General features: G+C 42.5%; 36 protein-coding genes (1 of these 36 only partly in view). 30 read left to right on the top strand and 6 right to left on the bottom strand.

Features of this window, described 5'->3' with window-relative positions; translation table 11 throughout:
* The first annotated feature begins 103 nt into the window (after window positions 1–103).
* The 6 genes from FHS10_RS22495 (at window position 104) to FHS10_RS22470 (ending at window position 9,636) form a co-directional block, all read left to right on the top strand.
* Window positions 104–3,247 (top strand): SusC/RagA family TonB-linked outer membrane protein, encoded by a 3,144-nt coding sequence (locus FHS10_RS22495; protein WP_259095392.1) that lies wholly within the window; start codon window positions 104–106, stop codon window positions 3,245–3,247.
* A 21-nt stretch (window positions 3,248–3,268) separates the two neighbouring features.
* Complete coding sequence (locus tag FHS10_RS22490; protein ID WP_259095388.1) at window positions 3,269–4,936, top strand: RagB/SusD family nutrient uptake outer membrane protein; 1,668 nt, start codon at window positions 3,269–3,271, stop codon at window positions 4,934–4,936.
* Window positions 4,937–4,944: 8 nt separating this feature from the next.
* Complete coding sequence (locus tag FHS10_RS22485) at window positions 4,945–6,108, top strand: hypothetical protein (RefSeq protein WP_259095386.1); 1,164 nt, start codon at window positions 4,945–4,947, stop codon at window positions 6,106–6,108.
* A gap of 232 nt (window positions 6,109–6,340) precedes the next feature.
* Window positions 6,341–6,883 (top strand): carbohydrate binding domain-containing protein, encoded by a 543-nt coding sequence (locus FHS10_RS22480; RefSeq protein WP_259095383.1) that lies wholly within the window; start codon window positions 6,341–6,343, stop codon window positions 6,881–6,883.
* A 32-nt stretch (window positions 6,884–6,915) separates the two neighbouring features.
* Window positions 6,916–7,821 carry a helix-turn-helix domain-containing protein gene (locus FHS10_RS22475; RefSeq protein WP_259095381.1) on the top strand — a complete coding sequence of 302 codons (906 nt, stop codon included), beginning with the start codon at window positions 6,916–6,918 and terminating at the stop codon, window positions 7,819–7,821.
* A gap of 66 nt (window positions 7,822–7,887) precedes the next feature.
* Window positions 7,888–9,636, top strand: a complete 1,749-nt coding sequence (locus tag FHS10_RS22470) for an alpha-L-arabinofuranosidase (RefSeq protein ID WP_259095362.1) — start codon at window positions 7,888–7,890, stop codon at window positions 9,634–9,636.
* A 126-nt stretch (window positions 9,637–9,762) separates the two neighbouring features.
* On the opposite strand, the gene FHS10_RS22465 is transcribed toward FHS10_RS22470, so the two are convergent.
* Both FHS10_RS22465 and FHS10_RS22460 read right to left on the bottom strand, forming a co-directional pair.
* Window positions 9,763–10,491 (bottom strand): LytR/AlgR family response regulator transcription factor, encoded by a 729-nt coding sequence (locus FHS10_RS22465; protein WP_259095359.1) that lies wholly within the window; start codon window positions 10,489–10,491, stop codon window positions 9,763–9,765.
* 1 nt (window position 10,492) lies between these two features.
* On the bottom strand, window positions 10,493–11,614 hold the full coding sequence (locus FHS10_RS22460) for a sensor histidine kinase (protein WP_259095356.1): 1,122 nt from the start codon (window positions 11,612–11,614) through the stop codon (window positions 10,493–10,495).
* A 235-nt stretch (window positions 11,615–11,849) separates the two neighbouring features.
* Here FHS10_RS22460 and FHS10_RS22455 point away from each other — a divergent pair, with 235 nt between their 5' ends.
* The 9 genes from FHS10_RS22455 (at window position 11,850) to FHS10_RS22415 (ending at window position 24,716) form a co-directional block, all read left to right on the top strand.
* The gene (locus FHS10_RS22455; protein ID WP_259095347.1) at window positions 11,850–12,362 is read left to right on the top strand and encodes a carboxypeptidase-like regulatory domain-containing protein; all 513 of its coding nucleotides are present in this window, start codon (window positions 11,850–11,852) and stop codon (window positions 12,360–12,362) included.
* 46 nt (window positions 12,363–12,408) lie between these two features.
* A complete protein-coding gene (locus FHS10_RS22450; RefSeq protein ID WP_259095345.1) occupies window positions 12,409–14,289 on the top strand; it encodes an outer membrane beta-barrel family protein in 1,881 nt (626 codons plus the stop codon).
* Between the two features lie 116 nt (window positions 14,290–14,405).
* A complete protein-coding gene (locus FHS10_RS22445) occupies window positions 14,406–15,443 on the top strand; it encodes a glycoside hydrolase family 43 protein (RefSeq protein ID WP_259095334.1) in 1,038 nt (345 codons plus the stop codon).
* Window positions 15,444–15,600: 157 nt separating this feature from the next.
* Window positions 15,601–16,344 (top strand): hypothetical protein, encoded by a 744-nt coding sequence (locus FHS10_RS22440; protein WP_259095323.1) that lies wholly within the window; start codon window positions 15,601–15,603, stop codon window positions 16,342–16,344.
* 1 nt (window position 16,345) lies between these two features.
* Complete coding sequence (locus FHS10_RS22435; RefSeq protein ID WP_259095322.1) at window positions 16,346–19,114, top strand: TonB-dependent receptor; 2,769 nt, start codon at window positions 16,346–16,348, stop codon at window positions 19,112–19,114.
* Between the two features lie 44 nt (window positions 19,115–19,158).
* A complete protein-coding gene (locus FHS10_RS22430; RefSeq protein ID WP_259095319.1) occupies window positions 19,159–20,340 on the top strand; it encodes a DUF4249 domain-containing protein in 1,182 nt (393 codons plus the stop codon).
* Window positions 20,341–20,345: 5 nt separating this feature from the next.
* Window positions 20,346–21,515, top strand: coding sequence for a DUF4249 domain-containing protein (locus FHS10_RS22425; protein WP_259095317.1), 1,170 nt, complete (start codon window positions 20,346–20,348; stop codon window positions 21,513–21,515).
* 16 nt (window positions 21,516–21,531) lie between these two features.
* Entirely contained in the window at window positions 21,532–23,925 is a 2,394-nt protein-coding gene (locus FHS10_RS22420) for a hypothetical protein (RefSeq protein ID WP_259095314.1), read from the top strand.
* A gap of 23 nt (window positions 23,926–23,948) precedes the next feature.
* Window positions 23,949–24,716 carry a hypothetical protein gene (locus tag FHS10_RS22415; protein WP_259095311.1) on the top strand — a complete coding sequence of 256 codons (768 nt, stop codon included), beginning with the start codon at window positions 23,949–23,951 and terminating at the stop codon, window positions 24,714–24,716.
* 4 nt (window positions 24,717–24,720) lie between these two features.
* On the opposite strand, the gene FHS10_RS22410 is transcribed toward FHS10_RS22415, so the two are convergent.
* Complete coding sequence (locus FHS10_RS22410; protein ID WP_259095307.1) at window positions 24,721–28,275, bottom strand: VCBS repeat-containing protein; 3,555 nt, start codon at window positions 28,273–28,275, stop codon at window positions 24,721–24,723.
* 240 nt (window positions 28,276–28,515) lie between these two features.
* Here FHS10_RS22410 and FHS10_RS22405 point away from each other — a divergent pair, with 240 nt between their 5' ends.
* Complete coding sequence (locus tag FHS10_RS22405; RefSeq protein ID WP_259095305.1) at window positions 28,516–29,841, top strand: vanadium-dependent haloperoxidase; 1,326 nt, start codon at window positions 28,516–28,518, stop codon at window positions 29,839–29,841.
* A gap of 115 nt (window positions 29,842–29,956) precedes the next feature.
* On the opposite strand, the gene FHS10_RS22400 is transcribed toward FHS10_RS22405, so the two are convergent.
* A complete protein-coding gene (locus FHS10_RS22400) occupies window positions 29,957–33,949 on the bottom strand; it encodes a hybrid sensor histidine kinase/response regulator transcription factor (RefSeq protein WP_259095295.1) in 3,993 nt (1,330 codons plus the stop codon).
* A gap of 197 nt (window positions 33,950–34,146) precedes the next feature.
* Here FHS10_RS22400 and FHS10_RS22395 point away from each other — a divergent pair, with 197 nt between their 5' ends.
* The 11 genes from FHS10_RS22395 to FHS10_RS22345 all read left to right on the top strand — a co-directional run bounded on the left by FHS10_RS22395 (window position 34,147) and on the right by FHS10_RS22345 (window position 52,430).
* Window positions 34,147–37,365, top strand: a complete 3,219-nt coding sequence (locus tag FHS10_RS22395; RefSeq protein ID WP_259095285.1) for a SusC/RagA family TonB-linked outer membrane protein — start codon at window positions 34,147–34,149, stop codon at window positions 37,363–37,365.
* Between the two features lie 23 nt (window positions 37,366–37,388).
* Window positions 37,389–39,296, top strand: coding sequence for a RagB/SusD family nutrient uptake outer membrane protein (locus FHS10_RS22390; RefSeq protein ID WP_259095283.1), 1,908 nt, complete (start codon window positions 37,389–37,391; stop codon window positions 39,294–39,296).
* A 22-nt stretch (window positions 39,297–39,318) separates the two neighbouring features.
* On the top strand, window positions 39,319–40,023 hold the full coding sequence (locus FHS10_RS22385; RefSeq protein WP_259095280.1) for a DUF3823 domain-containing protein: 705 nt from the start codon (window positions 39,319–39,321) through the stop codon (window positions 40,021–40,023).
* A gap of 104 nt (window positions 40,024–40,127) precedes the next feature.
* Window positions 40,128–41,969, top strand: coding sequence for a glycoside hydrolase family 2 protein (locus FHS10_RS22380; RefSeq protein ID WP_259095277.1), 1,842 nt, complete (start codon window positions 40,128–40,130; stop codon window positions 41,967–41,969).
* Window positions 41,970–42,317: 348 nt separating this feature from the next.
* Complete coding sequence (locus tag FHS10_RS22375) at window positions 42,318–44,384, top strand: beta-L-arabinofuranosidase domain-containing protein (protein WP_259095275.1); 2,067 nt, start codon at window positions 42,318–42,320, stop codon at window positions 44,382–44,384.
* 166 nt (window positions 44,385–44,550) lie between these two features.
* Complete coding sequence (locus FHS10_RS22370; protein ID WP_259095272.1) at window positions 44,551–45,588, top strand: glycoside hydrolase family protein; 1,038 nt, start codon at window positions 44,551–44,553, stop codon at window positions 45,586–45,588.
* Window positions 45,589–45,596: 8 nt separating this feature from the next.
* Window positions 45,597–46,751, top strand: coding sequence for a sialidase family protein (locus tag FHS10_RS22365; protein WP_259095262.1), 1,155 nt, complete (start codon window positions 45,597–45,599; stop codon window positions 46,749–46,751).
* Window positions 46,752–46,774: 23 nt separating this feature from the next.
* The gene (locus tag FHS10_RS22360) at window positions 46,775–47,851 is read left to right on the top strand and encodes a cellulase family glycosylhydrolase (protein ID WP_259095260.1); all 1,077 of its coding nucleotides are present in this window, start codon (window positions 46,775–46,777) and stop codon (window positions 47,849–47,851) included.
* A 118-nt stretch (window positions 47,852–47,969) separates the two neighbouring features.
* Window positions 47,970–50,072 carry a CehA/McbA family metallohydrolase domain-containing protein gene (locus tag FHS10_RS22355; RefSeq protein ID WP_259095255.1) on the top strand — a complete coding sequence of 701 codons (2,103 nt, stop codon included), beginning with the start codon at window positions 47,970–47,972 and terminating at the stop codon, window positions 50,070–50,072.
* A 92-nt stretch (window positions 50,073–50,164) separates the two neighbouring features.
* Window positions 50,165–50,380 carry a hypothetical protein gene (locus FHS10_RS22350; RefSeq protein ID WP_259095251.1) on the top strand — a complete coding sequence of 72 codons (216 nt, stop codon included), beginning with the start codon at window positions 50,165–50,167 and terminating at the stop codon, window positions 50,378–50,380.
* A 262-nt stretch (window positions 50,381–50,642) separates the two neighbouring features.
* Complete coding sequence (locus tag FHS10_RS22345) at window positions 50,643–52,430, top strand: DUF885 domain-containing protein (RefSeq protein WP_259095249.1); 1,788 nt, start codon at window positions 50,643–50,645, stop codon at window positions 52,428–52,430.
* Here FHS10_RS22345 and FHS10_RS22340 read toward each other — a convergent pair whose 3' ends face one another.
* Window positions 52,431–53,543, bottom strand: a complete 1,113-nt coding sequence (locus FHS10_RS22340) for a phosphotransferase enzyme family protein (protein ID WP_259095247.1) — start codon at window positions 53,541–53,543, stop codon at window positions 52,431–52,433. It abuts the gene before it with no gap.
* 55 nt (window positions 53,544–53,598) lie between these two features.
* A complete protein-coding gene (locus FHS10_RS22335; RefSeq protein WP_259095243.1) occupies window positions 53,599–54,624 on the bottom strand; it encodes a LacI family DNA-binding transcriptional regulator in 1,026 nt (341 codons plus the stop codon).
* A gap of 197 nt (window positions 54,625–54,821) precedes the next feature.
* On the opposite strand from FHS10_RS22335, the gene FHS10_RS22330 reads away from it, so the two are divergent.
* The 3 genes from FHS10_RS22330 to FHS10_RS22320 form a co-directional block, all read left to right on the top strand.
* The gene (locus FHS10_RS22330; protein WP_259095241.1) at window positions 54,822–55,895 is read left to right on the top strand and encodes an aldose epimerase family protein; all 1,074 of its coding nucleotides are present in this window, start codon (window positions 54,822–54,824) and stop codon (window positions 55,893–55,895) included.
* Between the two features lie 125 nt (window positions 55,896–56,020).
* Window positions 56,021–57,304 carry a DUF3472 domain-containing protein gene (locus tag FHS10_RS22325; RefSeq protein ID WP_259095239.1) on the top strand — a complete coding sequence of 428 codons (1,284 nt, stop codon included), beginning with the start codon at window positions 56,021–56,023 and terminating at the stop codon, window positions 57,302–57,304.
* 16 nt (window positions 57,305–57,320) lie between these two features.
* Window positions 57,321–57,671, top strand: partial view of a Gfo/Idh/MocA family protein gene (locus tag FHS10_RS22320; protein WP_259095236.1) — the 5' portion only. The gene runs 1,002 nt beyond the window's last position; the window shows 351 of its 1,353 coding nt (coding positions 1–351); the start codon lies at window positions 57,321–57,323; the stop codon falls past the right edge of the window.

The following is a 57,671-nucleotide window of genomic DNA, read 5'->3' as shown; positions in this document are numbered from 1 at the left end:
GCTGTGCCCGCAAAATGCTTGTGCCAATTTTGATGTACGTGATGTTTGCCAATTTAAAAACCAAAAATCAATAATAAATCAATTATCAATTAACCCAATTATTATGCGAAAAATTCTACGAATGGCATTGCTGTTTTTGTCTCTTTTTGTAAGCTTCCGGGTGGAAGCGCAAAATCAGGCAACAGTAATCAAAGGAACAGTAACAGACGAGAAAGGGATAACCCTTCCCGGCGTATCTGTTAGAGTAAAAAACAACCAATCGGGTGTAGTTACCGATAAAGACGGCAATTACAGCATCAGCGTACCGGGCGGAGCTGCCGAACTTACTTTTTCATTCATCGGTATGAAATCCCAGGATGTTGTTATCGGCAAAAAAACTATAATTAATGTAGTGTTGGTTAATTCGTCAACAACACTGGCAGATGTGGTGGTTATCGGTTATGGTCAGCAAAAAAGGCAGGATGTAAATGGCGCCATATCATCGGTAACTGCTAAAGACATTCAGAATATCCCCCAAACAAGTGTTGATCAAATGTTGCAGGGAAAAGCAGCCGGCGTTACCGTTACCAATGGCACAGGTGCCCCTGGTAGTTCGGCCTCGGTGCACATCAGGGGTATAACATCGCTTTCGGGTTCAAATGAGCCCTTGTATGTAGTTGATGGTGTGTATATTGACGGTTCGGCCTACACCACTCAAAACCAAAATAATGGCGAAAATACAGTTAGCCCGCTAAGCTATATCAACCCAAACGATATTGAGTCGATAGATATATTGAAAGACGCGTCGGCTACAGCCATATATGGTAGCCGTGGTTCAAATGGCGTAGTTATTATTACCACCAAAAAAGGCAAAAACAGCACCGCCCATTTAAATTACGATGGTTATTACGGTGTTCAGCAGCAGGGCCGTTTTCTGAAGATGATGAACCTGCAGCAATATGCCACTATACAAAATGCCATAGCCGATATTACCGGAATAGGCCGCAGACAGGAGTTTTTAGATCCCAGCCTGCTTGGCCCTGGCACCGATTGGCAAAACGCAGTTTTTAGAAACGCGCCGATGCAAAGTCATAACCTTTCAATGAACGGCGGTAACGACAATGTGAATTATTATATATCAGGCGGTTTTCTTAAACAAAATGGAACCATTATAGGGTCGAACTTTAAGCGCTACTCTTTTCGCACCAATGTTGAGGGAAAGTTGAAAGACTGGTTTAAACTTGGCTCAAACATGACGTTGAACCGTACCGATCAAAATATGGGGGCGAGTGATAATGGCGGTATTGTTTACCAGGCATTGCTTAATGCCCCGGATCAGGCAGCCAGCAATCCCGACGGTAGCTTTACCGTTGCCCCGGCATCATACGGCAGTGGTACTTTTATCAGCCCGGTTGCATTGGCCACCTTAAATACCAACAACCTGGTGCGCAGTCAGATAAATGCAAATTTTTATGCCGATATCCGTTTCACTAAAGATTTGACTTTAAGATCGGAAATTGGCGGCTATGATAATTTTTCAAAAAGCGTATTGTTTTTTCCCTCGTACACGGTAACTTCTCCAACTAACCCTTCGCTTATATATGGTAATCCCGTAGCAAGTTTAAGTGAATATACAGATCAGGCATTAGGGTGGAACTGGAAAGAGTATCTTACCTACAATCATACGTTTGCCAAAAAACATAACATAACGGCGGCTGCAGGTTATGAATTGAATGAAGGTATGTACAATAGTATGAGTGCTGGTACTAATACATTTTTAAGTAACGATTTACCCACACTTAACCTTGGTGGTGCTAAGATACCTACCATCGGCGAAAATAAATCGTCAAATACCTTGCAGTCTTTTTACGCCCGTGCAATTTATGACTACGACAACAGGTATAGCTTAACCGCCACCATCCGGTCAGATAGGTCTTCAAATTTTGCACAAGGTCATCAAACAGGTTATTTCCCGTCGGCGGCTATTGGATGGACAGTTTCAAATGAATCATTTATGGCCGGCATTAAAAGCGTTGCTGATAATGTTAAATTCAGGATAGGTTATGGGCAGGTAGGCAACCAGAATATTCCGGGCTACCAATATGGGTCTGCACTTAACCCAACTATTACCGGTTTAGGTACGGGTTTTAACGTATCAAATTATAATAATCCTAACCTAACCTGGCAAACATCTATACAAACTGATATAGGTTTGGATTTTACTTTATTTGGCCGGATTAACGCAACTGTCGATTGGTACAAAAAAACTTCAAAGAATTTCCTTTTCCAGGCACCATTACCTGAGTTTTTAACCGGCGGTCCTAATTATCTTGGTGGTATCAGCTCGCTTTATGTAAACGGCGGCGAGGTTAGTAATAAAGGTATTGAGTTTAGCATTAATTCAAAAAACATTATTTCAAAGAATTTTAACTGGAACACTACAGTAACCTTTACCCATTATGTTAATAAAGTTATTTCTACATACAATAACAGTATCATTAATGCCAGCATCACATCCGGATTTTTACAGATCCCGGTTACGCAAACCAAAGTTGGTGGCCCTATAGGTGAGTTTTATGGATATACCGTTAAAGGAATATTTAAAACTGCCGATCAGCTGCAAAATGCACCGGTACAATTTGGTCAGCCAACGAGTACTACGCTGGGCGCCAGCGGAGCAACAACTTTAGGCGATATTCAGTATGTTGATACCAATCATGATGGTAAGATTGATGCAAGCGACATGAGCGCTATAGGCAATCCAAACCCTACCTTCACTTATGGCTTTACCAATAATTTTACCTATAAAAACTTTGATCTATCTATATTTTTATATGGTTCATATGGTGGTAAAGTGCTTAATTATTTGGATTACACCATTGAAGGCCTGAACGGTTTATATACCAATCAGCTTGCCGAAGCTGCAAACTACTGGACACCTACTAATGCAAATTCCAACATTCCGGCTCCTAAGGGTGGTGTTAACCCCAACCTTAACATGTCTACCCGGTTTTTGCAAAGCGCGTCTTTTTTAAGGTTTCAAAATGTGCGTTTAGGGTACAGCCTGCCATCGTCATGGGCTAAACATATTGCGCTTAATCGTTTAAAACTGTATTGCAGCGCGCAAAATCTGTTTGTAATAACAGGTTATAAAGGTTTAGACCCCGAAGTTGGCCAGCAAAACCAAAACGTGTTTTTAACCAATGTGGATTTGGGAAGGTATCCTTCGCCGCGAATTTTTACTTTGGGAATAAACGCAGAATTTTAATTTGACCATAAAAGATTTAAAATGAAAGCAAATATTAAATATATAATCAGCGCGACAGTTGTAGGTTTATTTACCATAACAGGCTGTAAAAAAGACTTTTTCAACAGGCCGCCCGAAAACGCGATAGCCATTGATAATTTTTATAAAACTGATGCGCAGGTATCGGCAAGCACCCTTAACCTTTATAATTCACTTTGGTTTAATTATGTGGCTAAACCAGGTTGGGCGGTATGTGAGATGACCGGCGGTAACGGCCGCAGTTACTCGTCAGATGTTACCGATTTTGGTAACCTGAATGGTGCGGTTACCAACCTTAACTCGCAAAATGATGCCGCGTGGAGTTCGTTATGGACAGTTGTGGCGCAATCCAATGCGCTGATCAACTTAATGCCCTCAAGAGCGGGCTCGGGTGTAACTCCTGCCGTTTTGAACAATGCTTTGGGTGAAGCACATTTTTTTCGCGCGATGGCTTATTTTCACATTGTGAGGTTATGGGGGGCGGTTCCTATTATTGAGAATGCCAGCAATTTTTTAACCAATTTCCAGGTAAATAGCAACAGGATAGAAGATATCTACACCTTTATGGTTAACGATATGAAATTTGCCGAGGCGAATTGTACCGCTATGATTAGAACAGGTGCTATCACACAGGGCCATGTATCCAGCGGTTCGGCTTCAGCCATGCTGGCCAAGTTGTACCTGTACATGCAGGATTATCCTAATGCGCTTAAAGAAGCACAAAAGGTGATCAATAGCGGGGAGTTTAAATTATATGGCGTAGATATAGCCGGTAAAACCTATAACGATCTGTTTAAAACGGCTAATAACAACAATGAAGAAAGCATTTGTCAATTGCAATGGGCCGGTGGTGCATCTTACGGTCACGGCAACCCTCAACAAGCCTCTTTAGCCGCAAGTGGAATCATTACAGGTACGGGTGATGGCTACAGCGTATTAGGCCCCACTATTGATTTGCAAAATTCTTACGAAGGAGGCGATTTGCGCCTGCACGCAACTATTATGCAAGCTAAAGATGTTTACCCCGAAATTGACGCGGCATCAGGAGGCTATACCGTGCCTGATAACATTAATTCACAGGGTACCGATGCTGCTATTAAAAAATATGTAGTAGGTACCCCTGCCGATAATGGAGGCATCGGTGCGGCACAATCTGCAGCAAATAACACTTATTTAATGCGTTATGCCGAAGTTTATTTAATAGCGGCAGAAGCAATTGTTGGTAAAAATACCACTTCAACAGATGCACAGGCTTTGGCTTATATCAATGCTATCAGGAAAAGGGCAAATTTAGCGGCGTTAACGGTTATAAACCGTCACCATTCGGTTCCTAACCCAAACTACGACGCTACCTATAACAATGCTGTGCCCACTACTATTATCCAGGATGATATATTAGCCGAGAGAAGGCACGAATTTGCTATCGAAAACGACTACTGGTTTGACCTTTGCCGTATAGATGGATGGAATGGTATACTAAATAACACCCACCCGCTGGCCACTCAGTTTATAAGTCAGCAGGAAAGAGGTACTTATGCCCCCGACCGCAAAACAGTTTACCATACCGCAGTTACACCAAAAAGTACCGACTTTTTATTGCCGATACCAATAAATGAAACAACAGCCGATCCTAAGTTATTAGAACCAGCGGTACCATACACATTTAAATAAATACAGCTATGAAAAATTTAAAACAGATATTTTTTTACTGCATACTTCCATTGGTGACGGTATTAACTATAAGCTCATGTAAAAAGGATAATAAAGGTAGTGGTGATGGCCCTCCAACCATATCAAGGGTACGTACTATTTCTAAAGTAGACCAAACTACACAAACTATTGCTTCTTTTGACTCAACAACAACTGATGGAAAAATTGGCACTGCATACGCTGTTTTAGGTACCAACCTTATCACAGCCAAGGCTATTTATATTAATGGTACTTCGGTATATTTCAATACAGCTTTATCATCAAATACCAGCGTGCAGTTCTCATTACCAACCACTGTACCTTACAGTAATGATAGCACCAATAATGTGCTTACTATTGTTACTGCCCACGGAAAAGTTAGTACACCTTTTGTGGTTGAGCAGCCTGTACCCGGCATAACTACAGTGAGCCAGCTTGCGGGTAATCCTGGTGATGTTATTACTATCACCGGTACCACATTCAACGGTCTTTCGGGTGTGTCATTTGGTACTATACCAGCTACGGTTCTTACTAAATCACCTACGGTAATAACAGTAAAAGTACCCTCGGGTGTAACCGCGGCCCATCTTTTGGTTACCACGACTGCAACTAAAGGCGGTGGCGTAGGTACAGGACCGGTTGTTACTTCAGGAACAAGCCTGTTATCTAACAGCGTTACTGCAATAAAGCAAACCAATTCAATATTTGGTTTTAGCACAGCAATTTATGAAGACTCATACGAAAACGGCTGGAGCGATTACGGCTGGGGCGCAGGAGCGAAAGATGATAAAACAAATATCAGGAGAGGCACTACATCCAGGACATATAGCTATACCGGTGGGTATGATGGTTATGTGATACAACCGGGCAGCGGCAACAATGTTGATGCTAACACGGCGCTTAAGTTTTCAATATTTGGCGGTAAGGGCACCACAGGTAAAAATATCCACCTGTGCCTTAACTACAACTTTAACACCTCCGTTCAGATAACACTTACCGAAGGCAAATGGACAGATTATCAAATCCCGATAGCTAACTGGGTAGATGCCGGTAACCCGCTGCCATCAAACATCAGCGCCTTGGTTTTCCAGGAATTTAGTGGCAATGCCTCTACTTTTAGTATTGATGATGTTGGCATTGTAGATATTAAATAAAGATAATATAGCCACCGTTTGTAATGGTGGCTGTACTTTTTATCAGCGGGTGGTACAGCGCCTAAAAACTTTACATCAATAGTTTTCCAGGAGTTTAGCGGTAATACCGCGCTTTGGTACCTGGATGATATAGGTATCATTTAATACCGATTGAAATTTATAGTGCCATCATCAATAACAAGCATCTGCCTTAAAGATGATGGCATTTTTAAACAAGCTAACCCTAATACTCATGATGAAATTTTTTAAATTATTATTCAGTATAATTTTTATGCTGATGGTGTTTAATGCCAACGCACAGAAAAACCTGGTTGAAAACGGTGGTTTTGAAGATAACCTCTATGGCTGGAATGATAACGGCGGAAAAATTACCCCCTGGGATTTTAAAAGCGGTAAAAACAGTTGTGCCATTATCACTACCGGTACCGATAAATGGGTTGGGATAGATCAAAGCATCCGCATCCCTAAAAAAACAGGCAGCCTGGAATTTAGCGCCTGGATAAAGGCTAACAACGTGGTAAAAGGGGAACATGACTGGGATGGGGCTATCTTTAGCATCGCCTTTTTAGATGGTAGTGATAAAGAGATAGAGGGAGGCGATAATATAGCCCACTTAACCGGCGACCAGAATTGGACCCGCTTCTCTAAAATAATTAAGGTCCCGGCCAGGGCTGTTAGTTTCAAAATTTTGTTGGCTATGGGAAACGCCTCTGGTGGAATGATTATAGACGATGTGTACGCGGCCGTAGTAAACGATCAGTTGGTGGTGAAGTAAGCTGTTTTTGAAAAATTGTTATAAAATTATTTATGATGACAAGCAATGTAATGCGCGAAATTACCCCGCTAACGGCCGGCGATTGCTTTACCGTTTTTGCGAAGGTTGATAATAAGTTTGAGTCGCCCCTGCATTATCACGACGACTATGAACTTCATTTGATCTTAAATGCCAAAGGAGCGAAGCGCGTAGTGGGTGGGCATATTGAGTTAATCAGCGATCATGAATTGGTATTGATTGGTCCCGACCTTTACCATGGCTGGTTTACCCATGAATGTGAAAGCGAAGAGATAACCGACATAGTTATCCAGTTTCATAAGGATTTGTTTGATGAAAAGTTTTTACGCCGCAACCAGCTTAGTTTTTTAAAGGGGATGCTGCAGCGCGCGCCATTGGGTATCATGTTTTCGGAGGCAACTATTTTAGCTGTAAAAGAACGTATCATGGCTTTGAACAAGCAAAGCGGGTTTACATCGGTTTTGGAACTGCTTTCTATATTGCATGAGCTGTCAACATCGACAGATATGAAAACCTTATCCGATCCGGCCTTCATCAATGAAAAATTTAATCACAATAGCCGTCGCGTTGAAAAGGTGTTTGAGCATATGAACAACAACTACCACCGCCGGGTCTCGCTTGCCGAAGTAGCCCGCGTTGTGCACATGCCCGAGGCTTCTTTCAGCAGGTTTATCAAGAAACGTACGGGCAAAACTTTTACCGATAGTTTAAACGAGATAAGATTGGGCCATGCTTCGCGGATGCTCATCGATTCAACAACTACCGTGGCCGAGATCGCTTACGAATGTGGCTTCAACAACATCTCTAATTTCAACAGGATCTTTAAACGCAAAAAGCGGTCGACCCCTAATGAATTCAGGGCAACCTATATGCTGGCGGGTTTTATGCTCGGCGCGCATGTGGAGTTGAGGGCGTCGTAGCCCGGTAATGCTATAAACAACAAGGCTACAAAGCCTGCATACAAAACTATGGTGAAAAACAACAGAATGAAATTAATTATAAAGTGCGCGCCGGCGATAATGCTTAGCCTGGTAAGCCTGGCAGCCTGTAAAAAGGATAAGGCGGCCGATCAAACAACGCCTGTGGTAGTTGACCAGGGCAATGGTGGGGCTACCGGCCCTATAACATCGCCAACAGATCCGGCGGTCGCGGTTTCGCAGGGCTTTTTTTTGGATGACTGGCAGGGTAAAACCTTTACCAGGCCATCGGTACAAAGTGTAGCCAAGCCTACAGCCTCGTCATCAGCAACGGTGACTGCCGATTTTGCACAGGTGGTATCCAAGGTTTCCAAAAACCTGTTTGGTAACAACATGAACCCCTTTACCGGTCAGTATACCGATGCAGACCTGGTAAAAAACATAACCAACCTTTCGCCCAATATTATCAGGGCACCGGGTGGCAGTTTATCAGATGTTTACTTTTATGATTTGCCATCGGGCGGTAAACCTACAGATGTGCCGGCCCAATTGTTAAAAGCCGATGGCAGTGCCGATCCGGCTACCGGATATTGGAGCGGCATGGTTGCCGATAATTGGTCTATCAGCGTGGCCAATTACTATTCGCTGCTGCAAAAAACCAATAGCACGGGTATCATCACCGTAAATTATGGTTACGCGCGTTATGGATTGAGTGATCATCCGGTTGAAACCGCGGCGCACTATGCTGCCCAATGGGTGAGGAACGATAGGGGGCGTACCAAACTGTGGGAAGTAGGAAACGAAAATTTTGGCAACTGGGAAGCGGGCTACCGTATTGACGTGTCGAAAAACAAAGATGGGCAGCCCGAAATTTTAACCGGTCAGCTGTACGGTACCCATTTCAAGGTATTTGCCGATTCGATGCGTAAAGCAGCCAGCGATGTTGGCGTTACCATTAAAATTGGCATTGTGCTTACCGAAACAAACGACCAAAACAATACTACAGGCGGGCAAAACTGGAACGCCGGTGTATTATCGGCAGCAGGCTCATCGCCCGATTTTTTTGTCGTACATAATTACTATACCCCTTATAATCAAAACTCAACGCCCGAGGTTATCCTGGCTACAGCATCGTCGGTTACATCGCCGATGCTGAGTTGGGTAACTAATTCTGCTCAAACAGCTGGTGTTGCGCAAAAGCCTGTTGCAATGGACGAGTGGAATATTTTCGCTACGGGCTCAAAGCAGCAGGTATCCTATATAGCGGGTGTACATGCCGTTTTGGTTCTTGGCGAGCTGATCAAGAACCAGGTAAGTATGGCCTGTCGCTGGGATTTGGCCAATGGCGGCAGCGATGGTAACGATCATGGGTTGTTTTCCTATCAGCAAACCGGCGTAACTGATTTTACACCGCGCCCGGCATTTTACTACCTGTACTATTTTCAAAAATACTTTGGCGATAGGATGATCAGTTCAACGGTAAGTGGTAGTACCGATATTGTAAGCTATGCATCATCGTTCAGCTCGGGCGAGGCCGGTGTTACCCTGGTAAACAAAGGCAGCACCGATAAAGTAGTTACCATCAACTTTAAAAACTATTATACCGGGGCCAGCTATTACTATTATACCCTGAAGGGCGGCACCGATAACGGATCTTTTTCGGGTAAGGTAACGGTCAACAATAACGGCCCTTCGGGCGATGTTGGCGGGCCAACCTCCTATGCTACCATAGCTGCCAGCTCATCGGCCACCAGTGGCGGGATTTTTGTAACTATACCTGCAAGGGGAGTAGTTTTTTTAGTGTGCGACAAGAAATAATAACATAGCAGGTACCGGGGAGAAATCTGATGCCCGGCAATCAAAGATATTAAACGCGAGATTTAGTTTAATAATTGGTTAATATGTGTAAGCCTGTGTTGGTTGCGGTATCGTAACTGATGCAGGCTATTTTTTATCCCAAAGCCTGTTGGTAATCACCTGCCCAATAACCTGCTCACGATAATTGCGACTGATTGGGATTTTGCCCGATTGGATGAAGATTTCGTTACCTTCAATACCGTCAATTTTGTTGATGGCTACTATGTATGATTTATGTACCCTTATAAATGCCTTGCCTGTTAAATTTTCTTCCAGATTTTTTAGGGAAAGCATCGTTACGTACTTACCTTTAAGTGTAAATATGTTCACGTAGTTCTGCATCCCTTCTACATAAAGGATCTCATCTAAAGGGATCTTTTCGTACTTGCTGCCGCATTTTATAAAAAAGTAATCATCATCTTTTTTGCCTGTGCCAATGGTATCGGGTTTTAACAATAAACGGTGATAGTCGCGGGCTTTGCTTGCGGCTTTAAAAAAACGTTCAAAAGTGATGGGTTTAAGCAGGTAGTCCAATACATCTAACTGAAAGCTTTCTAAGGCATAGGTAGGGTAGGCGGTGGTAATAACTACCATGGGCGGTTTTTGCATGATCTTCAAAAACTCGATGCCGTTCATTTTGGGCATCTGGATATCCAGGAATAGCAGATCTACAGGTTGTTGATCCAGCAGTTTCATTAGTTCAAGCGGGTTTTGGCATGTGCCGGCTAAGCGCAAAAAATCTACCTCGCGCACATAATTCCCAAGTCCCTCACGCGCCAATGGCTCATCATCAATAATCACACAATTAATACTCATATTAAGCCATTTGCATTAATGGTGAAACTTCAAGCACGGCAAGCGTTAAGTTAAGCTGTACCTCAAAAATATCGGGCTGATTACTGATATGTAACTCATACCCGCCTGGGTACATTAAATCGAGCCGTCGTTTAACATTGGCCAATCCTATTCCTCCGTATTTGACAACCTCGGCGGCGTTATCGGTTGATGCGCTGTTGGCAATAAACAAGCTCAATTGTTGTTTTTCTACACCCAGTTTAATTTTAATCCAGTTTGCGCTATCTGTATTGGTAGATACATGTTTAAAAGCATTCTCTACAAAGGTCATTAGAATGAAAGGGGCAATGCCAAATTGGGCAGAGTGAATGTCAGTGATCTCTATATCAACATCAACCTGGGTTGTATGCCTTAACCGCTCCAGCCCGATGAAATTTTCAAGGTAGGCGATTTCTTTTTGCAGGGGAATCTGCTGATCATTGCACTCATAAAGCTGGTGCCTGAGCAATTCAGAGAATTTAGCCAACGAGGCCGAAGCCATGTTTGGGTTTTTATGGATCAGGAAAAATATAGAGTTAATGCTGTTAAACAAAAAATGGGGATTAAACTGGTATTTTAAAAACTTCAGTTCGGTTTCCAGTTTTTCCTTTTCCAATTGTTGCTGGCGTTTTTGGGTTTCAATCCAGTTTTTGGCCAGTTTAATACTCATCGCCAAAGTGGTACTGGCCAATGCCGATGATAGCGCGTTACCTTTAAATAGTTGGAGATAAGGGTGTTCAGGATCGGTACCATACAAGGCCTGTACGGTAGTATGGCAGATATACGCATTTAAATAATAGCCAGGTACTATTAAAATAGCTGCAATTACAACGGTAAGCATCAGCAAAACGATGTATAGCGTAAACCGACCTTTTTCAAGGTATCGGGGCACAAGGAAGTACAGGTTAAAATAAACCGCCAGCGCCTGGAAAATCACGTAGAAGAAAAACTTTATGGCAAATGAGCTTAAAAAAACATCGTGAGCCGCGTTTACCGGGTTACCAATAGCCACTACCCACCATATGTAGTTGTACAAAATCCAAAAAGGGATGTGGTACAACTTATAACGGATAAGCCAATGTTGATGAGCAATAGCGTTGGGCATAGCCTAAAGATAAAGGATATTACATTAAAATTAAGCAAGAGGTATGCGAATGGCCTTAAATAGTTGACCAAATGCAGCTCATGGCTTATAACCGGTAATTTGGCGGTATAATCCTGATTTATACATCAATTTGCTTGTTAAATGCATTTGATCAATTGGCTAAGTTCCGTGGTCAATCAAATTTTAATAAAGCGAATCGTAGCTGTTTTTTTGATGAGCAACCAGCCTCATTAAAATGAAATACGCTATCACTTTAGTTTTATTTATTATCTGTCAGCAGGTTAAAGCCCAGGTAACAGGCAACTTAAAAAATGCAGGCGGACAGCCTGTCCCTTTTGCGAAAGTAATACTGTTTGATACTGTTGATAGCGTTTTATTAAAATCGACTTTAACAGATGATAAAGGCGCTTTTAGATTAGAGCCTGTTGGCCCTGGCAGGTATACCGTAAAAATAAGTGCTATTGGCTATCAGTCATGTACCTCGCCAATATTTGAAATAAGGGGTAGTCAGTCATTCAAAAGCCTAGGTATCATTGAATTAAAAATTTCATCCAAACAATTAAATGAGGTGGTGATTCGTGCCGATAAGCCTTTGGTACAACAGGAAGCGGGTGGCATGGTGGTAAATGTTCAAAATAGTTTATTAACAAAGGGGAGTTCGGCTTTACAGGTATTGCAGCGTTCGCCGGGTGTAATTATCAACCCGCAAAATACCAATATCACGTTAAACGGAAAAGCTGGATGGTAAGCTGATGCGGATGTCGACACCGCAGGTGCTCGCGCTGTTAAACGGAATGAGTGCCGATGATATAGACAAAATAGAACTGCTCAATACCCCGCCTGCCAAATACGATGCCGACGGCAATGCCGGGCTGATCAACATCGTTACCAAAAAAAATAAGCGGCAGGGTACAAATGGCTCCGTTACCGCAACCCTTGGATACGGCCGGGCCGAAAAAGGATCAATCGATATCAATCTTCATCATAACACCAGGAATGTCAGTCTGCGTGCTTCTTATTCCTATTATCGCGATCATACCTATAGCGAACTATTTGCCGGCGGCACCGAGAGTGTACCCGCAATTGGCGGGCAAACTTCTTTCCAGTACATTGGTATAGGTAAACCCATATATAATTACCAGGATGTAAATTCAGGGGCGGATATTCGCCTTGGCACTAAAACTACACTGGGTGGCAGTTTATACTACGCCGTCACTAAAGACCTGATTCATAATTATAACCATGGCTACTATGCTTTAAGGCCCGATTCGGTACTGCTGTTCAACTCGCATCTTGATGGGGTTAATCACTCCTATAACACCATTGGCGGTTTATACCTTCAGCATGATTTTAGCAGCAATCAAAAGATCAATATCGATGCCGGCTATATACATTACAAAAATGTAGGCCAAACCAATGTGCAAAGCACTTTTGTAGATAATTACGGCAACGCGGCCGGTGCCAATGATAGCTTATACTCGCCCACCCAGCGCGACCTGGCAAATACTACCATCAAAGTAGGTGTGGTTAAAATAGATTACTCCGGGCAGTTAAATACTAAGTTTAAGGTAGAGGCAGGAGTAAAGGGCACCTATACCCGTAGTCGCGCCGAATCTGGTATCGAAAACCTGGTAAACAATCAATGGGTATTAAGTAGTGTGGGCATCTCCAATAAATTGGGTACCAAAGAGGTGATTGGCGCGGTTTACGGCACCTTAACTACGCAAATAGATACAAATACCACCCTGGTTACCGGGGCGAGGTACGAATACTCGCATACCAGCACCGATAACGCCAGCAACGCACAATATGCCATTGACCGGCGACTGGGTAAACTGTTTCCAAGCGTATTCTTCACCCATAAGCTTACAGATCATTCGGAGTTACAATTATCGTACACCAAACGTGTCAGCAGGCCATCGTATAGCGATCTGGCTTCTCATGTAACTTATAATGATCCTGTTTCGGTTTTTACCGATAATCCGGCTTTAAAGCCTACAATTACTGATAACATTAAACTTGGTTACAGTTTTCAGAACTATTTGTTTTCTCTTTTATTCAGCAGGGATAAAGATGTGATCTTGTCAACACAAATTTCTACTGGTCCATCAAAAGGCCTGGTATACCTGGCCCCGCAAAATGGGCCTTATCAAAACAATATTACACTGCAAACAACAATTCCCGTAAAAATGACCGGTTGGTGGGAAAGCAGCTATAGCTTTGTTGGCGGCTGGCGGCAATATAAAGTTGATTACACGCCGCAGATTTTCACCAAAGCGTATTTTGCAGGTTCGGTAAGCGTAACCGAGACGTTTAAATTTCCACGTAATTACTCAGTTGAGATATCGGGCTACTACAATTCATCAGGTTATTATGCCACCTCAAATTTTAATGAAAGCGGCATGCTTAACGCTGGTTTTAAAAAAGAGTTGAACAACAATAAGGGCAGTTTTCAACTATCGGTTTCCGATGTTTTAATGACTTCAACAGGAGGTAGCTATATTGGTAACCTTACCCGGGATGCTTTTAACTCGCAGGTTGGTGTAAAATATAACGGCGAATCGCGAAGCTTTCCGATAGTTAAGCTTACGTATTACAGGTCCTTTGGTTCGGCAGCTAAAAAGAGTACGCATACAGACGATAATGCATCAAAAGATGAAAGAAACAGGTTGTAATACCATTCAGCAGATAGACGAGGAATAATTTAAATGAAATGTGTGTTTAACATTTATGGTGATGTTATTGTATGCTATATTTAAACTATCAAAAACCTATTTGAAATCCTTACTGAATGAAAAAACTATTTAAAGCCTGTATTATTTTGTTACTACTGGCTAAAAGCGGCATTGCCCAACAAAAAACATTTACTAATCCGTTGTTGCCATCCGGGGCCGATCCCTGGGTTATTTATAAAGATGGGTTTTATTACTATACCAACTCTACCGGGCATAATCTCACGCTTTGGAAAACTAAAGATATTACCCAATTAAAAACCGCGGTTAAAAAAACAATATGGGTCCCCCCAGCAGGTACTAACTATTCAAAAGAACTTTGGGCTCCTGAGCTGCATTTTATAAAAGGCAAATGGTACATGTATTTTGCCGCCGATGATGGTAACAATAACAATCACCGTATTTATGTAATTGAAAACCCATCTGCCGATCCTTTAGAGGGTGAATGGACTTTTAAAGGCCAGGTGGGCGATAAAACCAACAAATGGGCTATTGATGTATCTGTGTTTGAAAATAAGGGCCAGTTATACATGATCTGGGCCGGTTGGGAAGGTGATGTTAATGGGCAGCAAAATATCTACATCGCTAAAATGAAAGATCCCTATACCATTGAGGGGCAACGGGTGAAGGTGTCAAGCCCCGAATATGACTGGGAAAAATACGGCGACCTTGGCGCGCAATCAAACCCGCCGCATGTGAATGTAAATGAAGGCCCGGAGATTTTGAAGCATAAGAATAAGCTTTTCCTCATCTACTCCGCCAGTGGCTGCTGGACAGATTATTATACCCTTGGGATGCTTACTGCCTCAAAAAACAGCAACCTGATGGATCCTGCTTCATGGAAAAAATCGCCTCAACCGGTATTTAAGCAATCGCCGGAAAATGGCGTCTATGCTCCCGGCCATAATTCATTCTTTAAATCTCCTGATGGAACGGAAGACTGGATCTTATATCACGCCAACTCAAAGCCAGGGCAGGGTTGTGGCAATGAAAGATCGCCGCGCGCGCAGAAGTTTAGCTGGAGTGTAGATGGCTCGCCTAACTTTGGTGTTCCATTAAAAGAAAGTGAAGTGTTAAATGCGCCATCTGCAAAATAATGATTGGTAGCGCACTCCGGTCTTTTAATGGTTGATTATTAATAAAACATTACGTGTTGCAACAAATTTGTTATATTGTGCTTTAATCAATATCAAAATGTTAAAATTTTGCTTTATTGATTAAAATTTGTTTAATTACATAATTAACTATTAACTGATGCCTAAACGTTGCTACAGCAAAATATTATGCTGTTTTGTAATTGCCTTTGCGTGCAAAACAGCATACGCACAATCTGCTACTGATAGCGCTCGCTATGATGCCGCAGTGAATGGTGTTGTAAACCATTTTTACCAGGGAGTAGCAGAACAATCCCGCATATATAATGGATATGTTTATGATTCTTATGATTCTTCTATAAAAGGCAGCGCCTATCTTGATGACATTGACGCATGGAGGGCCGGCTCTGTTGTTTACGACAAGCAGGATTTTGAAAATGTTTCTATGATTTATGATCTGTATACCGATCAATTGGTGGTTATGCTTTTTAATCACGCCTCGCCCATAGCGTTAGTACCTGAAAAGGTTACCAGCTTTGACCTTCACAACCGCCATTTTGTTAGGATAAATAATAGCAATAGTGGTATAAAACCCGGCTATTATGAACAATTGTACGCAGGCCGTTCGCAGGTATTAAAAAAGGTCGAAAAAATAATTAAGTCTACCTCATCTTCAACCGGCAGGGAACGCTTTTTTGTGCCCGTACATGATGTGCCCGATTATTACATAAAAAGAGATGGCACCTACTATAAAGTTACCAGCCAGGGAACGGTATTAGATGTATTTGCCGACAAAAAGAAAGAGCTTAAACAATACATTAAGGACAAGCACATCCAGTTTGATGGTTTATTTGAACTGTCGTTATCATCAGTAGCAGGTTATTATGATAGTTTAACCAATTGATATGAAAAAAATCTACTTTACTTTTATTCTTTTTTTCGCGGTTAAATTATTGCATGCGCAGGTATCTAAAAATATCAGCGTAAACTTTCAGCAGGCAACCATCGAACAGTTTACCGGCGAGCTGGAAACAAAAAGCGGCTATCATATTTATTATGACCACGCACAATTTGATAGCTTGAAAATAACCCTGCAGGTAAATAATCAACCTTTAGAGAGCGTGCTTAGCCAGGCGTTTCATAATACCACCTATCATTACGCTTTATTTGAATCTAAAATGCAGGTTTTTTTAACCCGCGATAAAGAGATCCGTACGCAACCCGCAGCCGGTTATTTTAATGTTAAGCCGGGGCAAACACAACCGGTAGCTCCTTCGCAGGTTATTGATTTTACTACAGCACCGGTTAAAGCGCCCGTGATTGAATCAACCATTGAAAACAAGTTGTACGAAGTTGGTATAAAAACCAACCAGCTCAAGGCCGGTAAAGCATCTGTATCAGGTTATGTCAAAAGCGCAAAATCGGGCGTGGGCATAGCCGGGGCAGGCTTATACGTGGCTAACTCAGGTGTTGGCGTAACTACAGATCAGTTTGGTTATTACACTTTATCATTACCACGTGGTAAGCAACTGTTAATTGTTAAAGGTGTAGGAATGAAGGACGCCCGCAGGCAAGTTATGTTGTATAACGATGGCGATCTTAATATTGAACTGCAAGACCAGGTAACCACGCTTAAAGAAGTTAAAATATCTGCCGATAAGGTAGCCAATGTTCGGAGCACCGAAATGGCTGTGAGCAGGCTTGATATTAAAAGCATTAAACAGGTACCCGCGGTTTTTGGCGAGGCCGATGTACTGCGGATAGTATTAACCTTGCCTGGCGTACAAAGTGTTGGTGAAGCCACTACCGGCTTCAACGTGAGAGGCGGCGCTGCCGATCAAAACCTGATACTGCTTGATGATAAAACTATTTATAATCCGGCGCATTTTTTCGGTTTCTTTTCGGCTTTCAATCCAGACATAGTAAAAGGCATCGAATTATATAAGAGCACCATTCCCGAAAAATTTGGCGGTCGTTTATCATCGGTTTTAGAGGTTACCGATAGGGAAGGTAACAAGAAAAACTTTGCAGGTTCGGCCGGTATCGGTTTGCTTACCAGCAGGCTAAATGTTGAAGGCCCGATTGTGAAAGATAAAACATCATTCATATTTGGCGGTCGTACCAGCTATTCCGACTGGTTGCTGAAGTTATTACCCGAAGAATATAAACATAGTCATGCATCGTTTTATGATTTTAACCTTGATATAAGCCACCAGATTGATAAGGATAACAATATTTACTTAACCACCTATTTGAGTAAAGATAATTTCAGGTTAAACAGCGATACCACCTATAATTACAGTAATAAAAACGCAAATATTAAATGGAAGCACAACTTTAATAGCAGGCTTTACAGCCTGATAACAGTTGGGTACGATGGGTATAAATATGATATATCCAGTAGTGCTAACCCGGTAAATGCTTACAAACTTAAATTCGGCATTAACCAAACAAATTTTAAAACCGATTTTACCTATTATCTCAATCGTAATAATACCCTTGATTTTGGTTTAAGTGCAATTTACTATAAATTGAACCCGGGAACCGAAACGCCTAACAGTGCATCGTCATTAATTGTGCCCGATAAAGTTGATGATGAGCAAGGCCTGGAAAGTGCTTTGTATCTTGGCGATAAATTTGATGTAACGCCAGATTTTAGCATCAGCGCGGGTATAAGGTATTCTATGTTCAATTATCTTGGCGCGCAAACTGTTCGTACCTATGCGCCGGGTTTGCCGCGTACGCCGCTTAATGTACTTGATAGTACTGCCTACAGTGGTGGTAAGGTGATCAAAACCTATACCCGGCCCGAGATCAGGGTATCGGCCCGTTATAATATCACCGATGATCTTTCATTAAAAGCCAGTTACAACACGCTTGCCCAGTATATTCACCTTTTATCTAACACTACAGCCATATCGCCTATTGATATCTATAAGTTGAGCGATCCTAATATCAAACCGCAATATGGCAGCCAGGTATCATTCGGCGTATTTAAAAATGCTGCGCAAAACACTATTGAAACGTCTGTTGAGGTATACTATAAGCATATTGATAACTATCTTGATTATAAAAGTGGTGCCAAACTGGTGTTGAGCCACGCCATTGAACAGGAAGTTTTAAATACACAAGGTAAGGCATACGGGGTTGAACTTTCTATAAAGAAAACCACGGGTAAGTTAAACGGTTGGATAAATTATACTTACTCGCGTACATTTTTGAAACAAGATGATCCCACAGCGGGCCAGCTGATTAATGGCGGGGCATACTATCCGGCAAATTATGATAAACCCCATAGCTTTAATTTTACGGGCAACTATCGTATCACACATCGTTACAGCGTTTCCCTGGATGTAACTTACAGCACCGGCCGACCAATTACGCTACCTATTGCCAAATACTATTCAAACGGGGCAGAACGCGTTTTCTACTCAGACCGGAATGAATACCGGATACCTGACTACTTCCGGTCGGATTTTTCGATCAATATATATGGTAATCATAAGGTGCACCAAAAATTCCACAACTCCTGGACGGTAGGCGTATATAATTTAACAGGCAGGCAAAATGCATATTCCACATTTTATCAGCAACAGGGCGGTGCCATCAATTCGTACCAGCTGTCCATTTTTGCCAGGCCAATACCGTTCATAAATTATAATATCAGGTTTTAAGGTTGATGATGAAATTTGAAAAGGAAAGAGGAGTGAATTAGAAGATGAAGAAGACATTTTACCTATTGTTTATGTTGTTATTGGTTACCGCCTGTAAAAAACAGCTGGCTATTTCTTCGTCGGCCAAAGTGACTAATTATCTTGTTGTTGATGGTAATATTTCTGTTGGTGATTCAACATTTATTACTTTGAGTCGAACGGTGAACCTGGATAGCGGAGCCCGCTCTAAACCGGAGCTTAACGCCGTGGTTACTGTAAAAGGTTCAGCCGGTGAAAACTATTCCTTGGTTAGCAAAAACAATGGGCAATATGTGTGTGCCCCTTTAAATCTATCGCTAAGTGAAAAATATGGCCTTGAAATTGTTAGTAGCGATGGCAAAAAATACCAATCGGACTTTGTGCCTGTAAAAAACGCCCCCGCTATTGATAGTATACCATATGTGGCCAAAGGCAATGGCTTACAAATAAGTGTCGACGCGCACGATGCTACAAACAACACTAAATACTACCGGTGGGATTATATAGAAACTTTCAACATCCGTACCGCGTTTGAATCTAAATATATCGTAATTGATCCTAATAGCGGCCCACCTTCAGATATAGGCCTGCGTACGTCGCAACAACAGATATACAATTGCTGGATAAGTGATACCTCAAGTAACATCATCACAAATTCGTCGGCCAAATTGTTAAAGGATGTGATCAATGAATCGCCTGTTATTAATATTCCCTCAACTTCAGAAAAATTGCACATAAGGTATAGTATTTTGTTAAAACAGTACGCCCTTACCAGTGATGCTTTTGACTATTATGAATTATTAAAAAAGAATACAGAACAAATAGGTGGAGTTTTTGATGCCCAACCATCACAGGTAACCGGTAATATACACTGCTTATCTAACCCGGCCGAGCCTGTTATTGGATTTGTAACTGCCGGTACAGTTGCGCAAAAACGCATTTTTATAGACAATAGCAATGTACCTGCCGGTTGGGCGGCTATTACACCTTATACAGGTTGTGAGTTACATACATTGCTATATAAACGTTTGGTGGTATCGTCAAACCCTAATATTCCGGATATGACTATTAATGAAATATATAATCTTATTTATTCTGGTTCAGAAATTCCAGTTGATTTGGCAGCCGGCGGATATACCTCATCAAATTCAGCATGTGTTGATTGCACGTTAAGAGGAACCAATAAAAAGCCATCGTTTTGGAATTGAAATAAATGAAGAAGATATTTTACATATTATTTTTAATAATGCCGCTGATGACATGCAAAAAGCCAATAACACTTGCGCCGGTGGCTACCAATAGCAGCTACCTGGTTGTGGATGGAAGCATTAATTCGGGCGATTCATCATTGATCACCCTTAGCCATACCGTAAATATTGCAGGTAATGCCCGGTCAAACCCCGAGTTGGGTGCTTCTGTAAGCATAGAGGGATCTGGCGGTGACAAATACACTTTATCATCAAAGGGCAATGGTAACTATGTTTCAGCACCGCTAAATTTATCTTCAAGTCAAAAATATCGTTTGAATATTACTACCGGGGATGGCAAGCAATACGTATCAGATTTTGTGCCGGTTAAAAATTCACCGCCGGTTGATAGTGTAAATTATGCTATAGTGAGCAACGGCTTGCAAATTAACGCTAATACCCACGATGCTACTAACAATTCGCGTTACTATCGTTGGGATTATGTGATTACTTACCAGGTGCGGTCGGCATTTGAATCAAAGCTTATTGTGATTAATGGTGATACATCGGCGTTTAGGACACCTGCTCAACAGATCTATAATTGCTGGCTAAACGATACGTCGGCTAACATTGCCTTAGGCTCATCTGCTAAATTAGCCAGCGATGTGATCAGCAAACAGGAAATTTCATTGATAAAGTCTAATTCGGAGTTGCTACGCATAGGCTTGAGCATATTGGTTAAGCAGCACGTGTTAACAAGCGACGCGTTTAATTACTTTGAGCTGCTGAAAAAAAATTCGGAACAAGTGGGAGGCGTTTTTGATGCGCAACCATCAGAACTAACGGGAAATATTCATTGCCTTACAAACCCTACCGAACCCGTTATTGGTTATATTATAGCGGGAGGAGTAAGTACAAAACGATTGTTTGTTGACAATAAAAGCCTGCCAGCTACATGGCTGCCCGATTTAAGTTATTACAATGGTTGCGCTTTAATTACAGAACTATACGATTATATTCCACCTGGCGCCCCGGCAGGTTTTATAGAGCACCAGGTTAAAGAATATATTTATACAGGTATAGAAACCCCTATTGATACAGTTTTAAACCCGAAACTTGGCGTTATAGCCACCAAACCATATTGCGGTGATTGTACGTTGCGGGGCACCAATAAAAAGCCATCATTTTGGAAATAAAAAGAAATTACAAGCTATGAAAAAAAATACCTTTCTTTTTCTCGCTCTCACGGTACTATCAACCACAAGATTGAATGCCCAGGTACTTAATGATGTGCAGGAGAGTTTCAATAGCTACAATTCAAGTGGCTTGCAAGAGAAACTATATCTACATACCGATAAAAACGGCTACACCGCAGGCGAAGTACTATGGTTTAAGATATACGATGTCGACGGTATTTTTATGAAACCGCTGGGTTTAAGTAAAGTAGCTTATGTAGAATTGCTTGACGATAAACAAACACCCATTTTACAAACTAAAATTGCCATGAAGGATGGCTCAGGCAACGGTTCGGTATATATTCCGGTTAATTTATCTACCGGTAATTTCACCGTGAGGGCCTACACCAGCTGGATGAAAAATTTTAGTCCCGATTATTATTTTTCAAAAAAGCTGAGCATCATAAATCCTTTGAAAAGCCCCGATCCAGCGGGCAAGCCTGTTGAAAGTGTCTTCGATATTCAGTTTTTCCCGGAGGGAGGCAATCTTGTTAGTGGTATCAATAGTATAGTAGGGATTAAGGCTACAGATCAATATGGCAAAAGCGTGAGTTTTAAAGGAGCTGTTTTAAACCAAAAAAACGATACTGTAGTTAAGTTCGAGCCACTGAAATTTGGCATTGGCCATTTTGCTTTTAAGCCCGAAAGTAATGCTACCTATCATACGGTAGTTACCGTTGCCGGCAAAAAAATAACGAAGGATCTGCCTGCCATCAACACTACTGGTTATGTGATGAACCTGAAAGACAATGGCAATCAGCTTTCAGTTACGGTGACTACAAATTTACCAGCACAAAATGTATTTGTGTTTGTGCAAACACACCATTTAATTAAACAGGTAGAATCTGTAAGTGTATCAAACGGTACCGCTATTTTTACTTTAGATAAGAGCAAATTGGGTGAAGGCATTTCACAGATCACCATTTTCAATGTCGATAAAAAGCCTGTTTGTGAACGTTTATATTTTAAGCGACCAACTAAAAAATTAAATATAGATGCTATAGCTGATGCACCTCAATACACTATTCGCAAAAAGGTAGATGTTACCATAAATACCAAAGCGCGAGCTAATAAACCGGTTGCTGCGGATCTTTCTTTTTCGGTTTACAAGTTAGATTCTTTACAGTATGACGATCAGGAAGATATCCTGAGTTACCTGTGGCTAAGGTCCGACTTGAAGGGAAATATTGAATCGCCTGGATATTATTTCAAGAATGCAAATGCCACGGTGGATGAAGCCGCAGATAACCTGATGCTTACCCAGGGTTGGCGAAGTTTTGCATGGAACGATGTGCTGACAGGAAAGTCTCCCGCATTCAATTTTCTGGCTGAATTTAATGGACCTATAGTTACCGGTAAAATAACCAATAAATCAAATGATCAGCCTGAAAAGGATGTAGTAGCTTATTTGGGAATCCCGGGTAAGCATGTGCAGCTATCGGCAGCAAAGAGCGATGCCCGCGGCAGGCTGATCTTTAATATGAAGGATTTTTACGGCCAAAACGAAATAGTAGCAGAAACCAATACTGTCATAGATACTAATTATCACATAGAGATATTAACGCCATTTTCTGAACAGTTTGCTAAAATGACATTGCCACATCTGGATATTACACCAGCTATGCAAAGTACATTTGAAGATCAATCCATAGCCATGCAGGTGCAGAATATCTACAATGGCGAAAAACTGAAACAGTTTAATCAACCTATTGTTGATAGTACCGCGTTTTATGGACGCCCTTATAAAACGTATCTGTTAGATAATTATACCCGTTTTACAACGATGGAAGAAGTAATGCGCGAATATATCAGGGAGGCTAATGTGGTGCACACGAGTAAGCAGTTTCATGTAAAGGTAGTTACCGGTGTTGGGATAGGTTTTTTATCTGATGAAGACCCTATGATGCTGATAGATGGTGTACCATTTTTTAACCTGAACAAAGTTTTCGCTGTCGATCCGCTTAAGATCCGCAAGCTGGAAGATGTGCCCTATAACTATTCGCTGGGTTCATCTTATGAACATGGCATCTTTAGCCTCACCAGTTATAAAGGCGACCTTGGTGGGGCCGAAATAGATCCACATGCTGTGGTATTGGATTATGAAGGCTTGCAACAACAGCGGCAGTTTTATTCGCCGGCATACGCAACTGATGAGCAGGCTTCAAGCCATATACCCGATTTTAGGAATTTGTTATATTGGGCACCTTCGGTAAATACAGGTGTTGCAGGTAAAACGCAGGTTTCTTTTTATACCTCAGATCAGCCTGGGAAATATATTGGTGTTGTGCAAGGGATAACACCAACAGGTGAGGCTGGCAGCCAAACTTTTAGCTTTGAGGTACGGCCAGGTTATTCGTCCCAGGTGAAATAGGTAGGTTTTAAAATAAATGTGTCATGAAACATTATATCCTTGTGGCTTTTGTTTTGATGTTTAACGGCTTGGTTTTTGGTCAATCCAATGCCGATGAGTTTACAAAAGAGCAAGTTATCAAACTTTTAGGTTTTGATGGAAAAACACAAACGATTAAAGTTTTAGCAAATTATAATTACGATATTCTTACCATTGCCAGTTTGCTTGATACTTTGCATATAAGAAATTGTACGGTCCTTGAAAAAACTACGGTATTAAATAAAAAACTCTTAGAAATAATTTATAGCGTAAGAGCGGGGTCCGGTTTGCACGAGCAATGTATGCTGATTGTGGGCTGTAAGAACAATAAACTTTATCAATCATTTCATATCATATCTCTGTTTCACGAAGACTTTATAGATTTTAGCAAAAAACGTCCTACTCCCAGCTCTCCCGACATTATTAGTCAGTATGCAGTCAAGCTGAAAATTTCGACAACTGAATATCCTAATTATAAAATGAACATTAATGTTCATTCCGAAAACAAATCAAAAGAGCATCCTCGGGAAAATTATAATCGCGTAAAGGATGTTGTTTTGAATTTTGATCCAGTTGAAAATATCTTTTATGGAACACGTACTGAAGTGTCAAAAAGTTTTAATGTTTTCGATCCCAAAAAACAGAAAGAAAGAAGGCTGTACATCAAGGGCAATTTTCCTACAATTGCCCTTGATAATTATCAATATTACTATATTAAAGGGGAGTGGTATTTGAAAAACGTTTATAGCGATTTGGCAATGCTTTCTTACTAATAACTTAATTCACCTCTCTTTTTTTACCGCTATACCCTGTTATCGTAATCTTCGCCACATCACCATCAACCGCTAAACTTCGCGACGATTGAGACAAGTAAGTTGAACCGTAATAAAATTCAATCCGTTTTTTATTGTTGTTTTTATAAACGATATCCGCGTAAAAATCATCAGGTTTAAGTTTGATCGTTTTTTTAGGCGGATTACCTGTCTGTTTATAAACCTTCAGGCTATCCTGGTTTTGTGTGGCTACCAAAACATCGCCGCCTTTCGCAGATTGGATGGTTGCCAATCCTTTTGCGTCGCCATTAATAAATAGTCCGCTTTGCGCTATGGATAACGGCGCAAAACCACCTTTGCCATTACCCTTCATCATTAATCCCATAAATGCATCGTGGCGGCCTGTAAATGGTTCCATACCATAATCGTTACCCACCATTACCAGGTCGAGGTTACCATCGTGGTCAATATCTTTAGCTACCATTCCATACACAGGTGCCATTTGGGTTTCCAAAGGCATGGCGCTGATGGTGAATTTACCGTTGCCTTTATTTTCAATAAAGCTGGTGTTCATGTCGGTAGCTTTTAAAATTACCGCGCCCTCTTTATCAGATGCGCTCCATAAATCGTCCATAGTAGCCTGGCCAAAGCCGCGGTAGGTAGGGTATTTTTTACGGATGGAGATCAACTGACTGATCAGATCGTCCCTTGTATGCATCGGGAAAGGTTTCTGCGACCCATCTTCGGCTTTCATATAGCAAAATATCATGGCATCAAATGAGCCATTGCCATCCACATCCTTGCCTAAAATGGTCATTGGCTGGGTAAACGAGGCTTTGTAATTTGAGTTTTGGCCCAGGTTGCCTGCTACATAATCAATATTACCATCGTTGTTAAAATCGCCGGCTACAATGCTGTTCCACCAGCCAACATGGTCATCAATGCCCGATTGGATCTTAGTAAAACCATGCCCGGTGTTTTTATAAAAAGTTATCGGCATCCACTCGCCAACCACAATCAAATCAACTAAGCCGTCTTTATCAAAATCAGACCATAAAGCATCGGTGATCATCCCCGCATGAACCAGATCCGGGCAAAGCTGTGCGGTAACATCGGTAAATTTGCCACCATCATTGTGCAACAAATGGCTCACGGGCGAAGAGGGGTAGGCCCCGGAAACGGAGCGGCCGCCTACAAAAAGATCGAGCTTGCCATCGCGGTCAAAATCGGCAGCGCGCACGCAGGAGCCATTATCATATTCAACAGGTACAGCGTTAAAGTCTTTTTTGAACATGCCTTTGCCATTGTTAATGTACAAACGATCCTGGGCGGTAGTGTGATCTTTAGGGAACTCGTAGCTGCCGCTAACCACATACAGGTCAAGGAAACCATCGTTATTGGCATCAAACAGCAAGGCACCCATATCTTCCTCTTCCTTCAAATCCTCCTCAATAAAGCGTTTGGTATCCATGGTGAACTTACCATCGGCAGTTTGCATAAAAAATACGCCCTTTTTACCGGCTGCGCCACCTACAAAAAAGTCGTCATAACCATTATTGTCAATATCGCCCACGGCAATACATGGTCCGTACTGGCTTAGCTTATGCGGTAAGGTAGGTTGGATATTATAGTCAATAGCGTCCTTTTCCTGGTGTACATATTTGATGCCGAGTTGGTTTACAGCTGATTGAAATACAGGCTTTTCCTTTACAACATTAACCGGTGGATAATTCCCCGCGCTATTTTTGTATTGTAACGTAATGGTTTGATTGGCTTTAATGTTTTTAACCAGTTGTGTTTTACCGTCGGCCCAGCGGATGCGCAATGAATCGACATTGGTTGCTGTGCCTATGCCGAAATGCCCTTTTGCATCATCAGTACCCATATAGCCCCGGCAGGGCTGCTGATCATAAAATTGTTGCTTGCCCTGGTAATAAATGCGAATGGTTGCACCAATACCGCCAAGGTTTTTACTATCACCCTGCAAGCTAACCGTTAAGTAATTGTGACCTTTGGCTACCTGTTTTTTATTGTTGGAGGTGTTTTCATAAACAAACGCGTCATCATCAATATTATTGATCACCAGGTCAAGGTCGCCGTCATTATCCAGATCGGCATAAACACCACCTGTAGAGAAGGTAGGCTTAACAATCCCCCAGTTTTTTGATTGATCGGCAAATAGGTAGCCGCCTTGGTTTTTAAACGCATAGCTTGCCGTTTTTACAACCGGGAACGAATCAGCAGCGGCCAGGTTCCTGTTTTCTTTTACCGTACGACCCTGATCATTGCTGTAAAGTGCATGGTCAAGGTCGGTCACATCACGTGGGTAACCGTTGGTAATCACCATATCGCGGAAGCCATCGTTATCAAAATCAGCAACTAAGGGCGTCCAGCTCCAGTCTGTTTGGTAAATACCTGCCATATAGGCAATTTCGCTAAACTGGGTATGGCCCATTGGGGTTTGTCCCTGGTTTAGTTGTAATACATTGCGGATGTATTGATGTTCATACTTGTATTTCTCGTTGTCGATATAGGTGATATAATTATCGCCCATTAGCATGGTTTTCTTGCGCACGTTTTCTTCCGGTAGCATCTCTAACGAAACCAAATCGGGCAAACCGTCATTGTTAATATCCACAATGTCAGATCCCATTACACTCCATCCCGTATGTTTAAAATACTCGCCCGCTCTATTGGTAAACGTTCCGTTTTTATTGTTGATGTAAAGCAGATCGTTAGATATAAAATCGTTACCAACATAAATATCCGGCCATCCATCGTTGTTGATGTCGGTTACGGATACCGAGTTGCCAAAACCTTCTATTAAGATGCCTGCCGCTTTGGTTACATTGGTGAACGTGCCGTTGCCGTTATTGCGGTAAAGGCGATCATTATTTTCAGCACTGCCGTCCATTAACTTGGGTCGATAAGCCACCGGGGTGGTTTTGCCCAAAAAGTTGGTAAGCAGGTACATATCCAGGTCGCCATCATGGTCGTAATCAAAAAATATGGCCTGTGTGCTGTAACCATTATCGTCCAGACCGTAAGCTTTAGCTTCATCTTTAAATGTTGGTACACCATCTTTATTATTTCTCTGGTTTATATAAAGCATATTCCGCCGTTTTTCAGGGTCGGAATTAAATGACGCACAAACATAAATATCCGGCCAGCCATCGTTATTAATATCAATAACAGATACTCCTGCGCTCCATTTGCCTTCGCCGTTTACGCCGGCCACATCGGTAACGTCTTTAAACTTCAGATCGCCTTTGTTCAAGAATAATTTGTTGGCCACCATGTTACCGGCAAAATAAACGTCGGGCAGGCCATCATGGTTAAAGTCGCCTATACCAACGCCTGCGCCATTGTATAAATAGGGGTGGTTAAGGATATTAATACTATCGCTTGGAGTTAAGGTGTTTTTAAAATCGATGCCTGTTTCTGATGCATCAAGCAGTTTAAAAAGTGTAGCGCCATCCTGTTTGTGCGAACAGCCGACTACAATAAAAAGTAACGATGTAATAAACAGTTTAAACTTAATTGGTAAAGTTTTATCCATAAAAATGCCGGTAATAATTGAACTTTGGTTTATGCTTTGGTTAAGCTTTAACTTACTGAAGATTATGCAGTAAGCGTACGTAAAGAAAATGGATTTTGCTGTTATCTATTCTGCAAATCATATCAAAACTTCGTCAAATTGTATCGCGTAATCTATGTTTATATATTTACTATTAGCTTTGACCATCAGCCGATCCCGGCCTCGCAATTAACCTTGATTTAAATTATTGTTACCCAACATATGAAGAAACTTTACTTTGCTGTTTGCACTGCGCTTTTATTATCTTCCTTTTCCTGTAATTCCAACAATCAATGGAAAAAATCGGCCGAAAGTGCTGAATATATCCACCGCTCGGTTAGAGAAGTTACCGAAGTGATGTTGCACGATATTTATTCGCCACCGGTAGCCAGTCGCATTTATGCATACATAACTGTTGCAGGTTATGAGGCGGCTATAAATGGCGATAAAAATTATATATCGCTTGCGGGTCAGCTAAAGGGGCTCGATTCTATCCCCAAACCTGAGGCCGGAAAGCAGTATTGTTATTCGCTGGCGGCAGCGCACGCTATTTTAACGGTAGGGAAGATCCTGGTGATGTCTGAAGGCCGGATTGAAACCTTTCATACCAGCTTAATGGAGGAGTTTAAAAATACAGGCATGCCCGGTGATGTTTATGATAACTCGATCACCTATGGTAAACTAATTGCCGACAGAATCTTAAAATGGGCTGGGAAAGACAATTACAAACATACCCGTTCATTATCAAAATACGATGTACAAACCGATGATGCCAGCTGGAAACCAACTCCGCCGGCTTACATGAAAGGTGTCGAGCCGCATTGGAACGAGATCCGCCCGTTTTTGTTGGATTCGGCGCAGCAATTTAAGCCGGCAAAGGCGGTTGATTTTTCAATGAAACCTGATAGCTATTTTTATAAACTGGCTATTGCTGTACGCGATGCTGGTTTGCATTTAACACCTGAGCAATCAACCATAGCCAACTATTGGGATGATAATCCTTTTAAGGTAAATAACAATGGGCACACCATGTTTGCCACCAAAAAGATCTCGCCGGGAGGGCATTGGATAAACATTACCGGAATAGTTTGCCGTAAAGCCAAGGCCGATTACGTGCGCACTGCCGAAGCCTACGCTTGCATGGCCGCGGTTATTGCCGATAGCTTTATCAATTGCTGGGACGAGAAGTATAAAAGCAAAGTAATTCGCCCGGAGACTTACATTAACCAATACATTGACCAAAACTGGATGCCGTTGTTGCAAACCCCTCCATTCCCTGAATATACCAGCGGGCACAGCGTGGTATCAAACGCGTCGGCGGTAGTGCTTACCAAGCTATTTGGCGATAATCTTGCCTTTACAGATTCAACCGAAGTAGAATTTAGTATCCCTCCAAGACCGTTTAAATCTTTTAAAGATGCTGCCAAAGAGGCATCCATTAGCCGGTTTTATGGTGGTATCCACTATATGCCATCCATAGTAAATGGGGTCGGCGAAGGGAACCGGATAGCGGAGTTTGCGCTTACAAAGTTGAAGACGCGTAAGTAGGGGATAAAAAGAATAATGAGGGCAATAGCAAGTTGTACAGCCCAGACTTACGAAGTTTTTAAAACTTCGTAAGTCTTTCGTCACTTTGTAATCTTCATTTTAAGAAGCTGCAAATTTAGTATGTCTTAACCTTTTGATTTTTCTTGTTTTGCTGATACTCGGTAGGGGTGGTGCCAAACTGTTTTAAAAAGTTACGCCCCAGGTGCGATTGTGAGCTGTAACCTACCATGTTTGCAACTTCGTAAACCTTGTAGTCACCATCCTCTAAAAGCTTAGCTGCTGCTTTTAAACGGGTTATATTGATCAACTCGTTGATACTTAGGTTTGATATGGCCTTCACCTTGCGGTAAAGCGTTGGCTTGCTCATATTCATCAGGTTGGCAATGTGTTCCACATCCAGGTCGGGGTTTTGGATGTTGTGGTTAATTACCGCGTTTAGCCTATCCAAAAAGCTTTCATCGGGCTTGGAGTAGGCCATGGTTTTAATATTGGCCAGCGGCGAACTTGCAAAATGATCTTTTATTTTATTGCGATTGATAAGCAGGTTGGCTATCTGTACCTGTAAATGCTCGGGCGAAAATGGTTTTTCAATATAGGCATCGGCACCCACTTCAAGGCCTTCAATTTTACTTTGCAGCGTATTTTTGGCAGTGAGCAGTATAATGGGGATATGGCTGTAATCGAAATTTGTTTTGATACGTTTACACAACTCAAACCCATCAATGCCTGGCATCATCACATCGCTAATGATCAATTGGATGTTTTCTATCTCAATCATATCCAATGCTTCCTGGCCGTTAAAAGCTTTTATTATGGCATATTTATCACTTAAGTCATCGGCAATAAAATCCAATATCTCGGGATTGTCATCCACTAAAAGTATAATCGGTTTCATAAAATCAAAATTCTCCTCTTTAACAGTATCAATCGGTTCGTAATCGTCGGGAGTGCTGTGAAGATCAAACTCCTTTTCCTGGTGTATAGGCAATGTTAAGTTAAATATATTAAAATTGTTAATAGATTTATTCAACACTAACAATCCTTTATGCAATTCGGCCAATGATCGCGACAGCGAAAGACCTATGCCTGTGCCTATCTGCTTCTCCGATTCTTTCATTCTGAAAAAAGGCTCAAAGATTTTTTCGCGCATTTCATAGGGTACAATGTAGCCGTTATTTCTTATCTCGATAGTAAAAGTATGATCGTTCGGTTCGCTTTTCTGCAACTCAATCTCCACAACCGAATTTCCGTATTTAATAGCGTTGTTGATCAGGTTGCTGACTATTTTGGTAAAAGCCTCGATATCTACATAAGCATAAAGACACTTATCGGTCATTTGCAATACATAACTCTGGTTTCGTTGCTCGGCCATGGGTTTAAACCGTAAAAAGATGTCGGCAAGTAGCTCTGCTATATCTGATTTAACGAAATTGAGACTGAAACCATTGGTCTCTGTCCTCCTGAAATCCAATAATTGGTTTGTAAGATCGAGCAACCTGTTGGTGTTTTTCTCCATGATCTTCAGGTTATTCTGAATATCCGGCACGTGCTCAGATCTTTTAATCACCTTTTCCATAGGCCCTTTGATCAACGTAAGCGGCGTGCGGATCTCGTGGGCAACGTTGGTGAAAAACTCAATTTTGGCGTTGTAGATCTGCCTTTCCTTATCGCTTTCCAAAATTTCGATAAGGCGATTATTTTTTAACCTGTTCCGGTTGTGGTATTCTCTTAGCAGATAATATACTACGCCGGCAATCAATAACAAATAAATGAAATAAGCCAGGTTACTTTCCCAAAACGGGGGGGCTATTTCAATTTCAAGTGTGGTCTCTTTAGATGTCCAGATGCCATTGTTATTGGCCGCTTTTACAATAAAGGTATAATGACCGGGCTGAAGCTGTGTAAAATATACTTTACGGTTCCGCTTAAGGCCTGTCCATCCTTTATCAAGCCCCTTCATCATATATTTATATTGTGTCATCTCGGGCGAAGGATAGCTTAGGGCCGCGAAGTCGATACTGAATGATGATTGGTTATGATTTAAATAGATCTTAGACGTATAGATGATAGATTTGTTCAGTAATGAATCGGCACCTTTTACCAGGATTTCCTGGTTATACACCTGGAAACCGGTGATAAATACCGGTGCTACATAGTTGTTGATGCTAAATGTTAAGGGTTTAAAACTCACCATACCCTTTACGCAACCAAAATACATGGTGCCATCGGTGTCCTTAAATGCCGAATTGTAATTAAACTGATCGCTTAGCAATCCATTAGCTTTTGTATAAACTTTGATGGCATTGGTTACTATATTAAAGCATACCAATCCGCGTGAAGTACTTATCCAAAGGTTTTTGTTGTCGTCTTCAAGCATCCTGAAAACGTAATTGCTGGGCATCCCGTTATCAAGATCGAAAAATTTAAACTTTTTATTTACCGGATCATATCGCCACAAACCTAAACCATCTGTGGCAAACCACAATATGTGATTACTATCTTCAAACGCGCCATTAACGGTAGTACCTTTAAGCGCATCCTTAACGGGGTATGTATCCAGTACGTGGGTGCTTACATTGTTTTGAGGATCGTAGGTATAAATACCATCGCGGACAGTAGCTATCCATAGTTTCCCGGTGTGATCTTCAATGATATCGTATATGAAATCCCACTCAGGTATTTTATTAATTATAGTAAAGTCTTTAGCTGCCGGATTGTATACATAAAACCCTCTTGTAGCCCCGGCATAGATGCTGCCATTGCGTGTTTTACGAAAACAAATAACAAAGTTGCTTTTTAAATGGCTTTGCTTATTGGCCAGGTAAACTTTTACCACTTTTCCGCTTGGTATATCCATAATATCAAGTCCGCGTTCAAAAGTGCCGATAAACAGATTTTTGCCATCAGCTATCAGTCCGTGGATATTGGTATTGGAGATATCGTTTTTACCGCCGGGAAGGTAGTGCGTCCACGTTTTTTTATCGGCGCTCAGTTTATTTAAGCCATTATCTTCGGTGCCCATCCAAAGATTGCCGTAGTTGTCTTTACAGATCTCACGCACCACATTTCCCTTCAACGAGTTTTTTTCATCGCCGGGATAGAATTTATTAAAGGTTGAGTATTGTTTAGGGTAATAGTTTACACCGCCAAAATAGGTGCCGGCCCAAATGCCGCCTTCAACGTCCCTCCATAGCGTGTATACAGCATTATCAGAAATGCTGTAGGGGTCGTTATATTTCTTTTTGAGATTTGTAAAAGTACCATGTACCACATCATAAATAAATATACCTGATTCGGTTGCTATCCAAAATTCATTGTCGCTGTATTTGGTAAAATCCCTTACATACACCCCGGTTTTGTTGGGGTTGTAGGTAAGTACATCGGTATAGGTGCCGCTAATGCAGTCAAAAACTTTAAAACCCTGGCTTGATGTTGCGATAAATATTTTGTCGGCGCTTGCTGTAAAGACCTTCTCAATAAAAGTTGAGGGGGCCCAGTTGGAGTGGTTAACTACGCTATAACTTTTAAATCTGTTGTAAACGGTGTCCATGCGCTCAATAGTACCGCCGGCCGATGATGCCCATAAATAACCATCATTATTTTGTGTTATGCCAGTGGCATCAAAGTGCTGCTGGTTATAAAAATCGATAATTTTACGCGTTTTTTGATTGTATTTAATGAGCGAAGCACCGGCAACATACCAGCAGTTGTTATAATGGTCAAAAGTTATTGCTCTTACGCCGTTTTTGTTTGAATTGTTAATGTGCGAAAAACTTTCGGTTTCACTGTCAAACTTATCAATCCCCTCATCGGTTCCGACCCAAATATTGCCGTCATGATCAAGTGCCAGGGCGTGCACCATATTGTTGCATATACTTTTGCTGTTTTTTGGGTTATGCCTGAAAACCCTAAAGGTGTAACCATCAAAACGATTGAGGCCATCCCGCGTGCCAAACCATAAAAAGCCCTGTTTATCCTGTAAACTACAGTAAACGGTATTATTGGATAAGCCTTGCTCTACCTGGTAATGCCTGAAATAATAAGGCTGCGCATTACAGATGGCACATGGGAAAATAAATAGTGAAATAATTAAGTATATCGGTCTCAAAATGATTCGCTTAAACAAATATAGCCATTCCTGAACGGCGTTTTCGTCTCAATCAAAAATGATACTTTTTGACTAATTATTGATATGATTTGGTTAATTAGGAGCCCCCGAAATCCTCTTTCTTTACATCGTGATTTAAATATGTCAATTCTACATTTTTAAATCACGAAACAATTAACCAATAATAAATTCATTTTATGAGAAAATTTTTACTACTCAGGCATGGGGGGCTCACCCGTATGCAGTGGCCACCCAGTAAATGGAGCCAAAAAGTAACACTAATCTTATTTTCTATCATGACGTGCCTTTTTATTTCATTTGATGCAGCGGCACAGGTGAAAGTAAATGGTACCGTTTCTGATACCACCGGCGAGGTACTCACCGGCGTTGCTATCAGGGTGCGCGGTACACAAGGGGGTACAACAACTGATGTGAAAGGTAATTTTAGTATTACAGTACCTGATGCAAACAGCGTTTTGGTATTTACCTACATTGGCTTTAATGCATTAGAATATCCGTTAAACGGACAAACCAACATTAGGGTGCGTTTAAAATCAAGTAACTCGGCTTTGCAGGAAGTTGTTGTTACGGGTTACGGCTCGCAAAAAAAGGAATCAATTACGGGCGCAATCTCAAGCGTTACCAGTAAAGACCTTGGCCGTGTACACGGCGGCTCAACGGTAAGTACAGGTTTGGCGGGTAAAATTCCGGGTGTAACTTTCAGGCAGGCAGAAGGCCGGCCGGGAGCAAGCGCCAGCATCCAGATTCGTAACATGGGTACACCGTTGTATGTAATTGACGGGATCCAGCAGGATGAAGGCCAGTTTAACAACCTTGCACCAAATGATGTGGAGAGCGTTACCGTGTTGAAAGACGCGTCGGCAGCTATTTACGGTGTACGTGCGGGTAATGGTGTTGTGGTAGTAACCACAAAAAAAGGATCGGGCGAAAGCAGGATCAACGTTGATTCTTACTTAGGTTTCCAATATTGGGACAGGTTCCCGAATGTATTGACCAACTCATATGATTATATGAAGGCTTTACAGGCGGCGCAGGTAGTAACCAATGGTAGTACCTCTATTACCGATGCCGAATTGGCAAAGTATAAAGCAGGTACCGAACCTGGTTACCAAAGCTTTAACTGGAAGCCATTTGTTTTGGCAAATAACGGTGCGCCTTTAAACTCGTTCCACGCTGATATGACAGGCGGTAATGACAGAGTTACTTACTACGTTGCCGGTACCACTTTGTACCAGAACGACCAGGCTGGTTCTGAGTATTATTTCAGGAGAACGAACATTCAATCAAATGTAAAGGCAAGGGTTGCATCTGGTCTTTCCGTTAGCATGAACATCAACGGTCGTATTGAAACCCGTGAAAACCCAGGTGTACCGGGGGGCGACGATTACTTTCTGGCTAAATTAGGTATCCTTGAAAATACACCGTTGGATAGGCCTTATGCCAATGATAACCCTGCTTATTTAAGGGATAACGGTCCGCATACCGAAGCCAACTACGCTTTCTTAAATGATAAACTATCTGGTGTTTATCACCAGGACTGGAGAGTATTACAAACCAACTTTGGTGTTGAATACGCAGCTCCATTCTTAAAAGGTTTGGTAGCAAAGTATGATTACTCGTATTATATAGCCGATGAGCTTTTAAACAACCACGAGTATACTTACAACGCTTATACTTATAACCAAACCACCAAAAATTACGATATCACCCACGCGGTAACCAATCCATGGAGAGAGCGTGAGCAACGTAAAGAATTGAACACTACAACCCAATTCCAGTTAAGCTATAACAATACCTTTGGCAAAAGCACCGTTGGTGGTACTTTTGTTGCAGAACGTACCCACCTGGAGCACTTGAGGAACTGGCTGCATGCAAGTCCTATTTCAAACAACCTGCCGTTAATTTATTTACCAACGGTAGATACTTACCAGGATAGCGATGACTCTGAAGCACGTATAGGTTACGTAGCGCGTTTAAATTACAACTACGATAACAAATACTATTTTGAGGGATCTGCCAGAAGGGACGCATCTTATCTGTTTGACCCGGCTCACCGTGTAGGTTATTTTCCAGGTGGTTCAGTTGGATGGAGAATTACACAGGAGGGCTTCATGAAGAATTTATTAGGCGATAATAGTGTGCTTAATGATTTGAAATTCAGAGGTTCATACGGTGTTTTAGGTGATGATAGGGATCCTAATAATCCCAATAATCCAATCACAGCTCCATATGGTTACCTGTCTGGTTATAACTACAATACAGGTGCGGCAGGTAACATTGCAATACTTGATGGAAACGCAGTTTCTACATCTCAAAACAAAGGTGTGCCGGTTAACACGGTTTCCTGGTTAAAAAGTAAGATCCTTGATATTGGTGCCGATTTCAGTTTCCTTAACAGCCATTTAACAGGTACGGTTGATTATTTCAACAGGGCACGTACCGGGTTGGTGGGCACAAACTACGCCGTAGTGTTGCCGCAGGAAACAGGTTATAGTTTACCAAGTATCAATGAAAACAGCGATCAGCAACGTGGTGGAGAAATTTCATTGGCTTATTTTAACAAAGTAGGTGATGTAAGCTATAACGTAGGCGGTAACTTTTCTTACAGTCGTAAAAAGACCATCATTAACAAAAGCAACCCTTTCAGCAACTCGTTAGATGAGTATTCAAATTCTCAGGTTAACAGAACCGCGAATGAAACATGGGGCTACGAAGTTATCGGTCAGTTCCAGTCAATTGCACAAATCAATGCCTACAAAGTAAATGAGGATGGAAAAGGAAACAGCAGTGTTTTACCTGGCGATTTGATTTACAAAGACGTTAATGGCGACGGTAAAATTGACGCCAATGACTCGCGCCCTATTGGCTACGGCTTAGGTGCACAGCCTAACATTAACTTTGGTTTAACTTTGGGTGCTGCTTATAAAGGCTTCGATTTCCATGCCGATTTCTCTGGTGCATCTGGTTATTCATGGAACCAAAACTATGAGTCGAGATGGGCTTTCCAGAACAACGGTAACTTAAACACTATTTTTAACGATAGCTGGCACTTAAGTAATCCTACAGACTTGAACAGCACATGGATTCCGGGTAAATACCCTGTAAACAGGAATAACATAGGAACCAACCACTATGATTACAACGTGAATTCAACATTCTGGTTGCACAACGTGAAATACATAAGGGCCAGAACAATAGAGTTAGGTTACTCACTTCCAACATCATTGCTATCAAAGGTTAAAATTAAAAGAGCAAGGTTTTATGCTAACGTGTATAACTTGTTTTCAATTGATAATCTGCATCAGTATGGTGTTGATCCGGAAACTGCGGACGACAACGGTTTACAAACTCCGCAAAACAGGGTTTATAACTTCGGAGTTAACTTAACCTTTTAATAAAAATTTTAAGTCAGATATTCATGAAAAAGATATTAGGAATAATGGGTTTTGCGGTTCTGCTAAGTACGGGATCATGCAAAAAGGATAGTGATTTTTTAAACGTTCCGCCCAAATCGGTAATTACAACGCAAACGGCCTTTTCAGATCCTGCGCTGGTATTATCGGTAATAGGCGATTTGTATAACAGGCAGAAAGATTTTTCAAGCCTTGACGATGGTTGGGCAACGTTTGCCGATTTTGGCGAATCGTTCCCATCAGATAACGGATCATATTTTATAGTTCAAAACCGTAACTGGGATTATGGCACATGGTCGATATGGGACTACGGTTACATTCGTGACCTTAACCTTTTTATCGATAACCTAAACGCATCAACCCAATTACTTGCGGCCGATAAAGCCAGGTTTTTGGCCGAAGGACGTTTTTTACGTGCCAACTATTATTTTGAAATGGTTAAAAGGATGGGTGGCGTGCCGCTTATTACTAAAACATTAACCTATGATAATAGTGGTAACGTAGTAGGTTTACAAATTCCACGTGCAAAAGAATCAGATATCTATGATTTTGTGATCAGCGAGGCTGAAGCTATTAAAGGTTCATTACCGGCAGATCCGAGTGAAAAATCAAGGGCCACCCAGGCGGCCGCACTTGCTATGGAAGCCCGTGCCGCGCTTTATGCTGGCTCAATTGCCAAATATGGTGCAACTACTCCCCAGGTTTCTTTAACCGGTGGCGAAGTTGGTATCCCTGCAAGCATGGCAGCTGGTTATTATACTAAAGCACTTACTGCGGCGCAAGCCATTATTAACGGTGGTGCAGGTGCTTATAAACTGTACAAAGTGTTACCCGATCTTTCAGATAACTTTGCAGCTATCTTCCTTGATAAAAGCTCTGTTAACCAGGAGTCTATCTGGGTTGAGGATTTTAAGGCGCTTGCCGGTAAAACTCATGGTTTTACAACCAGCGATCAACCTTACTCGGTATCAGACGAAGCTTCAGATGCCGGTCGTTTAGACCCTTCTTTGAACCTGGTACAGTCTTTTGAAAAATTGGACAATACATTTGCGCCTATCCCTACAAAAGATGGAGCGGGTAATCCTATTTATTATGCAGATCAGCAGGATCCTTTTGCAGGCCGTGATGCCCGTTTGGGTGGTACAGTAATGCTGCCACATTCTTTCTTTAAAACAGCTTTTATTGATATTTGGGGTGGTTATCTTTTAGCCGATGGCTCAATTTTATCAAGTGATGATGCAACCCACCTGGCTGCTTTACCCGGAACTACCATACCTGTGCAGGTAGTTGGTAAAGATGGGCCAACACCAACCGGTGAGCCATTGCGTACACAAACAGGTTTTTATATCCGCAAATACATCGATCCAACAACAGGATCTGGCCGTAGGGGCCGTGGTAGCGATGTAAACTTTATCCGTTACCGTTTTGCCGAAGTATTGCTGAATGCTGCTGAAGCATCTGCCGAATTAGGCGATTATGCAACAGCAACCACCTATATTAACCAGGTACGTTCAAGAGCAGGCCTTACTACACCTTTGGTACTAACAGGTGCTAACTATTTTGATCGTATTGTGCATGAACGCCGCGCCGAACTTTCATTTGAAGGCCTTAACCTGTTTGATATGAAACGCTGGAGAATTGCAACCAAGGTGTGGGATGGTAACACCGAATCATTAGCCGATTTAACCAGCAATCTTGCTTCTGCAACAAAAAGGAATACACAGCCATGGGGCTTATACCCTTACAAATACTACAACCCGGGTAATGCTAATAATGGTAAATGGGTATTTAAAGAAGTATTACCATCAAACGTAACTGGTGTACTTAATTTTAGATTAGGAAATTATTATTCACAGATCAACGATGGAATAATAACAGCCAACCCTAAAATTGTAAGGCAACCAAATCAATAAGTTTAATAAAAAATTGAATCACATGAAAATCAAATTTCATTACATCATTATATTGGCCGCCATGCTTGCAGGTTCGTCTTGCAGTAAGCTGGATAATATTAAACCGCCGTCAATTACATTAAAAGGCCAGCTAATGTATAAGGGAACGCCCATTGGTGTTGAATATAACCAGGTGCCTTTCAGGTTGTACCAAACAGGTTACGCTGGCAACTCGCCTATAACCGGTACGTTTGACCAGGAGGGAAACTATTCGGTTTTAACGTTTAACGGTAATTATAAATTTACCATACCGGGCGGCCAGGGCCCATTTCAATGGAAAGAGCTTCCATCTGGTGGCAGGGATACCATCGCAATCGCGCTTACGGGTGATCAAACTGTAAATATCGAGGTAACTCCTTATTACATGATCACCAACCAGGCAATAACAGCGTCGGGCAGTAATATTGCTGCAACATTTGGTATCCAAAAGATCATTACCGATGCTACCGCAAAAAACATACAAACTGTAAGTTTGTTTGTAAACAAAACCCAGTTTGTATCACCTGCGGATCATGCCGCCGAAGTTGATCTGGATGGTTCGGCAATCACCAATATGTCGAGCGTTTCCTTAAGCGTTGCAAAACCAACGTTTGCTATTACACAAAACTATGTTTATGCCCGTGTGGGTATCAGAATAGCCGGGGTAGAGGATATGATATTCTCGCCGCTGGTTAAAGTGACCTTCTAAGTTAATAATTGGTTGGGGCCATGCTGTGGTGGTATGGCCCCTTTTTTCTCCCTGCTCCCTTCTATTAATTTTATATTGCCCATTATTGATTGCTTACTAAACGAATGAAAAAACTAAATTTTTGCCTGGCAGTTTTTGTTGCTGCATCCTTATCAGCCAATGCGCAACAAAGCGACTGGCACCTTATCAAAACAAGAATTACTACGCCATGGGCCGACAAGGTTGACCCTAAAGCGCCACTGCCCGAGTACCCAAGGCCACAATTGGTAAGGGGTAACTGGCAAAATTTAAATGGTCTTTGGAGTTACGCCATTGTGCCTAAAAATCAAAATGAACCATCTGCCTATTCAGGTAAGATCCTGGTGCCTTTTGCTGTCGAATCGGCCTTGTCGGGCGTTGGTAAAACAGTGGGAAAGGATAGCATGCTTTGGTATAAAACCACCATCACCCTTAACAAAACCTTAAAAGGTAAAGATATACTGCTGCACTTTGGTGCTGTTGACTGGCGTACAGAGGTTTTTGTAAATGGTGTAAGCGCCGGTAAACACGAAGGCGGCTTTGATCCTTTTACATTCAATATCACCCCTTACTTAAAAGGTGGTGCAAAACAAGAAATTAAAGTGAGCGTGTGGGACCCAACAAATGACGGTCCGCAGCCACGCGGTAAACAGGTTAAAAGCCCCGAAGGGATCTGGTATACACCTGTAACCGGCATATGGCAAACCGTTTGGCTGGAAAGTGTTGCCAAAACACATATTGAAGCTACCAAACAAACACCCAATATCGATGATCATACACTTACGGTTTCGGCCGAAGTTAGCAATAGCCAGCCTGGCGATAAATTAATGATCACCGCCTGGGATGGCAAAACCCAGGTTGACGAAAAAACGATTGATGCCACCGGAACCGCGGTTTTAAACATCAAAGATGAGAAACTATGGTCGACAACAGACCCTTTTCTTTATGACCTGGAAATAACTGTATTGCGCAACAGTAAACCTGTTGATGTAGTGAAAAGCTACTTTGCCATGCGCAAAATTTCGCTTGGTCCCGATGCAAACGGCATACAACGTATGTTATTAAATAACAAATTTGTGTTTGAATACGGTCCGCTTGACCAGGGCTGGTGGCCCGATGGCTTGTACACCCCGCCAACCTATGAAGCTATGGCGTATGATATAGATGAGCTGAAGGCGATGGGTTTTAATATGATCCGTAAGCACATCAAAGTTGAGCCTGCCCGTTACTATAATTATTGCGATAAAACAGGAATGCTGCTTTGGCAGGATATGCCAAGCGGCGATTTGGGCAACCATTGGGAAAATCGCCCCGGTGTTTTGGATAAAGCTACCGATCAACAGCGTACTCCCGAGTCTGAAGGATATTACCGTAAGGAATGGAATGCCATCATCAACTCATTATATAACTATCCGTGCATTGTGGTATGGACACCATTTAACGAAGCCTGGGGCCAGTTTAAAACGGTAGAGATCACGGAGTGGACAATGAAAAAAGACCCCTCAAGACTGGTGAATAGCGCCAGCGGAGGTAATTTTTATGATACCGGTAACATTGTCGATCTGCATAACTACCCGCACCCGGCTATGCCGCGGCCAGAGATATTTGGTAAAACCAAAGCAGTTGTTTTAGGTGAGTTTGGCGGTTTAGGCTGGCCTGTTGATGGCCATACCTGGCAAGCCAACAAAAACTGGGGCTACCAGAATTTTAAAAACGGCGAAGACTTGCTGAAACGCTACACCACTTTTACCGATAGATTGCAGGAACTGATCAAAGTAGGTTTATCAGCCGCGGTTTATACTCAAACTACCGATGTGGAAGGCGAGGTAAACGGCTTTATGACCTATGATCGTAAAGTGATTAAAATGCCTGTGGAATTGTTACATAAGGAGAATGTGAAACTGTATAACGAGGCGTTAGTAAAATAATAACCGCCTCACCTAAATCCTCTCCAAAGGAGAGGACTTTAATTTACAATTCAATATTTTTAAGAACCCTTTCCAGGGGAGCTACTGTGTGTACACATCTTTTTAATTAAACAAGATGTCATTTCGATAGAGCGAAGGTAGAGTATGAGCGGGGGCGAAAGAGAAATCTTATACAAGCGACGAGCAAACGTTGCCTGTCGCTTGTATAAGGTTTCTCACCCTTGCCCTGCAAAATCCAACCCTTCAAGGGTTCGAAATGACAACGTTTTTTGTTTAAGAAAACCGTTTCAAAAGAAGTGTACACACGGTAGCCCTTTGGAGAGGGCAGGGTGAGGCTAAATTTTTAACATGATGAATAATTTGAATAGGATAGGGAAAGGTATTTATTTAACAGCGGCGCTGGTATGTTGTGGTGTTTACGTAGCATCGGCGCAGGTAGTAAAAGCGTCAACGGTTACAAAGGTTAACAATCAGCCCTTAAATGCTAATTACATTAATAACCGTGCACCTTTACAACGCGAGTACTTTGAAAAATTACCTATCGGCAGCATAAAAGCCGGTGGCTGGTTAAAAAAAGCCCTGGAATTGCAACGCGATGGTCTTACAGGCAACCTGGGCGAGATTAGCGTATGGTTATCTAAAACCAACAACGCCTGGTTAAATAAAGAAGGCACCGGCGAATACGGCTGGGAAGAACTGCCTTACTGGCTTAAAGGCTATGCCAATATTGGCTATATGCTGGGCGATCAAAAGATCATCAAAGAAGCAAAATTTTGGATTGACGCGGTGCTGAATAACCAACGCGATAACGGCGATTTTGGTCCGGCCCGTACCAACAAAGGTAACCGCGATTTGTGGACTAATATGCCAATGCTGTGGTGCCTGCAATCGTACTACGAGTATTCAAAAGACCCAAGGGTAATCCCCTTCATGACTAAATATTTCAGGTATGAGCTTTCTGTGCCTGATGATAAATTCTTAGAAGATTATTGGGAAAACAGCCGCGGCGGTGATAACATGCTGAGCGTTTACTGGTTGTACAACCGTACCGGCGATAAGTTTTTGCTTGATTTGGCCGCCAAACTGGATAAAAACACGGCTAATTGGCGGCAGGCTAATAACCTGCCTAACTGGCACAACGTAAACGTTGCCCAATGTTTTAGAGAGCCCGCTACGTTTTACCTGCAAAGCCATGATCCCAAAGATCTGGCTGCTACTTATAACGATTTTAACCTGATCCGTAAAGTTTATGGCCAGGTGCCGGGTGGTATGTTTGGTGCCGATGAAAACGCCCGTAAAGGTTATGATGATCCGCGCCAGGCTGTAGAAACTTGTGGTATGGTTGAACAAATGACCTCAGATCAATTACTATTAGGCGATACCGGCGACCGCCTTTGGGCCGAAAACTGTGAGGATGTGGCATTCAATACATTCTCGGCAGCCTTTATGCCCGATTATCGCTCGTTGAGGTATTTAACAGCGCCCAATATGGTGGTAAGCGATGGTAAAAACCATAGCCCCGGTATAGCCAATGAAGGTCCGTTTTTAATGATGAACCCGTTTAGCAGCCGTTGCTGCCAGCATAACCATGCCGCCGGCTGGGTTTACTATGCCGAGAACAGCTGGATGGCTACCCCGGATAATGGCCTTGCAGCACAATTATATACACAAGGACAAGTATCTGCCAAAGTTGGCACTGGTTCGGCAGTAAGTATAGTAGAAACAACCCGGTATCCCTTCCAGGATCAGATCAGCTTTGTGGTTAACACCTCAAAAACTGTGGCTTTCCCGCTGTATTTACGCATACCAGCATGGTGTAAGGATGCGTCTGTAAAAGTTAACGGCATAGCTGTTAAATTGAATACTGCTACCGGCGATTACATTAAACTGGCTAAAAGCTGGAAAAACGGCGATAAGATAACCCTGCATTTACCTATGCAATTAAAGGTGCGCGAGTGGGAACAAAATAAGAATAGTGTGAGTGTAAACTATGGTCCACTAACTTATTCGCTAAAAATTGACGAGAAATATACCAAGGAAGATAGCCGAACTACCACCCAGGGCGATTCGCACTGGCAGGCAACCGCCGATCCGCAAAAGTGGCCGTCGTATGAAATTCATGCGGCATCCAACTGGAACTATGGTTTGGTGATAGATAAGGAACATCCCGAAAAATCTATCGAGGTGATCCGTCGCGCGTGGCCAAAGGATAATAATCCGTTTACCAATGCCGGCGCGCCGATAGAATTGAAAGCAAAAGGGAAACAAATTCCGGGATGGACGATTGATCAATATGGTCTTTGTGGTATACTGCCCCAAAGCCCCGTTAAAACCGAAGCACCGCTTGCCAATTTAACACTGGTGCCTATGGGCGGCGCAAGGTTAAGGATCTCATCGTTCCCGGTAGCGGAATAGGTTATCGTATTTGAATAAATAACAGCTGCTGTTGCGATTTGTAAAATATGACAATTCGTAATGTGATGATTGTTAGTTTGTTGTGTTTTAGTGCTGTTTCACTTGTTGCGCAACACAACACCGCAACACGGCAGTTTAAATGCTCCCTGAATAAAAATTGATGAATTTGAAAAGGATAATAAATATTGTTTTTAGTTTGATGATGTTGTGCTTAGGTGTGGCAGCTCAACCCAAAGCAGAAGCTATAACCCAACAGCCGCCCTCGCCGCTTTACCGCGACCCGATTTACGACGGTGCCGCCGACCCGGTATTGGTGTATAATCGCGGCCAAAAGGAGTGGACAATGCTGTACACCCAACGCAGGGCCAACGTACAATCGCCTGGCGTGGCCTTTTGTTATGGTACCGCTATAGGCGTTGCGGTTTCAAAAGATCACGGGCATAGCTGGGTATATAAAGGAGCACTTAACCTGGAACATGAGCAAGGCCAAAATACCTTTTGGGCACCCGATGTGGTTTATGAAAATGGCTTATATCACATGTTTGTAGTTTACATCAGGGGTGTATACAGCCAATGGGGCGGCGACTCGCACCTGGTGCATTATGCCAATAAAAACCTGTGGGATTGGAATTACGAAGGTCTTTTAAACTTACCAGAGCATAATATCATTGACCCAACATTAATTAAACTGCCCGATGGTAAATGGCACATGTGGTATAAAGATCAAAAACTGAACAGTATCACCATGACTGCCCAAAGTACCGACCTGGTTAACTGGAAAGTTGATGATAAACCAGCCATAGGCGGACGTCCGCACGAAGGGCCAAAGATCTTTTGGTTTAAAAACTATTACTGGATGATCACAGATGAGTGGCAAGGGCAGCGGGTTTACCGCTCAAAAGATGCTCAAACCTGGGAACACCAGGGATTAGTATTGGATAAACCCGGCCACCGTAACGAAGATACACCAACCGGCGCGCATGCAGATGTAGTAGTGAGCGGCGACCACGCCTATATCATTTACTTTACCCACCCGGGCCGCAAAACCCACGGCGATGATGGTGGCCTGGATAAAGACGGGGCCTATTCCTACAGCACCAAACGCACATCCATCCACGCCGCCGAGCTGGAGTTTGCCGATGGTGCATTAGTTTGTGACAGGGATAAGCCATTTAACTTTTGGCTTGATGATATTTTAAACTGAGAACACGGATGATGAAGCAAGTTGTGTGGCTATTTTGTGCGGCGGTAATGGTACCCTTACTTGTCCGTGCGCAAAAAAATGCCCCTGTAAAAGCAGGTTCTCCGGCTGATATTCTTTGGGATCAGTCGTCTTTAAAACAGGTTTCTGCGGGTGGTGGCGAATACGCGCGTATGATACAATTGCATAACGGCAATTTGCTTTGTGTTTATGAAAACCGCGGCAGTATACAATGCACTACCAGCACCGATTTAGGAAAAAACTGGCTTGCACCAATTACCGTAGCCGCGTCGACGCCGGGTGTTAATATGGCGGTGCCCGGGATATTGGAACTTAAGGATCATTCTTTACTGGTGTCGTATAATCCTCGTCCGCATAAAATAAATGGGGCATGGGATACTACTAAACGTTTCGCTATCGTCACTAAAAAAAGTTATGACAGAGGCAAAACTTGGAAAGATGAACGCCTGATATATGAGGCAGACTACAGGTTTGAAAACGGCTGCTGGGAACCGGCGCAAATACAGCTGCCATCTGGCGAGATCCAGTTGTTCTATTCTGATGAGAGCGTCTATGTGCATAGCAATGAGCAGAATATCTCTGTTTTCAGATCAAAAGATGGCGGTTTAACCTGGACATCAAAACCACAAATAACATCGTTTACTCCAGGGCATCGTGACGGTATGCCCGTGCCGATCATCCTTGCAGGAACAACTGATATATTGTATTCCATTGAAGATAACGCAGGCGGGCAGTTTAAACCATCCGTCATTCGTAACAGCTTTAATCAAAACTGGCAAAAAACAGTTGGCCCCAATGATGTGGAACGTAATTACGCGCTGGTACCCCGGCTGCCGGATACGGTTTACGCCGGTGCGCCCTACTTAAGCCAACTACATAATGACCAAACTTTACTATCGTACCAAAGCACTCAAAACCGCGGTAGCAATTGGGAGCTGGCTTGCATGCAAGTGGCCATTGGCAATAACAAGGGCCGGGATTTTATAAATGCAAGTCAGCCCTTTATTGTTCCTGTAAATAAACATGGTTTGTGGAATTCGCTGTGTGTACTTGATGATGACACCATAATCGCGCTAACATCCACGGATGCTTATGGCAGCAGTGCCATATGGATGATAAAAGGACATTTAAAACCTAAAAATTGAATTAAACTATTAAACACTTATACATGCGAACAAAACTTAAAATATTAGCCGTGGCCTGTTTGATGCCATTGAGCATGAAGCTGGCTGCACAGCAAAAAACACCTGCCAAAGTATGGAGCCAGGAAAAAGCGAAAACCTGGTATGCCCAAAATCAATGGCTTGTTGGAGCCGATTTTATACCAAGCACCGCTATCAACCAGTTGGAAATGTGGCAGGCCGATACCTTTGATCCCAAAACTATTGATACCGAACTTGGCTATGCACAAGGCATTGGCATGAATGTGATGCGGGTATTTTTACATCACCTGGCCTGGCAGCAGGATCCGGAAGGTTTTAAAAAACGTATGGATCAATACCTGGCTATATCCAGCAAACACGGCATCAAAACCATGTTTGTGTTTTTTGACGATTGCTGGAACAAAGTACCTAAAACAGGTAAACAACCCGAGCCTAAACCAGGGATACACAATTCGGGCTGGATGCAAGATCCTGGTCAGCCTGCATCTGAAGAAATGGCTAACTCACCTGTGCTGCAAAAATATGTAAAGGATGTATTAACCCGTTTTAAAGCTGATAAACGTGTATTGTTATGGGATTTATATAACGAGCCAGGTAACTCGGGCAAAGGCAATAAATCGTTACCATTGTTAAAAAATACCTTTAAATGGGCTAAGGAAGTTGATCCAAGTCAACCGGTAAGTGCAGGGTTATGGGATTGGAACCTGGAAGATCTTAACCGTTTCCAGGCAGCAAACTCAGATGTGATTACTTATCATGATTATTCACCGGTTGCAGATCATTTAAAAACGGTTCAGTTTCTGAAAATAACAGGTCGCCCGTTGATTTGTACGGAGTACATGGCGCGTCCGCGTAACAGCACGTTCGCAACCGTATTACCTATGCTGAAAAAAGAAAATGTTGGCGCTATTAACTGGGGCTTTGTAACCGGTAAAACCAATACCATTTACGCCTGGGATACCCCAATGCCGGATGGTAGCCAACCTAAATTATGGTTCCATGATATTTTTCATAAAGATGGCACGCCTTATAAATCAGAAGAAACTGATTTGATTAAAAGTCTGACAGGAAGAGGGAAGTAAGTATTCCAGATGTGCAGATATGCGGATTTCAGATGTGCAGATTAAGGCATGATTGATAATCCGTATATCTGCATATTAGAATTAGATGGCCAGAAGTTAAAACAAAAATTGAATGACAATGAGCAGGCATTTCGGATCTCTAACAGCTATTTTTACTCTGTTTTTGATTTTAGGAATCATTAACAGGAGTTTAGGACAAACGATTGTCACCTGGAAAAAATTCAATACAAAAGCAGGTGTAGAGGCCAGCGTAAAAGATACAAAATTCACTATCACCTGGCCGGCTGGCATAAGCACCAGGGGGCAATTGGTATTGAATTTAAAAAACGGCGAACCATTGTTTAGCAATATCAGTCTGAGCAAAAACGGCACTTACCAAACTATCATCGAAAACGTCGATCCGCAGTTTATCCTTACCGAGGGTAAGCGCGACCTGATCTCCCAAAACGGCTGGAACATATTTTTTGATAAAGTGCCGCTTAAGCCTCATCAATCATACAAAGTTGGGTTTCATAAAAAGGACATTAACGTAAGCAGCTCTGGTTCGCGAACTGTGATTACCATGAGTGGGATAGAAGCCCCTAATTTTAAAGGCGACCTGCAGATCACATTATACGACGGTCAGCCACTGTTCAACATAGCCGCGGTGGTGTCAACCCAAAAAGATTCGACGGCGATATTGTATGATGCGGGCCTGGTGAGCAGGCAGCAGCCGGTGAAAAGTGTAAGTTATAGCGATGTATACGAGCACATACAAACTGATAACATAACCCAACCGGATACCGCCAAAAACATCGCCGTAAAATACCGTACTATTATCGGTACTAATAACCACGGCAGCATCGCGGTATTCCCCGCACCGCACCAATACTTTTATCCGTTGGATGAGGCCTTTAACCTAAAATTTATTTGGTACGGTAATAACTACCGGCAGGTGCTTGACGGCTACGGTTTAGGTATAAGGCAGGAGTTAAATGGCGATAACCGCTATGTACCCTGGTTTAACGCTCCGCCGGGAACAAGACAACGCTTGAATTTTTTCTGCCTGTTGGGTACCGGCGCTGTACCTGCGTTACTAAGTAATGTAAAGCGGTTTACTCATAGTGATAGTTATAAACCGCTGCCGGGGTACAAAACCATGGCAAGCCATTTTCACAACGAGTTTATTATGAGCGTGGTACTCAAGGGCAAGCCCGTGCCCGATAGCCCTACTTTTGTGAAAGTGTTTAAAAGGTTAGGCGTTAATATTGTTCACCTGGCCGAGTTTCATTATACCGCGCACCCCAAGGGACCGGATGAGCAACGCTTACTGGAACTGAAAACCTTATTTGAACAATGCAGCCGCTTATCCAACTCAAATTTTTTGCTGTTACCGGGCGAGGAGCCTAACGAATTTTTTGGCGGGCACTGGCTGGAATTTTTCCCAAAGCCGGTTTACTGGATTATGGCACGTAAACCGGGCACACCGTTTGTAACATCGGATGCCGAACATGGCAAGATCTATCACATTGGCGATAAAAACGATATGCTTGCCCTGCTTAAAGCCGAAAACGGTTTGGCCTGGACCGCCCATGCCCGTACCAAAGGCTCTACCGGTTTCCCGGACGCTTACAAAACAGAAGATTTTTACCTGTCCGACAGATTTTTAGGGGCAGCGTGGAAAGCCCTGCCCGCCGATCTTTCGCAGGAGCGGTTAGGTAAACGCGCGTTTGATTTGATGGACGATATGAACAATTGGGGCCTGCATAAAAAAGTACTGTCGGAAGCCGATTTGTTCAGCATCGAACCGGAAAACGAAATGTACGCCCATATGAATATCAATTACCTGAAGCTTGATAAACAGCCTGAATTCAAAGCTGGCTGGCAACCGGTTTTGGATGTATTGCAGCAAGGCAAATTCTTTTCAACCACGGGCGAGGTTTTGATAGCTGATTTTAAGATCAACAACCATTCATCCAGCGAAATTATGACGCTGCCGGCAAACGGACAATGCAATATTAACTTTAAAGTTGGCTGGACCTTTCCCCTCAATTTTGCTGAAATTATTTCCGGCGATGGTAAGCAGGTTTACCGCAAACGCGTCAACCTTGATAACACCAAAGCTTTTGGTGATCAGTTATTCACGATAACCGAAAACATGAAAGGCCGCAAATGGGCACGCCTGGAAGTTTGGGATGCTGCTACCGATGGTGCTTTTACGCAAACAATCTGGTTTAAATAATAGCTGCCGCGAGTTTGGCGCAGCGCAACTCGTGGCCTACCTAATTTAAGTTTATAACTTAAATTAGGTGAGTTAGCTATGTTTAATTTAAGTTGGAAACAAAACTTACCGAGCTTTATGCAAACGGATGTGAAACTTTTATTGATGAACAGGCAGAAGCACCAGGCAGCCCGGAAAACTGCTTCGACGAATTAATAGCGCTAACTTCCACGCAACAAAATGCCCAATTTTATGAGTACCACCAGGCCCTGGATTGTCTGGACACTATGAAACCGGAAGATAGGTTATACTTGCTTAAAACGGGCTGAGAGAAAGGGCGGGCACAAATATTTGGATGCGCCTTAGTTGCAACATACATCAGTTTAGTGTTAACCTTGGTAAAATATAAAACATTGATTATTAAATAATTATGATGTATTTTATCTGAAATATGTTAAATTATGTTAACCCAATTTAGATGTGTTTGCCCTGAAGGAAAGGGTGACTAAATTGTCTTATCAAAATAGTATCCAGTTTTAAATTCAAAACATATAGCTAAATTGCTGGCAGATATTTAAGTTGACTATGTTTATGAAAAAAAAATGGATACCCGGAATCTTGTTCGCCGGTATTTACTTGTGCCCCTTAGTTACCAACGCGCAAACAGGTCTTGCCGATAACAGCAAAGCCTGGGTTAAAAGATCAGATACTTTTACGCAAATGCTGATTGATCTGGATGAAAAATACTCGCCTGAGTTTGGATCGACAGAAGGCGTAACCATTTACGACACCCAGATTGGTGTACCCACACTGGCCAATCAGTTAGCCGAACGTAAGGATGAAGAAGCCCTGGTTGCCAAATTTACCACCGTCCTTAAAACAGAAAAAGATGCCAAGGTTGCGCAGGACCTTAAGATCCTTATCGACCACCTGAAGCTGGGTTTTCGGCAGCAGGACTTTGAATTAAAGCGCCAGGTGCCATTTTTTAACGCCGCCAACGCGGTTTACAGTGGTTTGGAGATTTTGCTTGACGACCAAACCCCAACGGAGCGCCGGCCGGCGGCTGTGGCGCGTTTGCGTAAGTACGCCGGTATGGAAGCCGGTTATACGCCGCTTACCGCCATTTACCGGCAACGTGTTGCAGCGCAAATTGCCAAGGGCGATATGATCTACCCATCCAAACAACAAATGGAGCTTGATCTATCGCGTAATGCCAGCATTATGGAAGGCATTCCTGAGCTTTGCAAAAAGTTTAAGCTAACGGGTTGGGAAGAGCCCTACGCCAAGCTCAAAAAACAAGTTGAGGATTATGACCAGTGGACCCGCGATAACGTGCTGATAAAAGCCCGTACAGATTTCAGGCTGCCGCCAGAAGAGTATGCTTTAAACCTGGAAGGTTATGGCGTTGATTTACCACCCGCGGAATTGGCTAAACTGGCTCACGCCGCCTTTACGGATATTCAGGCTCAAATGCAGCCTATTGCTACGCAGGTGGCGCAAAACAGGCACCTGGCATCGGCAGACTATCGGGATGTGATCAAAGAGTTAAAGAAGGAGCAAATCCACGGCGATTCGATTATCCCGCTTTATGAAAAACATCTAAAGGATATCGAAGCTATCATTCGTGAGCATCAATTGGTAACCCTGCCTAACCGCCCGGCAATAATCCGTTTGGCAACAGCTGCCGAAACCGCGCAAGGGCCGGCCCCGCACATGGTGCCGCCGCCGTTTTTAAATAATACAGGGCAGCGTGGCGTATTTGTATTACCCCTGAATATGCCGCCTGCGCCGGGTGAAAAGACCGGAGCCAAGTATGACGATTTTACTTTTGATGCAGCATCCTGGACTATTACAGCCCATGAAGCCCGTCCGGGTCACGAGTTACAGTTTGATAAAATGGTTGAAGAAGGTGTTTCAAAAGCCCGCGCTTTGTATGCCTTCAACTCCACCAACGCCGAAGGATGGGGATTGTATTCAGAATACATTGTTCGCCCGTATATGCCGTTGGAAGGTCAGCTGGTTTCTTTAGATTACAGGTTGCTGCGTGCAGCCCGCGCGTTTTTAGATCCCGAATTGCAGGCCGGCAAGGTTACCCAGCAGCAGGCTTTAGATATTTTAATGACCGATGTAGTGCAGTCAAAAGCGTTTGCCCAACAGGAAGTAGATCGTTATTCGCTAAAAGCTCCGGGCCAGGCCAACAGCTATTTTTATGGTTATATTAAAATGCTGGCTTTGCGTAAAGATGCGGAAACTGCTTTAGGCGACAAGTTCAGCGCTTTACGGTTTCATGATTTTATCCTGTCGCAGGGATTATTGCCCCCTGCTTTGATCAGGGAAGCGGTGATGAATGAATTTGTACCTGCCGAAAAGAAACAATAATTACTTTTGATTGGCAGCGGATAAAAACTCACGGTTTACGCTGCCAATCAATTGTTTAAATATATGTTCAGTATTAACGTACTCGAAAAGCAGCTTAAACTGGTTTTTTGCCCGGGTTAAGTTATGACTGGGATATTGAGCGCCGTAATAAATATCATCGTTCAAAAAATCGGTCAAAAAGCGCAGGCCCTGCATATAGATCATCAGCTTGCCCGAAAAAATGAACAGCTGTTTTTCAGTTTCTGTTAAAATGTCGCCCATCTCGGTCATATAACCTTTATATATCGCCCTGAAAAAGTCTTCGCGGATATGGATCTTATCAAGATCTTTTTCCTCTTCATTAGCCGGCGATAGATAGGTGCGCATCATATCGCCCACATCACTTAAATAATAACCTGGCATCACGGTATCCAAATCTACAAGGCAAAGCGCGTTTTGGTTATCATCAAACAATACATTGTTAATCTTGGTATCGTGATGAATTGCCCTTAGCGGAATTTCATTGTTGGTTACCAGTTGGTTATAGGTTTGCAGGATCTCGAAATGGTTATAAACTTCTTTAATCTGGGTGGCGGCCTGTTCTAATTTAGCAGGCTCGGCGTTTTGTGATGCGGTTTTAAACTGATCAAACCTTAGTTTAAGGTTATGAAAATCAGATAAAGTATATTTAAGCTGATCGATATCAAAGTCGTTAAGCAAATGGGTAAACCTGCCAAATTGCACTGCCGCCTCAAAGGCTTGCTTTTTATCCTGTAAAAAGTTTACGGTATGCGATCCCTTAATAAACGGAAACAACCGGTAAAACTGGCCATCTGCCGATTTAACCATGAACTCGCCGTTGGTAGTTTTAAGTGGAGCCACAAAAAGATATCCAGGGGCGATTTTGTTCAGATAATCTTTTACCAAAGCTAAGTTGTTGGCAATATACTCTGGTGTTTTAAAAACAGCGGTATTAATTTGTTGAAGAATATAGGCACCGCCATTCCCGCTAACCTTGTAGGTATGGTTTATTAAACCGGAGCCAAAAGCCTGGATTTCATACTCTGCAACGTTCAGTCCAAAGCTTTTTAGGATATCATCAAACATATTATTGTGGTTAACAGAATCAAACATACTTAATAGGTTAATGAAACCCATGCGCAAACGTTTGACCGTTTTTTATAGTAGTTTATTTTTTGTTTTCGATGAGCTGCGATTCGATGATAATCTTGTAATAAGCGCTTTGTTCGTTGCTGCCTTTATCCTGGTGGTGTAGCAGGTCCATCAAAATATCGGTTGCTTTTTGCCCCTGGAGGTAGGGGAATTGTTCTACAGAAGCCGCCGGTATGTTTTCCATGTAATTGATCAAAGGTAAATTGGCATAGCTTACAAATTCAAGGTCCTGGTTTAATTTTATGTTAAGCTTTTGGGCGTATTTAATGGCAAAAAGTGCTACATAATCGTTAAAAGTAACAATGGCGGTTGGCTTCCGTTTGTTGGCAAGTAAGTCGTCCAATGCTTTTTTGGTACCTTCTTCTGTCAAATCGCAGGATACAATAAGCGACGGATCATATTTAAGCCTGTTTTTGGTCATCGCCTTAATATAACCTTCCTTGCGTTCGCCCGTTGCCACCATAGTTTGCGGGCCGTTAATCATGCCAATGGCCCGGTGCCCTTTCTTTAGCAAAAAGCTCACCGCCTCAATTGTACCAATTTCCATGTTGCAGGCAACGTAATGGATATTGGGTATATTGGGGATACGATCAAAATAAACAACCGGGATATTGTACTTTTTAAGGTTTTCGAAATGCTGAAAAGAAGATGTGTTTTTACCAACAGAAACCAATAAGCCGTCTACACGGTGGTTTTTCATTTTCTCAACCAGCTGTTTTTCCTTAACCTCGTCATCATGTGATTGGGCAAGCAGTACCGTATAATTCTTTTTATAAGCGGTATCTTCAATGGCACTGATGGCCGATGAAAAAAATGCTTCAGAAAGCTCGGGTAAAATAACGCCGATGGTGTGGGTTTTTCCCTTTTGTAAAAATATGGCGGTTTGGTTAGGTTCGTAGTTAAGCTCGCCTGCCAGTTTTTTAACTTTTGCCCGGGTGGTTAGTCCAATACTGGGGTGATCATGCAAAGCCCGTGATACCGTGGATACAGAAATGCCCAGCAGTTGCGCTATCTCTTTTATAGTAGTTGGTTTTGATTGCATTGGCCTACTTTTGGGGTTGATTATAAATTTAAAGTTAGGACATTATTATGAAATTACAGTTTGTAAGCGGGCTATTGCAAACGTTTGCGTGTTATTTTAAGTTGCAGTTGGCCGGTTTACACGCGGCTAATAACTAATTTCATCACAACAAAAAACGCAATCACAATTTACTGAATTAAACCTTTATAAGCCTTAATATGAATGCCAATACAATAACGGTTAAAAACTGGGGCGAAGTGGATGGGAAGCACATTTTACTTTACCAGCTTTGCAATAAAAACGGAATGACGGTTTGCATCACCAATTATGGTGCGTCTATCCAGGCTATCAATACACCCGACAAAGACGGTAATATGGCCGATGTTGTTTTAGGTTACGACGATGTGCAAGGCTACGTTAATGACCCGTATTACACAGGCGCCATTGTGGGCCGCTTTGCCAACCGTATAGATGGTGGCCTGGTTACACTGGATGGGGAGCAATATCAGTTAACCGTAAAACCCGGAGGTTTTCATCACCATGGCGGGGCGATTGGTTTCAACAAAAAGGTATGGACAGCAAAGCATTTTGCGCAGGAAGGTAAAACGGGTGTAATCTTGCAATACATTAGCGCCGATGGAGAGGAAGGTTTTCCCGGCGAATTAAGCACTACCGTTACCTATACCCTGAATAATAAAAACCAGCTGACAGTTGATTTTAAGGCTACAACAACAAAAACCACCCTGGTCAATTTAACCCAGCACGCTTATTTTAATTTGTCGGGGCAGGCCGGTACTTCTATTTTAGGACATCAGTTGATGATGCCCCTGCAAAATTACCTGCCGGTAAGCCCCAAGCAGGTACCGATAGGAGAACTTGAGCCTGTTAACGGAACTCCATTTGATTTCAGGCAGGCCACAGCAATTGGCGAAAGGATAGAAGATAACAATGAGCAATTGATCCTGAGTGCAGGTTACGATCATTCCTTCGTGATTAAAACCGAGGATTTTGATGGCCTGCTGATGGCCGCCAGCGTAACCGAACCTGTAAGCGGTAGGGTGATGAATGTTTACACTACAGAACCATCGGTACATTTATACACGGGTAATTTTATTGAAGATAATTCGCCGGGGAAAAATGGTGCTAAATATATGCGCCGCGGCGGCCTTTGTTTAGAAACACAGCATTATCCTGATGCGCCTAATCACGCGCATTTTCCATCAACCGTACTGAAACCCGGAAAAATCTTTAAAAGCAAAACCATTTTTGAATTTACAACAAACACCATTTAAAGGATAAAAATGGCCAGTTTTCAAACGTTTGCGTTGAATTGAACGCCAATGTTTTTCGCTAAAACGCTGAATGCTATTACATTTATAAAACGATACCCCGTTTATTGTTCGCTTGATATTACGTTATGAAAAAATACATCTACACCTGTTTTTCTATACTGTTAATCTTGGTTAGCCGCGATGTTTCCATTGCCCAGGAGTATAAACACGTTATTCCCGTTGGTGGTAATGCCTGGGTTATTAATCCTGATACCATAACTGATGAGGGCTTGCTGAACTGGAAGGGCACCAAAACGGATATCTATTTCCGGGTTTCGGTAGCGCAGGACCTTAAACTGAGCCTGCGCCTGAGAGTGCCGCAGGGCGAAAGCAAGATAAGTATTAAAGCCGGCGATAATTACATTTCAAAAAAGATAAGTAACCGTGCTTTTGATACCATTGAAATGGGTACAATTCACCTTAACTATGCCGGGCATGTAAAAATTGAATTGAAGGGGATCAGCAAAACAGGTGCTGTTTACGCCGATGTAACAGACCTGGTTATTCAAGTCGCAAAGCCGGATGCAGATGTTGCCTACGTAAAACAGGGCAGTTCATTCCATTTTGGTAGGAGGGGGCCATCGGTACACTTGCGTTATACTATCCCCGGCGATAAAAAAACAAATGTAAAGTGGTTTTACAATGAGATTATAGCACCTAAGGGGCAGGATATTGTAGGATCATATTTTATGGCCGATGGCTTTGGGCAGGGATACTTTGGCATGCAGGTAAATTCACCTACAGAACGCAGGGTGTTATTTTCGGTATGGAGCCCTTTTAATACCGAAGACCCTAAAAGTATTCCCGATAGTATGCGCATTAAGCTGATAAAAGGTGGCGAAGGTGTTCATATAGGCGAATTTGGTAACGAAGGGTCGGGCGGGCAAAGCTATATGCGCTACCCCTGGCAGGCAGGTAAGGCCTACGCGTTTTTGTTAAGTGCAGAGCCCGATGCGGCTAAAAACTCAACTATTTTTACTGCTTATTTTGAGGATGTTGCCGCCGGAAAATGGTTTTTAATAGCCAGTTTTAACCGCCCGCAAAAAGCTACTTACCTTACAAACCTTTATTCTTTTGTAGAAAACTTTGAACCGGAAAACGGCGATAAAACACGCAAAGCCCTGTTTACCAATCAATGGATTGCCAATGATGCCAATAACTGGCAACAATTAACAGGTGCAACCTACACCGGCGATGCCACGGCAAAGGCCAATTACCGCAAAGATTACGCCGGTGGTGTAGAAGCGGATAAATTTTACCTGCAAAATGGTGGCTTTTTTGATGGCTTTGTAAAGCTAAACATCCCATTTACGCGTGCTGCTGTAACCAGGCGGCCTGTTATCAACCTAAGTAATTTACCAGTTAAATAAAATACAACCAGTTATAATGGAAAGAAGAGAATTTATAAAAAACAGCGCTATTGCCGCCGCCGGATTTAGCATATTGCCCACCGGCAGCTTATTTGCATCTGCTCAGGCCAAAGTAAGATTAGGTTACATTGGCGTTGGGGCACGTGGCATGAGCCATATTGCCGAAGGCCTGCTGCGCGATGACGTAGAAGTGGTAGCCATTTGTGATACGCAGGAGCATTCATTGAAAATTTGCCGAGAATACATTGCAAAAAAGGGCCATGCCCCGGTAAAAGAATACACCGGCGGATTGGATGCCTACAAAATGCTGTTAGACCATAAAGATATCGATGCCGTGATCATAGCCACACCATGGCAGTTTCACCAT

Origin of the sequence: Mucilaginibacter dorajii, assembly GCF_024808255.1 — a bacterium.
GTDB classification, from domain to species: Bacteria; Bacteroidota; Bacteroidia; order Sphingobacteriales; family Sphingobacteriaceae; genus Mucilaginibacter; species Mucilaginibacter dorajii.
This window is presented reverse-complemented; position numbering and strand designations above follow the sequence as displayed.

Coding starts and splice junctions, on each gene's coding strand:
- FHS10_RS22495 (WP_259095392.1), top strand. CDS start 104: ATGCGAAAAATTCTACGAATGGCATTGCTGTTTTTGTCTCTTTTTGTA.
- FHS10_RS22490 (WP_259095388.1), top strand. CDS start 3,269: ATGAAAGCAAATATTAAATATATAATCAGCGCGACAGTTGTAGGTTTA.
- FHS10_RS22485 (WP_259095386.1), top strand. CDS start 4,945: ATGAAAAATTTAAAACAGATATTTTTTTACTGCATACTTCCATTGGTG.
- FHS10_RS22480 (WP_259095383.1), top strand. CDS start 6,341: ATGATGAAATTTTTTAAATTATTATTCAGTATAATTTTTATGCTGATG.
- FHS10_RS22475 (WP_259095381.1), top strand. CDS start 6,916: ATGATGACAAGCAATGTAATGCGCGAAATTACCCCGCTAACGGCCGGC.
- FHS10_RS22470 (WP_259095362.1), top strand. CDS start 7,888: ATGAAATTAATTATAAAGTGCGCGCCGGCGATAATGCTTAGCCTGGTA.
- FHS10_RS22465 (WP_259095359.1), bottom strand. CDS start 10,491: ATGAGTATTAATTGTGTGATTATTGATGATGAGCCATTGGCGCGTGAG.
- FHS10_RS22460 (WP_259095356.1), bottom strand. CDS start 11,614: ATGCCCAACGCTATTGCTCATCAACATTGGCTTATCCGTTATAAGTTG.
- FHS10_RS22455 (WP_259095347.1), top strand. CDS start 11,850: ATGAAATACGCTATCACTTTAGTTTTATTTATTATCTGTCAGCAGGTT.
- FHS10_RS22450 (WP_259095345.1), top strand. CDS start 12,409: ATGAGTGCCGATGATATAGACAAAATAGAACTGCTCAATACCCCGCCT.
- FHS10_RS22445 (WP_259095334.1), top strand. CDS start 14,406: ATGAAAAAACTATTTAAAGCCTGTATTATTTTGTTACTACTGGCTAAA.
- FHS10_RS22440 (WP_259095323.1), top strand. CDS start 15,601: ATGCCTAAACGTTGCTACAGCAAAATATTATGCTGTTTTGTAATTGCC.
- FHS10_RS22435 (WP_259095322.1), top strand. CDS start 16,346: ATGAAAAAAATCTACTTTACTTTTATTCTTTTTTTCGCGGTTAAATTA.
- FHS10_RS22430 (WP_259095319.1), top strand. CDS start 19,159: ATGAAGAAGACATTTTACCTATTGTTTATGTTGTTATTGGTTACCGCC.
- FHS10_RS22425 (WP_259095317.1), top strand. CDS start 20,346: ATGAAGAAGATATTTTACATATTATTTTTAATAATGCCGCTGATGACA.
- FHS10_RS22420 (WP_259095314.1), top strand. CDS start 21,532: ATGAAAAAAAATACCTTTCTTTTTCTCGCTCTCACGGTACTATCAACC.
- FHS10_RS22415 (WP_259095311.1), top strand. CDS start 23,949: ATGAAACATTATATCCTTGTGGCTTTTGTTTTGATGTTTAACGGCTTG.
- FHS10_RS22410 (WP_259095307.1), bottom strand. CDS start 28,275: ATGGATAAAACTTTACCAATTAAGTTTAAACTGTTTATTACATCGTTA.
- FHS10_RS22405 (WP_259095305.1), top strand. CDS start 28,516: ATGAAGAAACTTTACTTTGCTGTTTGCACTGCGCTTTTATTATCTTCC.
- FHS10_RS22395 (WP_259095285.1), top strand. CDS start 34,147: ATGAGAAAATTTTTACTACTCAGGCATGGGGGGCTCACCCGTATGCAG.
- FHS10_RS22390 (WP_259095283.1), top strand. CDS start 37,389: ATGAAAAAGATATTAGGAATAATGGGTTTTGCGGTTCTGCTAAGTACG.
- FHS10_RS22385 (WP_259095280.1), top strand. CDS start 39,319: ATGAAAATCAAATTTCATTACATCATTATATTGGCCGCCATGCTTGCA.
- FHS10_RS22380 (WP_259095277.1), top strand. CDS start 40,128: ATGAAAAAACTAAATTTTTGCCTGGCAGTTTTTGTTGCTGCATCCTTA.
- FHS10_RS22375 (WP_259095275.1), top strand. CDS start 42,318: ATGATGAATAATTTGAATAGGATAGGGAAAGGTATTTATTTAACAGCG.
- FHS10_RS22365 (WP_259095262.1), top strand. CDS start 45,597: ATGATGAAGCAAGTTGTGTGGCTATTTTGTGCGGCGGTAATGGTACCC.
- FHS10_RS22360 (WP_259095260.1), top strand. CDS start 46,775: ATGCGAACAAAACTTAAAATATTAGCCGTGGCCTGTTTGATGCCATTG.
- FHS10_RS22355 (WP_259095255.1), top strand. CDS start 47,970: ATGAGCAGGCATTTCGGATCTCTAACAGCTATTTTTACTCTGTTTTTG.
- FHS10_RS22345 (WP_259095249.1), top strand. CDS start 50,643: ATGAAAAAAAAATGGATACCCGGAATCTTGTTCGCCGGTATTTACTTG.
- FHS10_RS22340 (WP_259095247.1), bottom strand. CDS start 53,543: ATGTTTGATTCTGTTAACCACAATAATATGTTTGATGATATCCTAAAA.
- FHS10_RS22335 (WP_259095243.1), bottom strand. CDS start 54,624: ATGCAATCAAAACCAACTACTATAAAAGAGATAGCGCAACTGCTGGGC.
- FHS10_RS22330 (WP_259095241.1), top strand. CDS start 54,822: ATGAATGCCAATACAATAACGGTTAAAAACTGGGGCGAAGTGGATGGG.
- FHS10_RS22325 (WP_259095239.1), top strand. CDS start 56,021: ATGAAAAAATACATCTACACCTGTTTTTCTATACTGTTAATCTTGGTT.